The sequence below is a fragment of the Streptomyces aureoversilis genome (assembly GCF_042657885.1).
Lineage (GTDB): Bacteria > Actinomycetota > Actinomycetes > Streptomycetales > Streptomycetaceae > Streptomyces > Streptomyces aureoversilis.
This window is the reverse complement of record NZ_JBHSKJ010000025.1, coordinates 1-57671: the sequence shown is the minus strand read 5'-3', so window position 1 is coordinate 57671 and position 57671 is coordinate 1. Positions and strand designations below refer to the sequence as shown.

The 57671-nt window shown below is 72.0% G+C and carries 54 protein-coding genes (1 of these 54 running past the window's edge); 47 read left to right on the top strand and 7 right to left on the bottom strand.

Annotated elements, in window-relative coordinates; genetic code table 11:
• Together ACFPP6_RS32080 and ACFPP6_RS32075 are read right to left on the bottom strand one after the other, a co-directional pair.
• On the bottom strand, positions 1–406 hold the beginning of the coding sequence (locus tag ACFPP6_RS32080; protein ID WP_382049814.1) for a hypothetical protein. 1316 nt of this gene lie to the left of the window's left edge; only the first 406 of its 1722 coding nucleotides appear in the window; its start codon is at positions 404–406; the stop codon falls past the left edge of the window.
• 105 nt (positions 407–511) lie between these two features.
• Positions 512–2719, bottom strand: a complete 2208-nt coding sequence (locus ACFPP6_RS32075) for an elongation factor G-like protein EF-G2 (protein ID WP_382049812.1) — start codon at positions 2717–2719, stop codon at positions 512–514.
• A gap of 244 nt (positions 2720–2963) precedes the next feature.
• Between ACFPP6_RS32075 and pgsA the strand changes: the two genes are divergently transcribed.
• The 15 genes from pgsA to ACFPP6_RS32000 all read left to right on the top strand — a co-directional run bounded on the left by pgsA (position 2964) and on the right by ACFPP6_RS32000 (position 18736).
• Positions 2964–3647, top strand: a complete 684-nt coding sequence (gene pgsA, locus ACFPP6_RS32070) for a phosphatidylinositol phosphate synthase (protein WP_382049810.1) — start codon at positions 2964–2966, stop codon at positions 3645–3647.
• Positions 3644–4675, top strand: coding sequence for a phosphatidylinositol mannoside acyltransferase (locus ACFPP6_RS32065; RefSeq protein ID WP_382049808.1), 1032 nt, complete (start codon positions 3644–3646; stop codon positions 4673–4675). The genes pgsA and ACFPP6_RS32065 overlap by 4 nt, the downstream gene beginning before the upstream one ends.
• Positions 4672–5832, top strand: a complete 1161-nt coding sequence (locus ACFPP6_RS32060) for a glycosyltransferase family 4 protein (protein ID WP_382049806.1) — start codon at positions 4672–4674, stop codon at positions 5830–5832. The genes ACFPP6_RS32065 and ACFPP6_RS32060 overlap by 4 nt, the downstream gene beginning before the upstream one ends.
• Before the next feature lie 247 nt (positions 5833–6079).
• The gene (locus tag ACFPP6_RS32055) at positions 6080–6622 is read left to right on the top strand and encodes a LemA family protein (RefSeq protein ID WP_179080114.1); all 543 of its coding nucleotides are present in this window, start codon (positions 6080–6082) and stop codon (positions 6620–6622) included.
• 160 nt (positions 6623–6782) lie between these two features.
• Positions 6783–7697, top strand: a complete 915-nt coding sequence (gene pdxS / locus ACFPP6_RS32050; RefSeq protein WP_382049804.1) for a pyridoxal 5'-phosphate synthase lyase subunit PdxS — start codon at positions 6783–6785, stop codon at positions 7695–7697.
• 82 nt (positions 7698–7779) lie between these two features.
• Positions 7780–8370, top strand: a complete 591-nt coding sequence (gene pdxT / locus ACFPP6_RS32045) for a pyridoxal 5'-phosphate synthase glutaminase subunit PdxT (protein ID WP_382049802.1) — start codon at positions 7780–7782, stop codon at positions 8368–8370.
• Positions 8371–8434: 64 nt separating this feature from the next.
• Entirely contained in the window at positions 8435–9187 is a 753-nt protein-coding gene (locus ACFPP6_RS32040) for a YebC/PmpR family DNA-binding transcriptional regulator (RefSeq protein ID WP_058045263.1), read from the top strand.
• Between the two features lie 132 nt (positions 9188–9319).
• The gene (gene ruvC, locus ACFPP6_RS32035; protein ID WP_382049800.1) at positions 9320–9871 is read left to right on the top strand and encodes a crossover junction endodeoxyribonuclease RuvC; all 552 of its coding nucleotides are present in this window, start codon (positions 9320–9322) and stop codon (positions 9869–9871) included.
• Positions 9868–10485, top strand: coding sequence for a Holliday junction branch migration protein RuvA (ruvA, locus tag ACFPP6_RS32030; protein ID WP_382049798.1), 618 nt, complete (start codon positions 9868–9870; stop codon positions 10483–10485). Before ruvC ends, ruvA begins: the two co-directional genes overlap by 4 nt.
• Positions 10486–10588: 103 nt before the next feature.
• On the top strand, positions 10589–11677 hold the full coding sequence (ruvB, locus tag ACFPP6_RS32025) for a Holliday junction branch migration DNA helicase RuvB (protein WP_382049796.1): 1089 nt from the start codon (positions 10589–10591) through the stop codon (positions 11675–11677).
• A 162-nt stretch (positions 11678–11839) separates the two neighbouring features.
• A complete protein-coding gene (gene yajC / locus ACFPP6_RS32020; RefSeq protein ID WP_382049794.1) occupies positions 11840–12340 on the top strand; it encodes a preprotein translocase subunit YajC in 501 nt (166 codons plus the stop codon).
• 147 nt (positions 12341–12487) lie between these two features.
• Positions 12488–14338, top strand: coding sequence for a protein translocase subunit SecD (gene secD / locus ACFPP6_RS32015; protein ID WP_382049792.1), 1851 nt, complete (start codon positions 12488–12490; stop codon positions 14336–14338).
• A 1-nt stretch (position 14339) separates the two neighbouring features.
• A complete protein-coding gene (secF, locus tag ACFPP6_RS32010) occupies positions 14340–15464 on the top strand; it encodes a protein translocase subunit SecF (RefSeq protein WP_382049790.1) in 1125 nt (374 codons plus the stop codon).
• Positions 15461–16027: an adenine phosphoribosyltransferase gene (locus ACFPP6_RS32005; RefSeq protein ID WP_168091334.1), complete on the top strand. Its 567-nt coding sequence runs from the start codon at positions 15461–15463 to the stop codon at positions 16025–16027. Before secF ends, ACFPP6_RS32005 begins: the two co-directional genes overlap by 4 nt.
• Before the next feature lie 192 nt (positions 16028–16219).
• The gene (locus tag ACFPP6_RS32000) at positions 16220–18736 is read left to right on the top strand and encodes a RelA/SpoT family protein (RefSeq protein ID WP_382049787.1); all 2517 of its coding nucleotides are present in this window, start codon (positions 16220–16222) and stop codon (positions 18734–18736) included.
• 56 nt (positions 18737–18792) lie between these two features.
• Here ACFPP6_RS32000 and ACFPP6_RS31995 read toward each other — a convergent pair whose 3' ends face one another.
• On the bottom strand, positions 18793–20022 hold the full coding sequence (locus ACFPP6_RS31995) for a DUF349 domain-containing protein (protein ID WP_382049786.1): 1230 nt from the start codon (positions 20020–20022) through the stop codon (positions 18793–18795).
• Between the two features lie 253 nt (positions 20023–20275).
• A complete protein-coding gene (locus ACFPP6_RS31990) occupies positions 20276–21094 on the bottom strand; it encodes a peptidylprolyl isomerase (RefSeq protein ID WP_382049784.1) in 819 nt (272 codons plus the stop codon).
• Positions 21095–21281: 187 nt separating this feature from the next.
• Between ACFPP6_RS31990 and ACFPP6_RS31985 the strand changes: the two genes are divergently transcribed.
• The 4 genes from ACFPP6_RS31985 (at position 21282) to ACFPP6_RS31970 (ending at position 25440) form a co-directional block, all read left to right on the top strand.
• Positions 21282–22004, top strand: a complete 723-nt coding sequence (locus ACFPP6_RS31985; protein WP_058045274.1) for an MBL fold metallo-hydrolase — start codon at positions 21282–21284, stop codon at positions 22002–22004.
• A gap of 10 nt (positions 22005–22014) precedes the next feature.
• Positions 22015–23277, top strand: a complete 1263-nt coding sequence (hisS, locus tag ACFPP6_RS31980) for a histidine--tRNA ligase (RefSeq protein ID WP_382049781.1) — start codon at positions 22015–22017, stop codon at positions 23275–23277.
• A 59-nt stretch (positions 23278–23336) separates the two neighbouring features.
• On the top strand, positions 23337–23999 hold the full coding sequence (locus ACFPP6_RS31975) for a vitamin K epoxide reductase family protein (RefSeq protein WP_058045276.1): 663 nt from the start codon (positions 23337–23339) through the stop codon (positions 23997–23999).
• 82 nt (positions 24000–24081) lie between these two features.
• Positions 24082–25440 (top strand): replication-associated recombination protein A, encoded by a 1359-nt coding sequence (locus ACFPP6_RS31970; protein WP_382049779.1) that lies wholly within the window; start codon positions 24082–24084, stop codon positions 25438–25440.
• A 150-nt stretch (positions 25441–25590) separates the two neighbouring features.
• Here the strand turns inward: ACFPP6_RS31970 and ACFPP6_RS31965 are convergent, their stop codons facing one another.
• The gene (locus ACFPP6_RS31965) at positions 25591–26304 is read right to left on the bottom strand and encodes a DUF2470 domain-containing protein (RefSeq protein ID WP_382049777.1); all 714 of its coding nucleotides are present in this window, start codon (positions 26302–26304) and stop codon (positions 25591–25593) included.
• Positions 26305–26492: 188 nt separating this feature from the next.
• On the opposite strand from ACFPP6_RS31965, the gene rpsD reads away from it, so the two are divergent.
• Complete coding sequence (gene rpsD, locus ACFPP6_RS31960; RefSeq protein WP_058045279.1) at positions 26493–27107, top strand: 30S ribosomal protein S4; 615 nt, start codon at positions 26493–26495, stop codon at positions 27105–27107.
• Positions 27108–27135: 28 nt separating this feature from the next.
• Here the strand turns inward: rpsD and ACFPP6_RS31955 are convergent, their stop codons facing one another.
• Positions 27136–29355 carry an ATP-binding protein gene (locus ACFPP6_RS31955; RefSeq protein ID WP_382049775.1) on the bottom strand — a complete coding sequence of 740 codons (2220 nt, stop codon included), beginning with the start codon at positions 29353–29355 and terminating at the stop codon, positions 27136–27138.
• Between the two features lie 180 nt (positions 29356–29535).
• Between ACFPP6_RS31955 and ACFPP6_RS31950 the strand changes: the two genes are divergently transcribed.
• From ACFPP6_RS31950 to nusB, 14 genes are all read left to right on the top strand, one after another.
• Positions 29536–29976 (top strand): DUF948 domain-containing protein, encoded by a 441-nt coding sequence (locus ACFPP6_RS31950; RefSeq protein WP_168091324.1) that lies wholly within the window; start codon positions 29536–29538, stop codon positions 29974–29976.
• 7 nt (positions 29977–29983) lie between these two features.
• The gene (locus tag ACFPP6_RS31945; RefSeq protein WP_382049773.1) at positions 29984–30313 is read left to right on the top strand and encodes a hypothetical protein; all 330 of its coding nucleotides are present in this window, start codon (positions 29984–29986) and stop codon (positions 30311–30313) included.
• Positions 30313–32982 (top strand): alanine--tRNA ligase, encoded by a 2670-nt coding sequence (gene alaS, locus ACFPP6_RS31940; RefSeq protein WP_382049771.1) that lies wholly within the window; start codon positions 30313–30315, stop codon positions 32980–32982. Before ACFPP6_RS31945 ends, alaS begins: the two co-directional genes overlap by 1 nt.
• Before the next feature lie 5 nt (positions 32983–32987).
• Positions 32988–33452 (top strand): Holliday junction resolvase RuvX, encoded by a 465-nt coding sequence (ruvX, locus tag ACFPP6_RS31935; RefSeq protein WP_043188057.1) that lies wholly within the window; start codon positions 32988–32990, stop codon positions 33450–33452.
• A gap of 130 nt (positions 33453–33582) precedes the next feature.
• Positions 33583–35253, top strand: a complete 1671-nt coding sequence (mltG, locus tag ACFPP6_RS31930) for an endolytic transglycosylase MltG (RefSeq protein ID WP_382049768.1) — start codon at positions 33583–33585, stop codon at positions 35251–35253.
• Positions 35250–36089, top strand: coding sequence for a shikimate dehydrogenase (locus tag ACFPP6_RS31925; protein WP_382049766.1), 840 nt, complete (start codon positions 35250–35252; stop codon positions 36087–36089). The genes mltG and ACFPP6_RS31925 overlap by 4 nt, the downstream gene beginning before the upstream one ends.
• Before the next feature lie 164 nt (positions 36090–36253).
• Complete coding sequence (gene aroC, locus ACFPP6_RS31920; RefSeq protein ID WP_382049764.1) at positions 36254–37438, top strand: chorismate synthase; 1185 nt, start codon at positions 36254–36256, stop codon at positions 37436–37438.
• A complete protein-coding gene (locus ACFPP6_RS31915) occupies positions 37435–37980 on the top strand; it encodes a shikimate kinase (protein WP_382049762.1) in 546 nt (181 codons plus the stop codon). The genes aroC and ACFPP6_RS31915 overlap by 4 nt, the downstream gene beginning before the upstream one ends.
• Positions 37981–37987: 7 nt before the next feature.
• Positions 37988–39079 carry a 3-dehydroquinate synthase gene (gene aroB, locus ACFPP6_RS31910; RefSeq protein WP_382049760.1) on the top strand — a complete coding sequence of 364 codons (1092 nt, stop codon included), beginning with the start codon at positions 37988–37990 and terminating at the stop codon, positions 39077–39079.
• Entirely contained in the window at positions 39076–39546 is a 471-nt protein-coding gene (aroQ, locus tag ACFPP6_RS31905) for a type II 3-dehydroquinate dehydratase (RefSeq protein WP_382049758.1), read from the top strand. The genes aroB and aroQ overlap by 4 nt, the downstream gene beginning before the upstream one ends.
• Positions 39547–39742: 196 nt before the next feature.
• A complete protein-coding gene (locus ACFPP6_RS31900) occupies positions 39743–40567 on the top strand; it encodes an AAA family ATPase (RefSeq protein ID WP_382049756.1) in 825 nt (274 codons plus the stop codon).
• Positions 40568–40663: 96 nt separating this feature from the next.
• Entirely contained in the window at positions 40664–41770 is a 1107-nt protein-coding gene (locus ACFPP6_RS31895) for an aminopeptidase P family protein (protein WP_382049754.1), read from the top strand.
• 50 nt (positions 41771–41820) lie between these two features.
• The gene (gene efp / locus ACFPP6_RS31890) at positions 41821–42387 is read left to right on the top strand and encodes an elongation factor P (protein ID WP_168092229.1); all 567 of its coding nucleotides are present in this window, start codon (positions 41821–41823) and stop codon (positions 42385–42387) included.
• Positions 42388–42389: 2 nt separating this feature from the next.
• Entirely contained in the window at positions 42390–42824 is a 435-nt protein-coding gene (nusB, locus tag ACFPP6_RS31885) for a transcription antitermination factor NusB (RefSeq protein ID WP_382049752.1), read from the top strand.
• 121 nt (positions 42825–42945) lie between these two features.
• On the opposite strand, the gene bldD is transcribed toward nusB, so the two are convergent.
• The gene (gene bldD / locus ACFPP6_RS31880) at positions 42946–43446 is read right to left on the bottom strand and encodes a transcriptional regulator BldD (protein ID WP_004948690.1); all 501 of its coding nucleotides are present in this window, start codon (positions 43444–43446) and stop codon (positions 42946–42948) included.
• A 234-nt stretch (positions 43447–43680) separates the two neighbouring features.
• On the opposite strand from bldD, the gene pyrR reads away from it, so the two are divergent.
• From pyrR to metK, 13 genes are all read left to right on the top strand, one after another.
• On the top strand, positions 43681–44271 hold the full coding sequence (gene pyrR / locus ACFPP6_RS31875; RefSeq protein ID WP_382049749.1) for a bifunctional pyr operon transcriptional regulator/uracil phosphoribosyltransferase PyrR: 591 nt from the start codon (positions 43681–43683) through the stop codon (positions 44269–44271).
• Positions 44272–44372: 101 nt separating this feature from the next.
• Positions 44373–45356, top strand: coding sequence for an aspartate carbamoyltransferase catalytic subunit (locus tag ACFPP6_RS31870; protein WP_382049747.1), 984 nt, complete (start codon positions 44373–44375; stop codon positions 45354–45356).
• Complete coding sequence (locus ACFPP6_RS31865; protein WP_382049745.1) at positions 45356–46642, top strand: dihydroorotase; 1287 nt, start codon at positions 45356–45358, stop codon at positions 46640–46642. The genes ACFPP6_RS31870 and ACFPP6_RS31865 overlap by 1 nt, the downstream gene beginning before the upstream one ends.
• Complete coding sequence (locus ACFPP6_RS31860; protein WP_382049743.1) at positions 46639–47211, top strand: PH-like domain-containing protein; 573 nt, start codon at positions 46639–46641, stop codon at positions 47209–47211. Before ACFPP6_RS31865 ends, ACFPP6_RS31860 begins: the two co-directional genes overlap by 4 nt.
• Complete coding sequence (gene carA / locus ACFPP6_RS31855; RefSeq protein WP_382049741.1) at positions 47208–48365, top strand: glutamine-hydrolyzing carbamoyl-phosphate synthase small subunit; 1158 nt, start codon at positions 47208–47210, stop codon at positions 48363–48365. The genes ACFPP6_RS31860 and carA overlap by 4 nt, the downstream gene beginning before the upstream one ends.
• On the top strand, positions 48358–51666 hold the full coding sequence (carB, locus tag ACFPP6_RS31850; RefSeq protein ID WP_382049739.1) for a carbamoyl-phosphate synthase large subunit: 3309 nt from the start codon (positions 48358–48360) through the stop codon (positions 51664–51666). The genes carA and carB overlap by 8 nt, the downstream gene beginning before the upstream one ends.
• A 96-nt stretch (positions 51667–51762) precedes the next feature.
• Positions 51763–52881, top strand: a complete 1119-nt coding sequence (locus ACFPP6_RS31845; RefSeq protein WP_382049737.1) for a quinone-dependent dihydroorotate dehydrogenase — start codon at positions 51763–51765, stop codon at positions 52879–52881.
• A complete protein-coding gene (gene pyrF, locus ACFPP6_RS31840) occupies positions 52878–53744 on the top strand; it encodes an orotidine-5'-phosphate decarboxylase (RefSeq protein WP_382049735.1) in 867 nt (288 codons plus the stop codon). Before ACFPP6_RS31845 ends, pyrF begins: the two co-directional genes overlap by 4 nt.
• Before the next feature lie 265 nt (positions 53745–54009).
• On the top strand, positions 54010–54333 hold the full coding sequence (locus tag ACFPP6_RS31835) for an integration host factor (protein WP_030365336.1): 324 nt from the start codon (positions 54010–54012) through the stop codon (positions 54331–54333).
• A gap of 38 nt (positions 54334–54371) precedes the next feature.
• On the top strand, positions 54372–54962 hold the full coding sequence (gene gmk, locus ACFPP6_RS31830; protein ID WP_367131879.1) for a guanylate kinase: 591 nt from the start codon (positions 54372–54374) through the stop codon (positions 54960–54962).
• A 33-nt stretch (positions 54963–54995) separates the two neighbouring features.
• Complete coding sequence (gene rpoZ / locus ACFPP6_RS31825; RefSeq protein WP_004948662.1) at positions 54996–55268, top strand: DNA-directed RNA polymerase subunit omega; 273 nt, start codon at positions 54996–54998, stop codon at positions 55266–55268.
• Positions 55269–55379: 111 nt separating this feature from the next.
• A complete protein-coding gene (coaBC, locus tag ACFPP6_RS31820) occupies positions 55380–56588 on the top strand; it encodes a bifunctional phosphopantothenoylcysteine decarboxylase/phosphopantothenate--cysteine ligase CoaBC (RefSeq protein WP_382049732.1) in 1209 nt (402 codons plus the stop codon).
• 176 nt (positions 56589–56764) lie between these two features.
• The coding region (gene metK / locus ACFPP6_RS31815) for a methionine adenosyltransferase (RefSeq protein WP_382049730.1) at positions 56765–57671 on the top strand (907 nt) is incomplete at its 3' end.

Genomic DNA, 57671 nt, shown 5'->3' with positions numbered 1-57671 from the left:
CGCGCTGCTTGCGGATGCGGTTGGCCGCGAGGCAGTGCTCGACGACGGGCTGCGGGTCGAGGCCGAAGGACTGGATGAGGGGCTTGCGGCCGCCGCCGAGCACACGCAGCTGGACGGCGCGGGCGAAGGCCTCGCCCAGGTTGGGCTCGAAGAGCGATATGCGGGGCGCCTTGACCTCGGACTTGGCCCAGTCGGAGTTGGCCTTGAGGAGCTGGTCGACCGGTCCGTCGCGGTAGGCGGCGGAGGCGAGCGCCTGCGTCGCCGCGGTCTGTCCCGAGGAGCCCGAGAGCGGGATCTGCGCCCCGGGGCTGAAGTCGAAGGGATCCCCTGCTGCCACTGCTGCCCCCAATGCCGCGCATGTCCGGTCCTGCGGCCTTCGACGGATGCCGACGACCGCCCGCGTCATACGTGTTGGTCCGCGGCTCCAGCGTATCGGCGTGGGGTGCCGGCTGTCGCAGAGATCGTGAAGGCCGCCCGCCCCGGATGGTGCGAGGCGGGCGGATTGCGCCTGTTACCCTCCGGATCCGGCCGATTCCCGCAGCCGCTCGGCGACCTGAGGGGGCATCGGTTCGTGGCGGGCGTAGGAGCGGGTGAAGCGGCCGGTGCCGTGCGACAGGGAGCGCAGGTCGACGGCGTAGCGGCCGATCTCGATCTCGGGCACCTCGGCGCGCACCAGGGTGCGGCCCGCGCCGGACTGCTCGGTTCCGATGACACGGCCCCGCCGCCCGGACAGGTCGCTCATCACGGGGCCGACGTAGTCGTCGGAGACCAGGACCTCGATCTCGGCGACGGGCTCCAGGAGGTGGATCCTGGCCTCGGCCGCGGCTTCGCGCAGGGCGAGCGCGCCCGCGGTCTGGAAGGCGGCGTCGGAGGAGTCCACCGAGTGCGCCTTGCCGTCGAGGAGGGTGACCCGGATGTCGACCAGGGGGTGGCCGGCGGCGACGCCGCGGGCGGCCTGGGCGCGGATCCCCTTCTCCACGGAGGGGATGAACTGGCGGGGGACGGCGCCGCCGACGACCTTGTCGACGAATTCGATGCCGGAGCCGCCGGGCAGCGGTTCGACCTCGATCTCGCAGATGGCGTACTGGCCGTGGCCGCCGGACTGCTTGACGTGCCGGCCGCGGCCGGCCGCCTTGGTGCCGAAGGTCTCGCGGAGCGAGACCTTGTGGGGCACGACGTCGACCTGGACGCCGTAGCGCGAGCGCAGCCGTTCCAGGGCGACGTCGCGGTGGGCTTCGCCCAGGCACCAGAGGACGACCTGGTGGGTGTGCGGGTTCTGCTCCAGGCGCATGGTGGGGTCTTCGGCGACGAGCCGGGACAGGCCCTGGGAGAGCTTGTCCTCGTCGGGCTTGCTGTGCGCCTGGATCGCCACGGGCAGGAGCGGGTCGGGCATCTGCCAGGGCTCCATGAGGAGGGGGTCGCCCTTGGCGGAGAGCGTGTCGCCGGTCTCGGCGCGGCTGAGCTTGGCGACGCAGGCGATGTCCCCGGCGATGGCCTGGGGGAGGGGTCGCTGCTGTTTGCCGAAGGGTGAGGAGAGGGCGCCGATGCGCTCGTCGACGTCGTGGCTCTCGTGGCCGCGGTCCTCCAGGCCGTGGCCGGAGACGTGGACGGTCTCGTCGGGGCGCAGGGTGCCGGAGAAGATGCGGACGAGGGAGATCCTGCCGACGTAGGGGTCGGAGGAGGTCTTGATCACCTCGGCGGCGAGCGGGCCCGCGGGGTCGCAGGTCACGGGCGCGTGGGGGCGGCCGTCGGGGGTGGTGACGGCCGGGACCTCGCGTTCGAGGGGGGTGGGGAAGCCGCCGGTGATCAGCTCCAGGAGCTCGACGGTGCCCAGGCCCTGTTTGGCGCCCTCGGCCGCGGGGGCCGCGGCGAGGACGGGGTGGAAGCTGCCGCGCGCCACGGCGCGCTCCAGGTCCTCGACGAGGGTCTTGACGTCGATCTCCTCGCCGCCGAGGTAGCGGTCCATGAGGGTCTCGTCCTCGCTCTCGGCGATGATGCCCTCGATGAGCCGGTTGCGCGCCTCCTCGATGAGGGGCAGGTGCTCGGGCCCGGGTGCGGCCTCGGCCCGCTCGCCGGAGGAGTAGTCGAAGACGCGCTGGGAGAGCAGGCCGATGAGGCCGGCGACGGGGCGGTGCCCGTCGGGGCCCTCCGGCCCGTGCAGCGGCAGGTAGAGCGGCAGCACGCCGTCGGGGGAGTCCCCGCCGAAGGCCGTGCGGCAGGTCTCCGTCATCTCCTCGAAGTCGGAGCGGGCCGACTCCAGATGGGTGATGACGATGGCGCGGGGCATGCCGACGGCCGCGCACTCCTCCCAGACCATGCGGGTGGCACCGTTGATGTTCTCGGTGCCCTCGGCCGCCGAGACGACGAAGAGGGCCGCGTCCGCTGCGCGCAGACCGGCCCTGAGCTCCCCGACGAAGTCGGCGTAGCCGGGGGTGTCCAGCAGATTGATCTTGATGCCGGCCCATTCGACGGGGGCCAGTGACAGCTGGACCGAGCGCTGCTGGCGGTGCTCGATCTCGTCGTAGTCCGACAGCGCGCCGCCGTCCTCGACGCGGCCGGCCCGGTTGACCGCGCCGGTCGCCAGCGCGAGGGCCTCCACCAGCGTCGTCTTTCCCGAGCCGCTGTGGCCGACCAGCACCACGTTGCGTACGTGGCTCGGCCGGTCGGCCGATACTGCTCTGCCCGCGGCCCCTGGGTACGTGCCCGTCTTCTCGCCCATGTGTCCCGCCTCCCGGTCGACACCTGCGGTACACCGAGCTTTCCACTGCGGTAACGCTGCGTCCATACGTCGCACACGGAGGCGCCCCCGCACGCCCCGCGCGGGGGCCGCCGGGGGCGGTGGGAGCACCGGTGTTCCCGCTGCGAGCGGTGCGTGCGCGGCTGCCCGGGGGTGCCTGGCTACGATGGGCCAGCCGGTGGCCTCCTGACCACGCGGCCCGATACGACACCCCTCCGGGAAGGCCATGCTGAACAAGTACGCGCGTGCGTTCTTCACGCGTGTTCTCACGCCGTTCGCCGCCCTGCTCATCCGCCTCGGCGTCAGCCCCGACGCGGTGACCCTCATCGGTACCGGTGGCGTGGTGGCGGGCGCACTGGTCTTCTACCCCCAGGGGGAGTTCTTCTGGGGCACGATCGTCATCACCCTGTTCGTCTTCTCGGACCTGGTGGACGGCAATATGGCCCGCCAGCTGGGCCGCTCCAGCCGCTGGGGCGCCTTCCTGGACTCCACGCTCGACCGGGTCGCCGATTCGGCGATCTTCGGCGGCCTCGCCCTGTGGTACGCGGGCGGCGGTGACGACATCGCGCTGTGCGCGGTGTCGATCTTCTGCCTCGCCAGCGGCCAGGTCGTCTCGTACACCAAGGCGCGCGGCGAGAGCATCGGCCTGCCGGTGAACGTGAACGGCCTGGTCGAACGGGCCGAGCGGCTGGTCATCTCGCTGGTGGCGTGCGGCCTCGCGGGCCTGCACAAGTTCGGCGTGCCGGGCATCCAGTACCTGCTGCCGGTGGCGCTGTGGATCGTGGCCGTGGGCAGCCTGGTCACCCTGATCCAGCGGGTGGTGACGGTGCGCCGCGAATCCGCCGAGGCGGAGGCCGAGGCCGCGGCCGCCGCCGGGGCCTCCCCGGCGCAGGGCGGTGGCAACGGGTGAAGGAGCGGCTGACCGACGCGCTGTACGGGCTCGGCTGGGCCACGGTCAAGAAGCTGCCGGAGCCGGTGGCCGTCCGGCTGGGGCAGCAGATCGCCGACGCGGCGTGGCGGCGGCGCGGCAGGAGCGTGCTGCGGCTGGAGGCCAATCTGGCGCGCGTGCTGCCGGACGCGTCCGCCGAGCGTCTGACGCGGCTGTCGCGGGCGGGCATGCGCTCGTACATGCGCTACTGGATGGAGTCCTTCCGGCTGCCGGCGTGGAGCGCGGAGCGCATTCGCACGGCCTTCGCGCCGGAGGGCCTGCACCACCTGGAGGAGGGCCTGGCGAGCGGGCGCGGCGTGGTGATCGCGCTGCCCCACATGGGCAACTACGACCTCGCCGGGGCGTGGGTGACCACGCGCCTGGGGGTGCCCTTCACGACGGTGGCCGAGCGGCTGAAGCCCGAGACGCTCTACGACCGCTTCGTGGCCTACCGCGAGGGGCTGGGCATGGAGGTGCTGCCCCACGCGGGCGGCAGCGCCTTCGGCACGCTGGCGCGCCGGCTGCGCTCCGGGGGCCTGGTGTGCCTGGTGGCCGACCGCGACCTGTCCTCCTCGGGGATGGAGGTGACGTTCTTCGGCGAGGCCGCGAAGATGCCCGCCGGCCCCGCGATGCTGGCCGTGCAGACCGGGGCCCTGCTGATGCCCGTGACGCTCTGGTACGACCGCTCGCCGGTGATGCAGGGGCGGGTGCACGCCCCCATCGAGGTGCCCGGGGAGGGCACGCGCGCCGAGAAGGCCGCGGTGATGACGCAGCGCATGGCCGACGCCTTCGCCTCCGGCATCGCCGAGCACCCGCAGGACTGGCACATGCTCCAGCGACTGTGGCTCGCCGACCTCGACCCGCGCCCGGACCGGCCGTCCGGCGGAGCGGACGCGGCGGACGGAGCGGCGGACGGGCCGGAGCGGGGGACGCAGGGCGCACACGACTCGCAGGGCACACCGGGCGGGGACGCCGGCCGGGCCGAGAGCGACCGGAGGGCCGAGGCATGAGGATCGGGATCGTCTGTCCCTACTCGTGGGACGTGCCGGGCGGCGTGCAGTTCCACATCCGGGACCTGGCCGAGCACCTCATCCGGCTGGGGCACGAGGTGTCGGTGCTGGCCCCCGCGGACGACGAGACGCCGCTGCCGCCCTTCGTGGTCTCGGCGGGACGGGCCGTCCCGGTCCCGTACAACGGCTCCGTGGCGCGGCTGAACTTCGGCTTCCTGTCGGCCGCGCGGGTGCGGCGCTGGCTGCACGACGGCGACTTCGACGTCATCCACATCCACGAGCCCACCTCCCCGTCGCTGGGCCTGCTGACCTGCTGGGCCGCGCAGGGCCCGATCGTGGCGACCTTCCACACCTCCAATCCGCGCTCCCGGGCGATGATCGCCGCCTATCCGATCCTCCAGCCCGCCCTGGAGAAGATCAGCGCGCGCATCGCGGTCAGCGAATACGCCCGCAGGACGCTCGTCGAGCACCTCGGCGGCGACGCCGTGGTCATCCCCAACGGCGTCGACGTGGACTTCTTCGCCCGCGCCGAGCCCAAGGAGGAGTGGCAGGGCGGGACGATCGGCTTCATCGGCCGCATCGACGAGCCGCGCAAGGGCCTGCCCGTGCTGATGCGCGCCCTGCCGAAGATCTTCGCCGAGTGCCCCGGCGCCCGGCTGCTGGTCGCCGGCCGGGGCGACGAGGAGGAGGCCGTGGCGGGCCTGCCCCGGGAGATGCGCGAGCGCGTCGAGTTCCTCGGCATGGTCAGCGACGAGGACAAGGCGCGGCTGCTGCGCAGCGTCGACGTCTACGTGGCCCCCAACACGGGCGGGGAGTCCTTCGGCATCATCCTGGTCGAGGCGATGTCGGCGGGCGCTCCCGTCCTCGCCAGCGACCTGGACGCCTTCGCCCAGGTGCTCGACCAGGGCTCGGCCGGGGAGCTGTTCGCCAACGAGGACGCCGATGCGCTCGCCGCCGCGGCCGTACGGCTGCTGGGCGACCAGGAGCTGCGGACCGGCCTGAGCGAGCGCGGCAGCGCGCACGTGCGCCGCTTCGACTGGTCCCGCGTGGGCGCCGACATCCTGGCCGTCTACGAGACGGTCACCGCCGGCGCGGCCTCCGTCGCCGCCGACGAGCGCAGCGGCCTGCGCGCCCGCTTCGGCCTGGCCCGCGACTAGCCCTTCCGGCGGATCACGGGCTGTGCACGGGTGCCGGTCCTCCCGGATTCCGCCGGACTCGCGCCGCCCTGGCGATGCGCCGGTGCGGCGGCAGCTGTTGCGCCGGCCGTAGACCGGTCCGGGCCGGCAGCGAACGGCGCCGGGACGGAGCTCCGGGTGACGGTGCGGCAGCCCCCGCGAGCGCCCAGCCCGTGGCGGGTCCCGCTGCGCGAAGCGGCCCGAGCGGCGAGCGGTAACGTGGCCCGGCGTGACCACACTGATCTGGATCGTCGCCGCCCTGGTCGTCATCGGCGTCTATCTGAGCTGGACCGCGGGCCGGCTGGACCGGCTGCACAGCCGCATCGACGCCGCACGCGCCGCGCTGGACGCCCAGCTGCTGCGCCGCGCCTCGGTCGCCCAGGAACTGGGCACGGCCGGCGTCCTCGACCCGGCCGCCTCGATCGTGCTCTACCAGGCCGCGCACGCCGCACGGCAGGCCGAGGAGGAGCAGCGCGAGGTCGCCGAGAGCGAGCTGAGCCAGGCCCTGCGGGCGGTCTTCGCGGAGGTGCCGCAGGTCGAGGTCGTCCGGGAGGCCCCCGGCGGCGAGGAATCCCTGACCGAGCTGTCCGAGGCGGTCCGGCGGGTGCCGATGGCCCGCCGCTTCCACAACGACGCGGTCCGCGCCGCCCGCGCCGTGCGCAAGCACCGCGTGGTGCGCTGGTTCCGGCTCGCGGGCCACGCGCCCTTCCCGATGGCCTTCGAGATGGACGACGAGCCGCCCGCCGTCCTGGAGGCGCGGACGAGCCATTGACCTCCGGGCAGGCCTCCCGGGCAGGGGCCACAAGGGCCCACCGGACCTCTCCGGGCACCCCGGACAAGCCACCGGCCTCGGATTGGCTCTTTTTCCGGGGAAAGCGGGATCGGTTGTATGAGGGGCGCAGCATCACCGCCCTTGATAGTGAGGTCACAACGTGTCCAGCACGGTCCCCAGCACGTCCACCACCCCCGAGACCGGTACTGCCCGCGTCAAGCGCGGCATGGCCGAGCAGCTCAAGGGCGGCGTGATCATGGACGTCGTCAACGCCGAGCAGGCGAAGATCGCCGAGGACGCGGGCGCGGTCGCGGTCATGGCCCTCGAGCGGGTGCCGGCCGACATCCGCAAGGACGGCGGCGTGGCCCGGATGTCCGACCCCAACATGATCGAGGAGATCATCGGGGCCGTCTCCATCCCCGTCATGGCCAAGTCCCGCATCGGCCACTTCGTCGAGGCCCAGGTCCTGCAGTCGCTCGGCGTCGACTACATCGACGAGTCCGAGGTCCTCACCCCGGCCGACGAGGTCAACCACTCCGACAAGTGGGCCTTCACCACCCCCTTCGTCTGCGGTGCCACCAACCTGGGCGAGGCCCTGCGCCGCATCGCCGAGGGCGCGGCCATGATCCGCTCCAAGGGCGAGGCCGGCACCGGCAACGTCGTGGAGGCCGTGCGCCACCTGCGCCAGATCAAGAACGAGATCGCCAAGCTGCGCGGCTTCGACAACAACGAGCTGTTCGCCGCGGCCAAGGACCTGCGCGCCCCGTACGAGCTCGTCAAGGAGGTCGCCGAGCTCGGCAAGCTGCCGGTCGTCCTCTTCTCCGCCGGTGGCGTGGCCACCCCGGCCGACGCCGCGCTGATGCGCCAGCTCGGCGCCGAGGGCGTCTTCGTCGGCTCCGGCATCTTCAAGTCCGGCGACCCGGCCAAGCGCGCCGCCGCCATCGTGAAGGCCACCACCTTCTACGACGACCCGAAGGTCATCGCGGACGCCTCCCGCAATCTCGGCGAGGCCATGGTCGGCATCAACTGCGACACCCTGCCCGAGGCCGAGCGCTACGCCAACCGCGGCTGGTAACGAACCGCTTCCCCGGCTGGGCGGTCCGCGCGTGCAGCGGGCCGCCCAGCCGTCGTCCAGACCCGAGACGGAGAAAAACCCCGTGTCCACCCCCACCATCGGCGTCCTCGCCCTGCAGGGCGACGTCCGCGAGCACCTCGTCGCCCTCGCCGCCTCCGACGCGCTCGCCCGCCCGGTCCGCCGCCCCGAGGAACTCGCCGAGGTCGACGGCCTGGTGATACCCGGTGGCGAGTCCACCACCATGTCCAAGCTCGCCGTCGTCTTCGGCATGCTGGAGCCGCTGCGCGAGCGCGTGCGGGCGGGGATGCCCGTCTACGGCACCTGCGCCGGCATGATCATGCTGGCCGAAAAGCTGCTGGACGGGCGGGAGGACCAGGAGACGCTCGGCGGCATAGACATGATCGTCCGCCGCAACGCCTTCGGCCGGCAGAACGAGTCCTTCGAGGCGTCCGTCGAGATGGCCGGCATCGAGGGCGGCCCCGTCGAGGGCGTCTTCATCCGCGCCCCCTGGGTCGAGTCCGTCGGCGCCGCGGCCGAGATCGTCGCCACCTACGACGGCCACGCCGTCGCGGTCCGCCAGGGCAACGTGCTGGCGACGTCCTTCCACCCGGAGCTCACCGGCGACCACCGGGTCCACGCCCACTTCGTGGACATGGTGCGCGCAGCCCAGTAGCCGGGCCCCGGTAGGATCTCAGTCGTTCGTTCTCAGGATTTGGTTACGCGAAGGAGACAGGCGGATGTCCGGCCACTCTAAATGGGCTACGACGAAGCACAAGAAGGCCGTGATCGACGCCAAGCGCGGCAAGCTCTTCGCGAAGCTCATCAAGAACATCGAGGTCGCGGCCCGCATGGGTGGCGTCGACATCGAGGGCAACCCGACGCTCTACGACGCCATCCAGAAGGCGAAGAAGCAGTCGGTCCCGAACAAGAACATCGACTCCGCGGTCAAGCGCGGCGGCGGCCTCGAGGCCGGCGGCGCCGACTACGAGACGATCATGTACGAGGGTTACGGCCCGAACGGCGTCGCGGTCCTCATCGAGTGCCTCACCGACAACCGCAACCGCGCCGCCTCCGACGTGCGCGTCGCCATGACCCGCAACGGCGGCTCCATGGCCGACCCGGGCTCGGTGTCCTACCTGTTCAACCGCAAGGGCGTCGTGATCGTCCCCAAGGGCGAGCTCAGCGAGGACGACGTGCTCGGCGCCGTCCTGGACGCCGGTGCGGAGGAGGTCAACGACCTCGGCGAGTCCTTCGAGGTCCTCAGCGAGGCCACCGACCTCGTCGCGGTCCGCACCGCCCTCCAGAAGGAAGGCATCGACTACGACTCGGCCGAGGCCAACTTCGTCCCCACCATGCAGGTGGAGCTCGACGAAGAGGGCGCGCGCAAGATCTTCAAGCTGATCGACGCGCTCGAGGACAGCGACGACGTCCAGAACGTCTTCGCCAACTTCGACGTCTCGGACGAGGTCATGGCGAAGGTCGACGCGTAGGACGCGTAAGGCTTCCGACTGCGGTCGGCCGACGGGCCGGCGGGACAACTCGTCCCGCCGGCCCGTCGGCATGATCGGCCGTTGTCAGTGGCAGCCGATAGCCTGCCCGGGCAGGTGAGCCAAGGAGGGGTTGTGCGGGTACTGGGTGTGGACCCCGGGTTGACGCGCTGCGGCGTCGGCGTGGTGGAGGGTACGGCGGGCCGCCCGCTGCGCATGGTCGGCGTGGGCGTCGTGCGCACCCCCGCCGAGGCCGACACCGCCGACCGCCTGGTCCTCATAGAGCGCGGCATCGAGCAGTGGCTCGACGAGCACCGGCCCGAATTCGTCGCCGTGGAGCGCGTCTTCAGCCAGCACAACGTCCGCACGGTCATGGGCACCGCCCAGGCCAGCGCCGTCGCCATGCTGTGCGCCGCCCGCCGCGGCCTGCCCGTCGCCCTGCACACCCCCAGCGAGGTCAAGGCCGCCGTCACCGGCTCCGGCCGGGCGGACAAGGCCCAGGTCGGCGCCATGGTCACCCGCCTCCTGCGGCTCGACGCACCGCCGAAGCCGGCCGATGCCGCCGACGCCCTGGCCCTGGCCATCTGCCACATCTGGCGCGCCCCGGCCGCCGGCCGCCTGCAGCAGCTCGCCGCGGCCCAGCGCCGCACCACCGCACCCGTCCGCCTCCCGAAGGGCACCCGATGATCGCCTTCGTCTCCGGCCCCGTCGCCGCCCTCGCCCCCGACACCGCGGTCGTCGAGGTGGGCGGCATCGGCATGGCCGTCCAGTGCACGCCCGACACCCTCTCGGGCCTCCGCATCGGTCAGCAGGCCCGCCTCGCCACCTCCCTCGTCGTCCGCGAGGACTCCCTGACCCTCTACGGCTTCGCCGACGACGACGAGCGCCAGACCTTCGAGCTGCTGCAGACCGCCAGCGGCGTCGGGCCCCGCCTCGCCCAGGCCATGCTCGCCGTGCACAGCCCCGACGCCCTGCGGCGCGCCTTCGCCACCGGTGATGAGAAGGCCCTGACCGCCGTGCCCGGCATCGGCAAGAAGGGCGCGCAGAAGCTGCTGCTGGAGCTGAAGGACCGGCTCGGCAAGCCGGTCGGCTCGGCCGCGCCGGCCGCCGCCCCCGCCGCCGCGGGCTGGCGCGATCAGCTCCAGGCCGCGCTCGTCGGTCTGGGCTATGCCGCCCGCGAGGCGGACGAGGCGGTGGAGGCGGTGGCGCCCCGGGCGGAGGCCGTTCTCGCCGACGGCGGTCAGCCGCAGGTCGGCCAGCTGCTGCGGGCCGCGCTGCAGACGCTGAACCGGGCGCGATGAGCAGGGCCCGGTGCGGCCCCGCGGGCGGGTCCGTGCCCCCGGGCCGCACCGGCGCGGCCCCTGCCGGAAAACCGACCAAGCACTCGACCGTGAGGTTCAACCCGTGAACTGGGACGACGAATCCGCATACGCGGAGCCCCCCGCAGGCGACCGCCTCGTCGCCACCGCCGCCGACGGCGAGGACCAGGCCGTCGAGGCCGCGCTGCGCCCCAAGGACCTCGGCGAGTTCGTCGGCCAGGAGCGCGTGCGCGAGCAGCTCGACCTCGTCCTCAAGGCCGCCCGGGCCCGCGGCGCCACCGCCGACCACGTGCTGCTCTCCGGAGCCCCCGGCCTCGGCAAGACCACCCTCTCGATGATCATCGCGGCCGAGATGGGCGCCCCCATCCGCATCACCTCCGGCCCCGCCATCCAGCACGCCGGCGACCTCGCCGCGATCCTCTCCTCCCTCACCGAAGGCGAGGTCCTCTTCCTCGACGAGATCCACCGCATGTCGCGGCCCGCCGAGGAGATGCTCTACATGGCCATGGAGGACTTCCGCGTCGACGTGATCGTCGGCAAGGGCCCCGGCGCCACCGCCATCCCCCTGGAGCTGCCGCCCTTCACCCTCGTCGGCGCCACCACCCGGGCCGGCCTGCTCCCGGCCCCGCTGCGCGACCGCTTCGGTTTCACCGGGCACATGGAGTTCTACGCCCCCGCCGAGCTGCAGCGCGTGGTGCACCGCTCGGCCCGGCTGCTGGACGTGGAGATAGGGGACCAGGGCGCCGCCGAGATCGCCGGCCGCTCCCGCGGCACCCCCCGCATCGCCAACCGCCTGCTGCGCCGCGTCCGCGACTACGCCCAGGTCAAGGCCGACGGGGTGATCACCCGCGAGATCGCCGCCCAGGCCCTCGACGTCTACGAGGTCGACGCCCGCGGCCTCGACCGGCTGGACCGCGCCGTCCTGACCGCCCTCCTCAAGCTCTTCGGCGGCGGACCGGTGGGCCTGTCCACCCTGGCCGTGGCCGTCGGCGAGGAGCGCGAGACCGTCGAGGAGGTCGCCGAGCCGTTCCTCGTCCGCGAGGGACTGCTGGCCCGCACGCCCAGGGGCCGCATCGCCACCCCGGCCGCGTGGGAGCACCTGGGCCTCGTCAATGACGCCGGCACGGCGGGCCGGGCGGGCACCCCTCCCCAGCAGGGCCTCTTCGGAGGGTGACGGCGCGGGGGCTGGTCGGGTCAGGAACCACGGTGCCATGCTGGGCGTTGTTCCATAGGCGCGGACTCGCTTAGACTCCGCCGATGCCGCCCGTACCGGCGCGGCATACCACCCCCGTAGAAGGCCGCACCCCCCGCGGTCGTGTGAAGGAAACCCCGTCCCGTGAATATCGTGACTCTCCTGCCGTTCATCGTGCTCATCGGGGCCATGTTCCTGATGACGCGATCGGCCAAGAACAAGCAGCGCCAGGCGGCGCAGATGCGCGACCAGATGCAGCCGGGCACCGGCGTGCGGACGATCGGCGGCATGTACGCCACCGTCAAGGAGGTCAGCGACGACACGGTCCTCCTCGAGGTGGCCCCGGGCGTCCACGCGATCTACGCGAAGAACGCCATCGGCGCCGTCCTGGAGGACGACGAGTACAACCGCATCGTCCACGGGATCGAGCCGCACGAGTCCGAGACCCCTGTCGTCCCGGACGATGCCTCGTCGCTGACCGAGTCCGAGGCCCCGGCCGACAAGAAGATCGACCTGGGCAAGGGCGAGGCCGCCGAGGCCGAGAAGGCCGCCGAGCCGGAGTCCGAGGCCGCCGAGAAGGCCGCCGAGAACACCAAGGACGCCAAGCGGGACGGCAAGCAGGACGGCGACGCCGACGCGAAGTAGCCCTTCGAGGAACCGCGGAGCACTGCTGGAGCAGTGCGCCGCGGTTCCCTGACGGTCTAGGCTCCGGCGGGGGGCAGGTCCCCACAACATTCGTGGCCGCCCGGCGAACGCACGGAACCGGGCGGTTGGACAGGGAGAAACGACAAGGTGGCAGCACCGAAGAAGGGCCGCAGGTCCCCGGGCGGCCAGGGCAGGCCGGGCCGGGTCCTGGCCCTGATCCTGATCGCCATGGTGGCGCTCACCGGGGGGATGTTCGCCTCAGGGCGCACCACGCCGCGGCTGGGCATCGACCTCGCGGGCGGCACCAGCTTCACGCTGGAGGCCAAGAACGAGCCCGGCAAGCCCAATGCGATCAACCCGACCAACATGAACACCGCGGTCGGCATCATCGAGCGGCGTGTCAACGGTCTGGGCGTCACCGAGGCCGAGGTCCAGACGCAGGGCGACAACCACATCATCGTGAACATCCCCAAGGGGACGAACGCGAAGCAGGCCCGCCAGCAGGTCGGAACCACCGCCAAGCTCGGCTTCCGCCCCGTGCTGTCCGTGGCCGCCGGTGCCAAGACCGAGCCCACTCCCGACGCCTCGTCCCCCGGCAAGGACAAGGACAAGGACAAGGACGCCAAGGACAAGGACGGCAAGACCAAGCCGTCCGGCTCGCCTTCCGCCTCCGCCTCCTCCTCGGCCTCGGGTGCCCCCTCCGCGAGCGCGAGCCCGCGCCAGCAGGGCCGCCCCGTCACCGACGCCGTGAAGGCCGACGCCACCCCGTCCGCCTCGGCCGTCGCCAAGGACGACAAGGCGAAGGACGAGAAGAAGGACGACGCCAAGAAGGACGAGGGCAAGAAGGACGACAAGTCCAAGGAGCCCACGCCGTCCCCGGCCGACGTCGCCGCGCTGCAGAAGAAGCTCGACGCCCTGGACTGCACGACCCCCGAGGGCCGTGCCAAGGCGAGCGAGGCCGCGGCGGGCGCCAAGACGACCGACGTCATCGTGGCCTGCAAGAAGGACGGCTCGGCCAAGGAGATCCTCGGCCCGGTGTCCGTCGAGGGCACCGGCGTCACAGGCGCCGACGCCGTCTTCGACAGCCAGCAGGGCCGCGGCTGGCTCGTCCAGCTGAAGTTCGACTCCAGCGGCTCCAAGAAGTTCGCGGACGTCACCGGCCAGCTCGCCGGCAAGCAGCCCCCGCAGAACCAGTTCGCGATCGTCCTGGACGGCGAGGTCGTCTCCGACCCGTCCGTCTCCACCTCGATCACGGGCGGCCAGGCGGAGATCTCCGGCGGCTTCACCCAGGCCAGCGCCCAGGACCTCGCCAACGTGCTGTCCTACGGCGCCCTGCCGCTGTCCTTCGACGTCGTCACCGAGCAGACGGTCACCGCCGCCCTCGGCGGTGAGCAGCTGCGCGCCGGTCTGCTCGCCGGCGCCATCGGCCTCGGCCTGGTGATCATCTACCTGGTCGCGTACTACCGCGGTCTCGCGCTCGTCGCCCTCGCCAGCCTCCTGGCCTCGGCGATCCTCACGTACACGATCATGGTGCTGCTCGGCCAGGCCATCGGCTTCGCGCTGAACCTGCCGGCCGTCTGCGGTGCGATCGTCGCGATCGGCATCACCGCCGACTCCTTCATCGTCTACTTCGAGCGCATCCGCGACGAGATCCGCGACGGACGCACCCTGCGCCCGGCCGTCGAGCGCGGCTGGCCGCGCGCCCGGCGCACGATCCTGGTCTCCGACTTCGTGTCCTTCCTGGCCGCCGCGGTGCTCTTCATCGTCACCGTCGGCAAGGTGCAGGGCTTCGCGTTCACGCTCGGCCTGACCACGCTCCTCGACGTCGTCGTGGTCTTCTTCTTCACCAAGCCGCTGATGACGCTCCTCGCCCGGCGCAAGTTCTTCGCCAGTGGCCATCCGTGGTCCGGGCTCGACCCCAAGCGCCTCGGCGTCAAGCCGCCGCTGCGGGCCTCCCGCCGCCGCCCCTCCGCCCCCGTCGACCCCAAGGAGGCGTGAGATGTCCAAGCTCGGAAATCTCGGCGCCCGGCTCTACCGCGGCGAGGTCGGCTACGACTTCGTGGGCAAGCGGAAGATCTGGTACGGCATCTCGATCCTCATCACCATCACGGCCATCGTCGGCCTGGCGGTGCGCGGCCTGAACATGGGCATCGAGTTCTCCGGCGGCGCGGTCTTCACCACGCCCACCACCTCCGTCTCGGCCGAGACGGCCCGGGTGACCGCGGAGGAGGCCTCCGGCCACACCGCGATCGTCCAGAAGCTCGGCAACGGCCCGCTGCGCGTCCAGGTCAGCGACCTCACCACCGAGCAGTCGCGCGCCACCCAGGAGGCCCTGGCCAAGAAGCTGGGCGTCTCCACGGACAAGGTCAACACCGACATCGTGGGCCCGAGCTGGGGTGACCAGATCGCCAAGAAGGCCTGGTACGGCCTGGGCATCTTCATGATCCTCGTGGTGATCTACCTGGCGATCGCCTTCGAGTGGCGCATGGCCATCGCCGCCCTGATCGCCCTGATCCACGACCTCACCATCACCGTCGGCGTCTACGCACTGGTCGGCTTCGAGGTCACCCCGGGCACCGTGATCGGTCTGCTCACCATCCTCGGTTACTCCCTCTACGACACCGTCGTCGTCTTCGACGGTCTGAAGGAGGGCGCGAAGGACATCACGAAGCAGACCCGCTTCACCTACAGCGAGATCGCCAACCGCAGCCTCAACGGCACCCTGGTGCGTTCGATCAACACCACGGTGGTCGCGCTGCTGCCGGTCGCCGGCCTGCTGTTCATCGGCGGCGGCTTCCTCGGCGCGGGCATGCTCAACGACATCTCGCTCGCCCTGTTCGTCGGTCTCGCGGCCGGCGCCTACTCGTCGATCTTCATCGCCACGCCGCTGGTCGCCGACCTCAAGGAGCGCGACCCGCAGATGCGGGCCCTGGCCAAGCGGGTGCGCGCCAAGCGCGCCGCCCAGGCCGCCAAGGGCGAGGCGGGCGAGGAGCCGCGCGACGAGGTCCCCGGTGACGAGGAGGACGAGAGCGAGGACGCCGCGACCGGTGTCGTCGGCCCCCGCCAGTCCGCCGCCCGCGCCCGCGGCACCCGCGGCGGCCGCCCCCAGGGGAAGCGCCGATGAGCGCCACGGGCGTCGGCACGGCCGACGAGAAGCTGCGCGACCTGCTGCTGACGCACATCCACGACGTGGCCGACTATCCGAAGCCGGGCGTGATGTTCAAGGACATCACCCCGCTGCTCGCCGATGCCACGGCGTTCGCCGCCCTGACCGACGAGCTCGCCGCGCTGTGCAAGCGCCACGGCGCCACCAAGGTCGTCGGCCTGGAGGCCCGGGGCTTCATCCTCGGTGCCCCGGCCGCCGTCCGGGCGGGGCTGGGCTTCGTGCCCGTGCGCAAGGCCGGCAAGCTCCCCGGAGCCACGCTGGCCCAGGCCTACGAGCTGGAGTACGGCACGGCGGAGATCGAGATGCACGCCGACGCCGTCGGCCCCGGCGACCGCGTCCTCGTCATCGACGACGTGCTGGCCACCGGCGGCACCGCCGAGGCCTCGCTCCGGCTGATCCGCCGGGCCGGCGCCGAGGTCGCCGGGGTCGTCGTGCTCATGGAGCTCGGCTTCCTGCCCGGCCGCGAGCGGCTCGCGGACGCCCTCGGCGACGCCCCGCTGGAGGCTCTGATCACGGTCTGACGCGCCTCTGACCTGCCACGCAGGGCAGGTCCGGCACGCACTGCGCACCGCGGGGCGGGCCCCGGGGAAGACCCCGGGGCCCGCCCCGCGTTCTTCTGAGCACAGCCGGGTGCGCGGCGGCCCCGCCGCCCGGGTCGATACCATGGTTGTCCGGACCTGATCGGGGGGCCGGACCCCGCATGAGGAGTGCTCTTGCCAGACGAGGCCCAGCCGCTCACCGCCGCACAACAGGACGAGCCGTCTCCCGAGGCCGCGGCGGCCGCGGGCACGCCCAAGGGCCGCCCGCAGAGCGCGCCTGAGTCCACGCCCCGGCCGCCGGCCGGCCCCGGCGCGGGCAGCGGACCGAAGAGCCAGGTCCCGGCCGTCGCGGGGACGTCACCCGTGCGGCCCACGCCGCCGCCCAGCGCCCCGCGCCCCGGCTCCTCCAGCCGCGTCCGGGCCCGCCTCGCCCGCCTCGGCGTCCAGCGCTCCAGCCCGTACAACCCGGTCCTCGAACCGCTCCTGCGCATCGTGCGCGGAAACGACCCGAAGGCCGACGCGACGACCCTGCGCCAGATCGAGCGCGCCTACCAGGTCGCCGAGCGCTGGCACCGCGGCCAGAAGCGCAAGAGCGGCGATCCCTATATCACCCACCCCCTCGCGGTGACCACGATCCTCGCCGAGCTCGGCATGGATCCGGCCACGCTGATGGCCGGGCTGCTGCACGACACCGTCGAGGACACCGAGTACGGCCTGGACGACCTGCGCCGTGACTTCGGCGACCAGGTCGCCCTGCTGGTGGACGGCGTCACCAAGCTCGACCGCGTGCAGTTCGGCGAGGCCGCGCAGGCCGAGACCGTCCGCAAGATGGTCGTCGCCATGGCCAAGGACCCGCGCGTCCTGGTCATCAAGCTCGCCGACCGCCTGCACAACATGCGCACCATGCGCTACCTCAAGCGGGAGAAGCAGGAGAAGAAGGCCCGCGAGACCCTTGAGATCTACGCCCCGCTGGCGCACCGGCTGGGCATGAACACCATCAAGTGGGAGCTGGAGGACCTCGCCTTCGCGATCCTCTACCCCAAGATGTACGACGAGATCGTCCGCCTCGTCGCCGAGCGGGCACCCAAGCGCGACGAATACCTGGCGATCGTCACCGACGAGGTCCAGGCCGACCTGCGCGCCGCCCGCATCAAGGCCACCGTCACCGGCCGGCCGAAGCACTACTACAGCGTCTACCAGAAGATGATCGTGCGGGGCCGCGACTTCGCCGAGATCTACGACCTGGTGGGCATCCGCGTCCTCGTCGACACCGTCCGCGACTGCTACGCGGCGCTCGGCACCGTCCACGCCCGGTGGAACCCGGTGCCCGGGCGGTTCAAGGACTACATCGCGATGCCCAAGTTCAACATGTACCAGTCGTTGCACACGACGGTCATAGGGCCCAGCGGCAAGCCCGTCGAGCTGCAGATCCGCACCTTCGACATGCACCGCCGCGCCGAGTACGGCATCGCCGCGCACTGGAAGTACAAGCAGGAGGCCGTCGCCGGAGCCTCCAAGGTGCGCACCGACGTGCCCAAGAACGCCGGCAAGAACCAGGACACCGTCAATGACATGGCCTGGCTGCGGCAGCTGCTGGACTGGCAGAAGGAGACCGAGGACCCGGGCGAGTTCCTGGAGTCCCTGCGCTTCGACCTCTCCCGCAACGAGGTCTTCGTCTTCACGCCCAAGGGCGATGTCATAGCGCTCCCGGCCGGGGCCACCCCGGTCGACTTCGCCTACGCCGTCCACACAGAGGTCGGCCACCGCACGATAGGGGCCCGGGTCAACGGGCGGCTCGTGCCGCTGGAGTCCACCCTCGACAACGGCGATCTGGTCGAGGTCTTCACCTCCAAGGCGCCCGGCGCCGCCCCCTCCCGCGACTGGCTGGGCTTCGTCAAGTCCCCCCGCGCGCGCAACAAGATCCGTGCCTGGTTCTCCAAGGAGCGCCGCGACGAGGCCATCGAGCAGGGCAAGGACGCCATCGCGCGCGCCATGCGCAAGCAGAACCTGCCGATCCAGCGCATCCTCACCGGTGACTCCCTGGTCACCCTCGCGCACGAGATGCGCTACCCCGACATCTCCTCCCTCTACGCCGCCATCGGCGAGGGCCACGTCGCGGCGCAGGGCGTCGTGCAGAAGCTGGTGCAGGCCCTGGGCGGCGAGGACGCCGCCACCGAGGACATCGAGGAGACCGCTCCGATCCGCGGCCGCTCCAAGCGGCGCTCCAGCGCGGACCCCGGCGTGATCGTCAAGGGCGTCGAGGACGTCTGGGTGAAGCTCGCCCGGTGCTGTACGCCGGTGCCCGGCGACCCCATCATCGGCTTCGTCACCCGCGGCAACGGGATCTCGGTGCACCGCGCCGACTGCGTCAACGTCGAGTCGCTCTCGCAGCAGCCCGAACGGATCATCGACGTCGAGTGGGCGCCCACCCAGTCCTCGGTCTTCCTGGTCGCGATCCAGGTCGAGGCGCTGGACCGCTCCCGGCTGCTGTCGGACGTCACGCGCGTCCTGTCCGACCAGCACGTCAACATCCTGTCCGCGGCCGTGCAGACGTCCCGGGACCGGGTGGCCACGTCCCGCTTCACCTTCGAGATGGGCGACCCCAAGCACCTCGGTCACGTCCTGAAGGCCGTGCGGGGCGTCGAGGGCGTGTACGACGTCTACCGCGTGACCTCGGCCCGACGGCCGTAAACGCACATGAGTAAGGGGCTCCGGCAATAGCCGGAGCCCCTTACTCATGTGGCTGTTCAGCCGCCGAACTCCTCCAGCCCCTTCAGGGCCTGGTCCAGCAGGGCCTTACGGCCCTCGAGCTCCTTGCCGAGCTTGTCGGCCTTCGCGTCGTTGCCCGCGGCACGCGCCTTGTCGACCTGCTCCTGCAGCTTGTCGACGGCCGCCTGGAGCTGGCCGGTCAGACCGGCCGCGCGGGCCCGCGCCTCGGGGTTCGTGCGCCGCCACTCGGCCTCCTCGGCCTCCTGGATGGCGCGCTCCACCGCGTGCATCCGGCCCTCGATCTTCGGGCGGGCGTCCCGCGGGACGTGGCCGATGGCCTCCCAGCGCTCGTTGATCGAACGGAACGCGGCGCGGGCCGCCTTCAGGTCGGTGACGGGCAGCAGCTTCTCGGCCTCGACCGCGAGCTCCTCCTTGTGCGTCAGGTTGACCTGCTGCTCGGCGTCGCGCTCGGCGAACACCTCGCTGCGGGCCTGGAAGAAGACGTCCTGCGCGCCGCGGAAACGGCTCCACAGGTCGTCCTCCGCCTCGCGCTGCGCACGGCCGACGGCCTTCCACTCCGCCATCAGGTCGCGGTAACGCGCGGCCGTCGGGCCCCAGTCGGTGGAGCCGGAGAGGGCCTCGGCCTCGGCGACCAGCTTCTCCTTGGCCTTGCGGGCGTCCTCGCGCTGGGCGTCGAGGGAGGCGAAGTGCGCCTTGCGCCGCTTGGAGAACGCCGAGCGGGCGTGCGAGAAGCGGTGCCACAGCTCGTCGTCGGCCTTGCGGTCCAGGCGCGGAAGGCCCTTCCAGGTGTCGACCAGGGCGCGCAGCCGCTCGCCGGCCGACCGCCACTGCTCGCTCGCGGCCAGCTCCTCGGCCTCGGCGACCAGCGCCTCCTTGGCCGTACGGGCCTCGTCGGCCTGCTTGGCCTTGGCGGCCTTGCGCTCCTCGCGGCGCGCCTCGACCGTCTCGACGAGCTTGTCGAGACGGACGCGCAGCGCGTCGAGGTCACCGACGGCGTGGTGCTCGTCGACCTGCGTGCGCAGGTGGTCGATCGCGGTCGTCGCGTCCTTGGCCGAGAGGTCGGTGGTCTTGACCCGCTTCTCGAGGAGGCCGATCTCGACGACCAGGCCCTCGTACTTGCGCTCGAAGTAAGCGAGGGCCTCCTCGGGAGACCCGGCCTGCCACGATCCGACGACCTGCTCTCCGTCGGCAGTACGCACGTACACGGTCCCCGTCTCGTCGACGCGGCCCCATGGGTCGCTGCTCACAGCGCCTCCTCCACATGATGCCGAGGCCGGCGTGCGGCCCTCGCGCATCGTCCACAGTTGTTCCGGGCAGGGCCGCGCCCTGGCCGGTCCGACGGCTTGATCATTTGGGTGCGGGTAGCCGCCGGATCAGGCACCCTACACAACGCCAACATAGGCGACCGGCGCCCTGGCTGTCCGTATCCCGCGCGACCGAAATTTCGCTCTGCGGGCAACAACCGGGCACCGGAGGCCTGATCGGGGCGCCGGGCCGGGGTCAGGACTTGGCGACCGTCGCCTTGTCGATGACCACCGTCGCGTTCGGGGCGCCGTCACCGGTGCCCTGCGACTCGCCCGCACCGGCGATCTTCTTGAGCGTCTTCATGCCCTCGGCGCCGATCGTGCCGAAGGGCGTGTACGTCGGGGGCAGCGGGCTGTCCTGGTAGACGAGGAAGAACTGGCTTCCGCCGGTGTGCGGCTGGCCGGTGTTGGCCATCGCCACCGTGCCGGCGGGGTAGACGTTCCCCTTGAGCCTGGAGTCCTTGAGGTTCTCGTCGGGCAGGGTGTAGCCCGGGCCGCCCGAGCCGAGGCCCTTCGGGTCGCCGCACTGCAGGACGTAGATGCCGCTGGTGGTCAGGCGGTGGCACTTGGTGTGGTCGAAGTAGCCCTCGCCGGCCAGGAAGTTGAAGGAGTTGACCGTGTGCGGGGCGTTCGCCGCGTCGAGCTTGACGTCGATCGTGCCGCAGGTCGTCTTCAAGTCCATCGCGTACGCCGCGGACTTGTCGATGCTCATCTCCGGCTCCGACTTCCACGTCTTGGTGGCGGGGGAGCCGGGGGCGGCCTTGGCGCACGGGTCGGGACCCTTGGACGGCTTCTGGGAAGCCTCGGGGGCGGCGTCGGCGCTGTCCTTCTTGTCGTCACCGGACAGCGCGCCCGTGGCGTACGCGCCCGCGCCCGCGGCCAGCACCACCGCGAGGCCGGCGGCGATGATCGCGTTCCGGCGCCGGCCCTTGCGCCGGGCCTCCTCGCGACGCTGCTGCTGCCGCTCGAACTTCTCCCGGGCGAGCTGCCGCCGCCGCTGCTCGTTACTGACCACCGGGTCTACTCCTCATACCGATTTGTCCATGTCATGAGCCCTGTGTTGCTGGTGTGCCCGTACCGTATACGGGTTCGCGGCCGCGGGAGTGCCGCCGGTAGGCTCTTGTTCGCAGCCGGTGATCCCCCTGGGGCGCCCCGGCCGCAACCGCTGATGAAATTCTGCTGGTCGATCATTAAGGACGAATGTGCTGATTGCCGGGTTCCCCGCCGGGGCCTGGGGGACCAATTGCTATCTGGTCGCCCCCGCCGCCGGCGAGGAGTGCGTGATCATCGACCCGGGCCACCAGGCGGCCCCCGGGGTCGAGGAGGCGCTCAGGAAGCATCGGCTCAAGCCCGTCGCCGTCGTCCTCACCCATGGCCACATCGACCATGTGGCCTCGGTCGTCCCCGTGTGCGGCGCCCACGACGTCCCGGCCTGGATCCACCCCGCCGACCGCTACATGATGAGCGACCCGGAGAAGGCCCTCGGCCGTTCCATCGGGCAGCAGCTCATGGGCGAGCTGACGGTCGGGGAGCCCGACGACGTCAAGGAGCTGACCGACGGCTCGCGCCTCGACCTCGCGGGGCTGGAGTTCACCGTCGCGCACGCGCCCGGCCATACCAAGGGGTCGGTGACCTTCCGGCTGCCCGAGACCTCCGACGTCCCGTCGGTGTTCTTCTCGGGCGACCTGCTGTTCGCCGGCTCCATCGGACGCACCGACCTGCCGGGCGGTGATCACGCCGAGATGCTCCGGTCGCTGGCACGCGTGTGCCTGCCCCTGGACGACTCGACCGTGGTCCTCTCCGGCCACGGCCCCCAGACCAGCATCGGCCGCGAGCGCGCCACCAACCCGTACCTGCGGGAAGTGGCGGACACGCAGCGCGGCTCCGGAGGCGGCCCTACCGCCGCTCCGCGAAGAGGAATGTGACGATTTTCCCGTGAGTACGTTCAAGGCCCCCAAGGGCACCTACGACCTCAAGCCCCCCACCTCCGCCGTCTACCTCGCGGTCCGCGAGGCCATCGCCGCCCCGCTCAAGCGAGCCGGCTACGGCTACGTCGAGACCCCCGGTTTCGAGCAGGTCGAGCTGTTCTCCCGCGGCGTCGGCGAGTCGACGGACATCGTGACCAAGGAGATGTACACCCTCACCACGCGCGGCGGCGACCAGCTCGCCCTGCGTCCCGAGGGCACCGCCTCCGTGCTGCGCGCGGCACTGGAGGGCAACCTCCACAAGGACGGCAACCTGCCCGTCAAGCTCTGGTACTCCGGCTCGTACTACCGCTACGAGCGCCCGCAGAAGGGCCGCTACCGCCACTTCTCGCAGGTCGGCGCGGAGGCCATCGGCGCCGAGGACCCGGCGCTGGACGCCGAGCTGATCATCCTGGCCGTCGACGCGTACAAGTCGCTCGGCCTGCGGAACTTCCGCCTCCTGCTGAACTCGCTCGGCGACAAGGAGTGCCGCCCCGTCTACCGCGCCGCCCTGCAGGACTTCCTGCGCGGCCTGGAGCTGGACGAGGACACCCGCCGCCGCATCGAGATCAACCCGCTGCGCGTCCTGGACGACAAGCGCGAGGACGTCCAGAAGCAGCTCGTCGGAGCCCCGCTCTTCCGCGACCACCTGTGCGAGGCCTGCAAGGCCTACCACGAGCAGGTGCGCGAGCTGCTGACCGCCGCGGGCGTCGAATTCGAGGACGACCCCAAGCTCGTCCGCGGCCTCGACTACTACACCCGCACCACCTTCGAGTTCGTCCACGACGGCCTCGGCTCGCAGTCCGCGGTGGGCGGCGGCGGCCGTTACGACGGCCTGTCCGAGATGATCGGCGGCCCCGCGCTGCCGTCCGTCGGCTGGGCACTCGGCGTGGACCGCACGGTCCTCGCCCTGGAGGCCGAGGGCATCGCGCTCGACCTGCCCTCGCCGACCGACGTCTACGCCGTCCCGCTGGGCGAGGAGGCCCGCAAGGTCCTCTTCGGCGTGGTCACCGAGCTGCGCCGCAACGGCGTCGCCACCGACTTCGCGTTCGGCGGCAAGGGCCTGAAGAACGCGATGAAGTCGGCCAATCGCTCCGGCGCCCGCTTCGCGGTCATCGCGGGCGAGCGCGACCTGGCCGAGGGCAACGTGCAGCTCAAGGACCTGGAGAGCGGCGAGCAGAAGGCCGTCGCCCTCGCCGACGTCGTGGGTGAAGTCCTGGCCAAGCAGGGCTGATTGCATGTCCTCTGGTGCAGAATGGGCGCCAGGGACCGACTGATGGGATCAACGGCGCTATGACCACTTCGGCACTCGACCGCTCCGACACCGACGGCGAGGAGCGGGACGGCCCCGCGACGGGCGCCGCCGGCGGCAGCCGCGCGTTCGCGCTGCTGCTCGTCATCACGGGTGCGCTGGGGCTGCTCGCCGCCTGGGTCATCACGATCGACAAGAACAAGATCCTCGAGGCCAAGGCGGTCGGGAAGACCTTCACCCCCGGGTGCAGCCTCAACCCGATCGTCTCCTGCGGCAACATCATGGAGAGCGAGCAGGCCCACGCCTTCGGGTTCCCCAACCCGATGCTGGGGCTCGTCTGCTACGGCGCGATCATCGCGATCGGCCTGGCGGTGCTCTCGGGCGCTCGCCTGCCCCGCTGGTACTGGCTCGGCATGCAGGCCGGCACGCTCTTCGGCGTCGGCTTCTGCACCTGGCTGCAGTACCAGTCGCTGTACGTCATCGGGTCGCTGTGCCTGTGGTGCTGCCTGGCCTGGGTCGCCACGATCTTCATGTTCTGGTACGTGACCGTGCAGAACATCAGGCACGGCTTCATCCCGCTGCCGGACGGCCCGCGCCGCGCGGTCCTGGAGTTCCACTGGGTGGTCCCGGTGCTGTGGGTCGGCATCATCGGCATGCTGGTCCTCACCCGGTGGTGGGACTTCTGGACGGGCGGCACCGCCTGACCGCCCTCGCACCTGGCTCGATCGAGGCCGCCGGACCCCTGGTCCGGCGGCCTTGTCAGTGCAGTGGCATAGGGTTTCGAACGTGGAGCCAGACCTGTTCACCGCCGCCGCAGAGGACCGCCAGGAGAAAGACCCGGCGAGCAGTCCCCTGGCCGTGCGCATGCGCCCCCGCACGCTCGACGAGGTCGTGGGGCAGGGGCACCTGCTCAAGCCCGGCAGCCCGCTGCGGAGGCTGGTGGGGGAGGGCAGCGGCGGTCCGGCCGGCCCCTCGTCGGTGATCCTCTGGGGCCCGCCCGGCATCGGCAAGACGACTCTCGCGTACGTCGTCAGCCAGGCCACCAACAAGCGCTTCGTGGAGCTCTCCGCCATCACCGCCGGCGTCAAGGAGGTGCGGTCCGTCATCGACGGCGCGCGCCGCGCCTCCGGCGGCTACGGCAAGGAGACGGTGCTCTTCCTGGACGAGATCCACCGCTTCAGCAAGGCTCAGCAGGACTCCCTGCTGCCCGCCGTGGAGAACCGCTGGGTCACGCTCATCGCGGCCACCACGGAGAACCCCTACTTCTCGATCATCTCGCCGCTGCTGTCCCGCTCCCTCCTGCTGACCCTGCAGGCCCTCACCGACGACGACCTGCGGGGGCTGCTGCACCGCGCCCTCACCGACGAGCGCGGGCTCGGCGGCGCGGTGACCCTGCCGGAGGACGCCGAGGCGCATCTGCTGCGGATCGCCGGCGGCGACGCCCGCCGCGCCCTCACCGCCCTGGAGGCCGGCGCCGGCTCGGCCATCGCCAAGGGCGACGCCGAGATCACCCTGGAGACGCTGGAGGACTCGGTCGACCGGGCGGCGGTGAAGTACGACCGCGACGGCGACCAGCACTACGACGTCGCGAGCGCCCTGATCAAGTCGATCCGCGGCTCGGACGTCGACGCCACGCTGCACTACCTGGCCCGCATGATCGAAGCGGGCGAGGACCCGCGGTTCATCGCGCGCCGGCTGATGATCTCCGCGAGCGAGGACATCGGCCTGGCCGACCCGACGGCCCTGCAGACGGCGGTCGCCGGTGCGCAGGCGGTCGCGCTGATCGGCTTCCCCGAGGCGCGGATCACGCTGAGCCAGGTCGCCATCGCGCTGGCCCTGGCCCCGAAGTCCAATGCCGCGTACCTCGCCATCGACGCCGCCCTCGCGGACGTCCGCGCGGGCCTCGCCGGGCCGGTGCCGCCGCACCTGCGGGACGGGCACTACAAGGGCGCGGAGAAGCTGGGGCACGCGCAGGGGTATCTGTATCCGCACGATCTGCCCGGGGGCATCGCGGCGCAGCGATACGCACCGGACGCGGTGCAGGGCAAGCGGTACTACGAGCCGACGCGGTACGGGGCGGAGGCCCGCTACGCGGACGTCGTCGAGCGTGTGCGTGTCCGCTTGCGCGGCGAGCAGGAGGGCTGATCGGGGTTCGGCACCGCCGGACAGGTCCGTTCGGCTTCTCGCCGTTGCGGCAGATGCCAGGTGCCGGGCAAGCACCTTGCATCCGCCGCAATGGTGCGCAACCCCCGTGATGGCGTCCGGCAGTGCCGGGACCCGCTCAGCCGGCCCCCGTCAATCCGAGGCCGCCTCGAACAACGTGTGCATCGCCCGGCGCAGGCCGACCACGTCGCGGACCGGCTCCGGGAACTCGAAGCGCGCGTCGAAGGACCGGTCCGCGGGCGCCCCGCCGCCCGCGCGGGTGAACCGCACGCGCAGCCCGAAGCGGTCCAGCGCCAGCGGCACCGCCCGGTCGCCCGCGCGGCGCACGTCCTCGGCCCGCTCGCCGAGGAGCGTGTAGAGCGCGCGCACCTGGTCGCCGTGGCCGGAATGCAGGTGTTGCAGCAGCTCGGCCTCGTGGCAGACGAGCGGGTCGGGGTGGGCCCGGGCGAACTCCTCCGGCTCCACGTCCTCCGCGCCCCACAGGTCGTCCACGCTCGCCTCGCCGACCTCCAGGCGCACCATCATGCGGCCGGGCTCGGTCACGCCGGGGACGCAGGTGACCCAGCCGGAGACCCAGGCGCGGCCGCGGATGCGGTTGGGCACGGAGACCGGGGCCACGTCGGTGAGCTCCAGGACGGCGGCCAGCTCGTCGTCCTGGGCGTGGGTCGCGGCGCGCACGGCCGGGCTGTCGGAGGGGAAGACAAGGAAGATCTCGCCGTCGGGGCCGACGCTGCGCGCCTCGGGCGCCAGCTGGTCGGGGCGGGTGACGGCGGCCCCTGGAATCAGCAGTACCGCGGAGCATGTACTCTGTACGAGAGTTCGTGTGCGCTCGGCTGCTGACGGCATCCGCGCGATTTCAAGTCCGCTGGGACGCGGCTGACCACGATCTGATCGGACCTCCGTCACGTCGGCGCCATCGAGAGCGTCCGTCTTCTGCGTGCTGTCCGTGATGTGACTGGTGTTCCCCGGGCGAGACATGCGATCTCCTTGAGTAAGGTAAGCCTAACCTAACCTATTTCGGAGGTCTGGAGAACGTGCCTAACCAGTCGCGTCCCAAGGTCAAGAAGTCTCGTGCGCTCGGCATTGCGCTGACCCCGAAGGCCGTCAAGTACTTCGAGGCCCGCCCCTACCCGCCGGGTGAGCACGGCCGTGGCCGCAAGCAGAACAGCGACTACAAGGTCCGTCTGCTCGAGAAGCAGCGTCTGCGCGCCCAGTACGACATCAGCGAGCGCCAGATGGTCCGTGCCTACGACCGCGCCCGCAAGGCCGAGGGCAAGACCGGCGAGGCCCTGGTGGTCGAGCTCGAGCGCCGCCTCGACGCCCTCGTCCTGCGTTCGGGCATCGCCCGCACCATCTACCAGGCCCGTCAGATGGTCGTCCACGGCCACATCGAGGTCAACGGTGGCAAGGTCGACAAGCCGTCCTTCCGCGTCGCCCCGAACGACGTCGTGATGGTCCGCGAGCGCAGCCGCAGCAAGCCGCTGTTCGAGACCGCCCGCGCCGGTGGCTTCGCCGCCGAGGGTGAGACCCCGCGCTACCTGCAGGTCAACCTGGGCGCCCTGGCCTTCCGCCTGGACCGCCTGCCCAACCGCAAGGAAGTTCCGGTCATCTGCGACGAGCAGCTCGTCGTCGAGTACTACGCCCGCTGATCCAGCCGACGTAGCTCTTCCTTCACGCTCAGCCCGCTGTCTCCCCGGCCCTCGTGGCCGGCGGGGCGGCGGGCTGCCGCGTTTCCGGGACCGGGGTGCGCCCGCGCAGCGCCCGCGCCGTCGCCGCGTCCGCATCGAGCAGGGCGCCCTCGCGCACGTACTCCTCGTAGCGCCGCCGCCCCAGCCGCTCGCGCAGCCGCCGCTCGCACAGCGCGTGCGGGGCGTTGAAGAAGCGGGAGCCGAACAGCGGCAGCCCCACCGAGCGCCACAGCCGCCCTGCCGCTCCCTGCAACACCGCGGCCTCCGCGGCCCCGTCCGGGCCGCCCTCCTCCAGCGTCACCAGGGCCAGCAGCTCGATCGCGAGGACGGCGCCCACCAGGTCGTGGAAGGCGTGGTCGATCGCCAGGCACTCCTCCAGCAGTGCCCGGGCCCGCGCCCGGTCCCCGCCGCTCCAGGCCGCGAAGCCCAGGACGTACAGCGCGTAGGCCAGGGTCCAGCGCTCGCCGTGGTCCGCGCAGACGTCCCGGACCTCCTCGCACAGCGTCACCGCCCCTGCCAGGTCCTCCTGGAAGGCGATCGCCATCGCGAGCTCCACCTGAGCCATCAGCACGTTGCTGTTCAGCTCGCCGGCCTCGCGGTAGCGGGCGAGCGCGGACCGCAGGAGCCGTTCCGCGCCCGCCATGTCGTCGGAGACCAGGGCCAGGCAGCCGGTGCGGTGCTCGGCGTAGGCGAGGGCCCGGTCGTTTCCGGAGCGCTCGGCCGTCGCACGGCACTCGCCGAGCGCCGTGAGCGCGCCCGCGGAGTCGCCCTGGAGCACCGCCACGTAGCCGAGCACCCACAGGGCCTTGAGCCGCGTCTCCTCGTGGGCCCGCTCCGGCGTCACCTCCAGGGCCCGCTCCAGCCAGTGCCGCCCCTCCGCGAGCCGGCCGCAGCCCACCCAGCAGAACCACAGCGTCGCCGCCAGGTACTGGCCGATGTGGGCCTCCCCGGCGTCCTCCAGGCTGTGCTCCAGGGCGATCCGCAGGTTCGGCAGCTCCGCGCCGACCCGGGCGGCCACCTCCGCCTGCCGGGGGCTGAACCAGTCGAGCTCGCACCAGGTCGCGAGCCCCATGTACCAGTCGCGGTGCCTGCGGCGCATCCGCCGGGTCTCGCCCAGGGCGTCCAGCCAGCCCGCCCCGTACATCCGGACCGTGTCCAGCAGCCGGTAGCGCGTGCCGAGCGGGGTGTCCTCCCGGACCACGACGGACTGCGCCACCAGCTCGCTCAGCACGTCCGGCAGCCTGTCGGCGGGCAGCTCCGGGCCCGAGCAGATGTACTCCGCCGCCTCCAGCTCGAAGAGGCCGGCGAAGACCGTGAGCCGGGCCCACAGCAGCCGCTCCGCGGGGGTGCACAGCTCATGGCTCCAGCCGATGGCCGTGCGCAGCGTCTGATGGCGCGGCAGCGCGCCGTGCCGGACGCCGCTCAGCAGCCGGAAGCGGTCGTCCAGCCGCTCCAGCACCTGGCCGGCGGACAGGGCGCCCAGCCGCCCGGCCGCCAGTTCCAGGGCCAGCGGGATCCCGTCGAGCCTGCGGCACAGCTCGGCCGTGGCCGCGCCGCCCGCCTCCCCGGCCCGGAAGCCCGGGTGCACGGCCGCGGCCCGCTCCTCGAAGAGGGCGACGGCCTCGGCGTCCGGCATCGGCGCCAGCGCGAAGACGTGCTCGCCCTCCACGCGCAGGGGCCGCCGGGACGTGGCCAGCACGCGCAGCCCGGGCGCCCGCGCCAGCAGCTCGTGCACCAGGCCGGCGCAGGCCCCGGCGAGGTGCTCGCAGCCGTCGAGGACGAGCAGCAGGCTCCGGTCGGCGAGCTGTTCCAGCAGGCAGGCGCGCGCCGGCCGGCCGGTGTGATCGGTCAGCCCGAGCGCCGCGGCGACCGCGTGGTCCAGCAGGGCGGGGTCGGTGAGGGCCGAGAGCCCCACGAGCCGCGCCCCGTCGCAGAAGCGATCCTGCAGCCGTGCTGCCGCCCGGGCGACGATCCGGCTCTTGCCGACGCCCCCGACCCCGGTGACCGTCACCACGCGCGCCCGCTCCACGTACCCCGCCAGGGCGTCCAGCTCGCGCTCCCGGCCGACGAAAGAGGACAGCTCGGCGGGCGGACTGCCCGGAGGGCGGGTGCGGGCGGCGGCCCGGGTGCCGTCGGGACGGGGCCCGTGGGGTGTGCGGGGCTCGTGAGGGAGGGGTCCGGGGTGCGGGGAGCCGGAGAGCGGTGACATGGCACACAGAGGGTACTGACGGGGATGCGCACCGTAAACACCCGCTTCGCGGGCCCGCGGGGCTCGGCGGCAAATGCGGTGCGGGCCCCGATGCCCGGCGCGATAAGGTCAGTACCTGCCCAGAAATACAGCCGGGCAGGTACAGAAAGCGACGAAGACCAGCTAGGGAGCGGGTGCATCGTGTCCGGTGGAGAGGTGGCCGGGATCCTCGTGGCCGTCTTCTGGGCCATTCTGGTGTCCTTCATCGCCTTGGTGCTGGTGCGGCTCGCGCAGACGCTCAAGGCGGCCACCAGACTGGTCGCGGACGTCACCGAGCAGGCCGTGCCGCTCCTCGCCGACGCCTCGGCGACGGTCCGCTCCGCGCACACCCAGCTCGCCCGCGTCGACTCGATCGCCGCGGACGTCCAGGAGGTCACGGCGAACGCCTCGGCGCTCTCCTCGACCGTCTCCTCCGCCTTCGGCGGCCCGCTGGTCAAGGTCGCCGCCTTCGGCTACGGCGTGCGGCGGGCGATGGGCCGCAAGGCCGCCCCCGAGCCGGAGCGCTCCGTCTTCGTCGGCAAGGCCGGCGGCCGCCCTCTGCCGTCCGCACGCGCCGGCCGCCGCACCCGTGGGAAGGGTTGACCCAGGAATGTTCCGCCGCACCTTCTGGTTCACGACCGGTGTAGCAGCCGGTGTCTGGGCCACCACCAAGGTCAACCGGAAGCTCGCCAAGCTCACCCCGGAGAGCCTGGCCCTGCAGGCCGCGGACCGAGCGGTCATCGCCGGGCGCAAGGTCAAGCTCTTCGCGCTGGACGTCCGCGACGGCATGGCGCACCGGGAAGAGGCGCTCAAGGACGCGCTCGGCCTCACGGCCGCGCCGCCCGCCCCCGAGCACCGCGCGCTCCCCGGCCAGCGCCACCTCGTGGCGATCGACCCGCAGCACACCTACCACTCGCACACCCGGAAAGAGGACCACTGATGGAGTCGGCTGAAATCCGCAGGCGCTGGCTGCGCTTCTTCGAGGAGCGTGGGCACACCGTCGTGCCGTCGGCGTCGCTCATCGCGGACGACCCGACCCTGCTCCTGGTCCCCGCGGGCATGGTGCCCTTCAAGCCGTACTTCCTCGGCGAGGTCAAGCCGCCCTTCACGCGCGCCACCAGCGTGCAGAAGTGCGTCCGCACCCCGGACATCGAAGAGGTCGGCAAGACCACCCGCCACGGCACGTTCTTCCAGATGTGCGGCAACTTCTCCTTCGGCGACTACTTCAAGGAAGGCGCCATCAAGCTCGCCTGGGAGCTGCTCACGACTCCCGTGGCGGACGGCGGCTTCGGCCTGGAGCCGGAGAAGCTCTGGATCACCGTCTACCTCGAGGACGACGAGGCCGAGCGCATCTGGCGCGACGTCGTCGGCGTGCCCGCCGAGCGGATTCAGCGCCTGGGCAAGAAGGACAACTACTGGTCCATGGGCGTGCCCGGCCCGTGCGGCCCGTGCTCCGAGATCAACTACGACCGGGGCCCGGAGTTCGGCGCCGAGGGCGGCCCGGCCGTCAACGACGAGCGCTACGTGGAGATCTGGAACCTGGTCTTCATGCAGTACGAGCGCGGCGCCGGCGACGGCAAGGAGGACTTCCCGATCCTCGGGGAGCTGCCGTCGAAGAACATCGACACCGGTCTCGGCCTCGAGCGCCTCGCCATGATCCTGCAGGGCGTGCAGAACATGTACGAGACCGACACCCTGCGCGTCGTCATGGACAAGGCCACCGAGCTGACGGGCGTCCGCTACGGCGCCGCCCGGGACACCGACGTCTCGCTGCGCGTGGTCGCCGACCACATGCGCACCTCCACCATGCTCATCGGCGACGGCGTCACCCCCGGCAACGAGGGCCGCGGCTACGTCCTGCGCCGCATCATGCGCCGCGCCATCCGCAACATGCGCCTGATGGGTGCCACCGGCCCCGTCGTGGCCGAGCTCCTCGACGTCGTCATCAAGACGATGGGCCAGCAGTACCCGGAGCTGGAGACCGACCGCAAGCGCATCGAGACGGTCGCCCTCGCCGAGGAGGCCGCCTTCCTCAAGACGCTGAAGGCCGGCACCAACATCCTCGACACCGCCGTGACGGAGACCAAGGCCTCCGGCGGCAAGGTCCTGGCCGGCGACAAGGCGTTCCTGCTCCACGACACCTGGGGCTTCCCGATCGACCTCACCCTGGAGATGGCCGCCGAGCAGGGCCTCTCCGTGGACGAGGACGGCTTCCGCCGCCTGATGAAGGAGCAGCGGGAGCGCGCCAAGGCCGACGCCAAGGCCAAGAAGACCGGTCACGCCGACCTGTCCTCCTACCGCGAGGTCGCCGACACCGCGGGCGAGACCGAGTTCACCGGCTACACCCGCAACGAGAACGAGTCCACGATCGTCGGTCTCCTCGTCGACGGCCTGCCCTCGCCGGCCGCCACCGAGGGCGACGACGTCGAGGTCATCCTGGACCGCACCCCCTTCTACGCCGAGGGCGGCGGCCAGCTGGCCGACACCGGCCGCATCAAGCTCGACACCGGTGCCGTGATCGAGATCCGCGACGTGCAGAAGCCCGTGCCGGGCGTGCACGTCCACAAGGGCGTCGTCCAGGTCGGCGAGGTCACCGTGGGTGCCTCCGCCTACGCCGCGATCGACGTCACGCGCCGCCGGGCCATCGCCCGCGCCCACTCGGCCACCCACCTCACCCACCAGGCCCTGCGCGACGCGCTCGGCCCGACGGCCGCCCAGGCCGGCTCGGAGAACTCGCCGGGCCGCTTCCGCTTCGACTTCGGCTCGCCGGCCGCCGTGCCCGGCACCGTGCTGACCGACGTCGAGCAGCGCATCAACGAGGTCCTCTCCCGGGAGCTCGACGTGCAGGCCGAGGTGATGAGCCTGGACGAGGCCAAGAAGGCCGGCGCCATCGCCGAGTTCGGCGAGAAGTACGGCGAGCGCGTGCGCGTCGTGACCATCGGCGACTTCTCCAAGGAGCTGTGCGGCGGCACCCACGTGGGCAACACCGCCCAGCTGGGTCTGGTGAAGCTGCTGGGCGAGTCGTCCATCGGCTCCGGCGTGCGCCGTGTCGAGGCCCTCGTCGGCGTCGACGCCTACAACTTCCTGGCCAAGGAGCACACGGTCGTCGCCCAGCTCCAGGAGCTCGTCAAGGGCCGCCCGGAGGAGCTGCCGGAGAAGATCTCCGGGATGCTCGCCAAGCTCAAGGACGCCGAGAAGGAGATCGAGCGCTTCCGCGCCGAGAAGGTCCTGCAGGCCGCCGCGGGCCTGGCCGAGGGCGCCAAGGACGTGCACGGCACCGCCCTGGTCACCGGCCGCGTCCCGGACGGCACCGGCGCCGACGACCTGCGCAAGCTCGTCCTCGACGTGCGCAGCCGCATCAACGGCGGCCGCCCGGCCGTGGTCGCGCTGTTCACGGTGGCCAACGGCCGTCCGCTGACGGTCATCGCCACCAACGAGGCCGCCCGCGAGCGCGGTCTCAAGGCCGGCGACCTGGTCCGCACGGCCGCCAAGACCCTCGGCGGCGGCGGGGGCGGCAAGCCCGACGTCGCCCAGGGCGGCGGCCAGAACCCCGAGGCCGTCGACGAGGCCATGGCCGCCGTCGAGCGCCTCGTGGCCGAGGCGGCCTGATCCCCGTGCGCCGAGGAAGACGCATCTCCGTCGACGTCGGGGACGCCCGGATCGGGGTCGCCTCGTGCGACCCCGACGGGATCCTCGCCACGCCGGTGGAGACCGTGCCGGGGCGTGACATCCCCAAGGCCCACAAGCGGCTCGTGGAGATCGTCGCGGAGTACGAGCCGATCGAGGTCGTCGTCGGCCTGCCCCGTTCCCTCAAAGGAGGGGAGGGGCCGGCCGCGGCCAAGGTGCGCACCTTCGCCAAGGAGATGGCGCGCCGCGTGGCGCCCGTGCCGGTGCGCCTCGTCGACGAGCGGATGACGACGGTGACGGCCACGCAGGGCCTGCGCGCCTCGGGCGTCAGCTCGAAGAAGGGCCGGTCCGTGGTCGACCAGGCGGCCGCGGTCGTCATCCTGCAGAACGCGCTGGAGACCGAGAAGGTCTCCGGCAGGCCCCCGGGCGAGACCGTCGAAGTGGTCATCTGATCGCAGTACGGTAACGTTCCGCGCTGAACAAGGCAGCCGCCCGGCTGACGTCTTCGACGACGGCCGGGCGACTGGGAACCGCGCTCCTCGGAGCGCCCACCTGCTGCCGCTGCGCGGCTCTAGGGGATCGATGACTGAGTACGGCCGGGGCTCCGGCTCCCAACCGTGGCATCCTGACGACCCGCTGTACGGGGACCAGGGCTACAGCGGACAGCAGCAGCATCCGCAGCAGTCGCAGCAGCCTCAGTACGGTCACGGCCAGCAGCAGTACGGCTGGGACCCCTCGCAGGGCGGGCAGCCGCAGGGCGGCCGGCAGCAGTACGGGCAGCAGGACGGCGGCACGTACGGCGGGGGCCAGGGCGGCGACTACTACGGCGTGCCCGACGGCTATCAGCAGCAGCCGCAGCAGCCCCAGCACCAGCAGCCCCAGCATCCGCAGCAGCCGCACGGCCACGGCCGGCAGGGGCATCAGCAGCCGCAGCAGGCCCAGCAGCAGGCCCATCAGGCCCAGCAGCAGTCGCAACAGCACCAGGGCTACCAGCCGCAGCAGGAGTGGTCCGAGCCCGACGAGGAGAAGATCTCCCTCTTCGACGACCTGCCCCCCGCCACCGGCCGCCCCGGCGAGCGGGACGGCGAGGCCGCGGCCGGGGACGAGCCCGAGGACGACGAGCCCCGCGAGGAGCGCTCCCGCGGCCGCGACCGCCGCGGCAAGGGCAAGAAGCCCAAGAAGAACAAGCGCCGCAGCGGTACCGCCTGCCTGGTGGTCGCGGTGGTCCTGCTCGGCGTCGTGGGCGGTGGCGGCTACTTCGCCTACGACTACTGGCAGACCCACTTCGGCGCCGCGCCCGACTACGAGGGCCAGGGCAGCGGCGAGGTGCGGGTCGAGATCCCCAAGGACTCCAGCCTCACCGCCATGGGCCGGGTGCTGCACGAGGCGGGCGTCGTCAAGAGCGTGGGCGCCTTCACCGAGGCCGCGGGCAAGAACCCCAAGGGCAAGGCCATCCAGGCCGGCACCTACACCCTGCGCAAGGAGATGTCGGGCGCCGCGGCCGTCGAGATGATGACCAACGCGGCCAACTTCCTGACCATCGCCGAGGGCCGGCGTGCCGTCCAGGTCTACGCGGCCATCGACGAGAAGCTCGGCCTCGCCGCGGGCACCACCGAGGGCGTCGCGAAGAACCAGGCGAAGAGCCTCGGGCTGCCCGCGTGGGCCAACACCGACCCGAAGATCAAGGACCCGCTGGAGGGCTTCCTCTTCCCCTCGCAGTACAGCGCGGGCAAGGGCACCAAGCCGGAGACCATCCTCAAGCAGATGGTCGCCCGGGCGAACGAGAACTACGCCAAGCAGGACCTGGAGGGCAAGGCCCGCGAGCTGGGCCTGAAGTCCCCGCTCCAGCTGATCACCGTGGCCAGCCTCGTCAACGCCGAGGGCATGACGCACGACGACTTCCGCAAGATGGCGCGGGTCATCTACAACCGCCTCAAGCCCACCAACACCGAGACGAACGGCAAGCTGGAGTTCGACTCGACGTACAACTACGTCAAGAACCAGAGCAAGCTGGACCTCAGCCCCAAGCAGATCCGGGCCCTCGACCACCCGTACAACACCTACTTCTACAAGGGCCTGCCCCCCGGCCCCATCGGCAACCCCGGCGAGCAGGCCCTCAAGGCGGCCATGGACCCGGAGCCGGGGGACTGGTACTACTTCGTCTCCATCAAGGAGAAGACGACGTTCACCAAGAACCTGCAGGAGCACCAGAAGCTCGTGGACGAGTTCAACAAGAGCAGGAAGTCGCAGTGAGCCGGCCCGAGGAGCGCCGCCGCGCCGCCGTGCTCGGCTCGCCGATCGCCCACTCGCTCTCCCCGGTCCTGCACCGCGCCGCGTACGCGGAGCTGGGCCTGGGGCAGTGGAGCTACGACCGCTTCGAGGTGGACGAGGCCGCGCTGCCCGCGTTCCTCGGCGGGCTGGACGGCAGCTGGGCGGGGCTGTCCCTGACCATGCCGCTCAAGCGTGCGGTGATCCCGCTGCTCGACGAGGTCAGCGAAACGGCCGCCTCCGTCGAGGCCGTCAACACCGTCGTGTTCACCGAGGACGGCCGCCGTCTCGGTGACAACACCGACATCCCCGGCATCGCCGCGGCCCTGCGCGAGCGCGGCGTGACCGAGGCCGGCTCCGCCGCCGTGCTGGGCGCCGGTGCCACCGCTTCCTCGGCCCTCGCCGCCCTCGCCGGGATCTGCACCGGCGAGGTCACCGTCTACGTCCGCAGCGAGGCCCGTGCCGCCGAGATGCGCGAGTGGGGCGAGCGGCTCGGCGTGGCCGTCCGCACCGCGGACTGGTCGCGCGCCGCCGAGGCCCTCACCGCCCCGCTGGTCATCGCCACGACCCCGGCCGGGGCCGCCGACGCGCTCGCGGGCGCCGTCCCGGAGCGCCCCGGCGCCCTCTTCGACGTGCTCTACGAGCCCTGGCCCACCCCGCTGGCCGCGGCCTGGTCCGCGCGCGGCGGCGCGGTCCTCGGCGGCCTGGACCTGCTGGTTCACCAGGCCGTCCTCCAGGTCGAGCGGATGACCGGCTGCCCGCGGGCCCCGCTGGCCGCCATGCGCGCCGCCGGCGAGGCCGCCCTGGCCGCCCGCGGCTGACGTAATCCGGCCATCCGCTGACCAGGACCTGACTCAGTCCTTCCCACAACGCGGACCGGAGGGCGGTCCGGGCCCCGCGGCATGGGAGGATCAGGAGTGGCGGGCCGGGGCCGCGCACCCGGACGCCGCTAGATCCGAGGCGCGCGCGAGCAAGAGGAGTCCCGTTGAGCAGGTTGCGCTGGCTGACTGCCGGTGAGTCGCATGGTCCGGCACTCGTGGCGACGCTGGAGGGCCTGCCCGCCGGTGTCCCCGTCACCACGGACATGGTGGCGGACCACCTGGCCCGCCGGCGGCTCGGCTACGGCCGCGGCGCGCGCATGAAGTTCGAGCAGGACGAGGTCACCTTCCTCGGCGGCGTGCGCCACGGTCTGACGATGGGCTCCCCGGTCGCGGTCATGGTGGGCAACACCGAGTGGCCGAAGTGGGAGAAGGTCATGGCGGCCGATCCGGTGGACCCGGAGGAGCTGGCGTCGATGGCCCGCAACGCCCCGCTGACCCGCCCCCGCCCCGGCCACGCCGACCTGGCGGGCATGCAGAAGTACGGCATCGACGAGGCGCGTCCGATCCTGGAGCGCGCCTCCGCGCGCGAGACCGCCGCCCGCGTCGCGCTCGGCGCCGTCGCCCGCTCCTACCTGAAGGAGACGACGGGCATCGAGATCGTCTCCCACGTCATCGAGCTGGCGGCGGCCAAGGCCCCGCTCGGTGTCTACCCCACGCCCTCGGACGTCGAGAAGCTCGACGCCGACCCGGTCCGCTGCCTGGACGAGGCGGCGAGCAAGGCGATGGTCGCGGAGATCGACCAGGCCCACAAGGACGGCGACACCCTCGGCGGCGTCGTCGAGGTCCTGGCCTACGGCGTGCCCGTCGGCCTGGGCTCGCACGTGCACTGGGACCGCCGTCTGGACGCCCGCCTGGCCGCCGCCCTGATGGGCATTCAGGCGATCAAGGGCGTCGAGGTCGGCGACGGCTTCGAGCTGGCCCGGGTGCCGGGCTCGCAGGCCCACGACGAGATCGTCTCCACCGAGGACGGCATCCGCCGCACCTCCGGCCGCTCCGGCGGCACCGAGGGCGGTCTGACCACGGGCGAGCTGCTGCGCGTCCGTGCGGCGATGAAGCCGATCGCCACCGTGCCGCGCGCCCTGCGCACGGTCGACGTGGCCACCGGCGAGGCCGCCCAGGCCCACCACCAGCGCTCCGACGTCTGCGCGGTCCCGGCCGCCGGCATCGTCGCCGAGGCGATGGTCGCCCTGGTCCTGGCCGACGCCGTGGCGGAGAAGTTCGGCGGCGACAACGTCGCCGAGACCCGCCGCAACGTCCAGGGCTACCTCGAGAACCTGGCCATCAAGTGACCACGCCCGTCGTCGTGCTGGTGGGCCCGCCGGGAGCCGGCAAGTCCACCATCGGTGCCCTGCTCGCGCAGCGGCTGGGCACCGGCTACCGCGACACCGACGCCGACATCGAGAAGACGGCCGGCAAGCCCATCCCGGAGATCTTCATCGACGAGGGCGAGCCGCACTTCCGCGAGCTGGAACGGCAGGCCGTGCGCGCGGCCGTCGCGGAGCACACGGGCGTGCTCTCCCTCGGCGGCGGCGCGATCATGGACGACGGCACCCGTGCCCTCCTCTCGGGGCTGCCGGTGGTCTTCCTCGACGTCGAGCTGGCCGACGCCGTACGGCGCGTCGGCCTCGACGCCCCGCGCCCGCTGCTCGCGGTCAACCCGCGGCAGCGCTGGCGCGAGCTGATGGAGGCCCGCCGCCCCCTCTACACGGAGGTCGCCCGGGCCACCGTCGCCACCGGCGGCCGCACGCCGGACGAGGTCGCCGGCGCGGTGCTGGCGGCCCTGGACCTGGCGCCGGCTCCGCGGGACCGAACACAGGACACCACGCAGTGAGGAACGCATGACCGACGCCCCCACCCGCATCCAGGTCGCCGGCAGCGCGGGCACCGACCCGTACGAGGTCCTGGTCGGGCGACAGCTGCTGGGCGAGCTGCCCGGCCTCATCGGCACCAAGGCCAAGCGGATCGCCGTGCTCCACCCCGAGGCCCTCGCCGAGACGGGCGAGGCCATCCGCCAGGACCTGGCCGCGCAGGGCTACGAGGCCATCGCGATCCAGCTGCCCAACGCGGAGGAGTCCAAGACCGTCGAGGTCGCGGCCTACTGCTGGAAGGCACTGGGCCAGACCAACTTCACCCGCACCGACGTCATCGTCGGCGTGGGCGGCGGCGCCACCACGGACCTCGCCGGCTTCGTCGCCGCCACCTGGCTGCGCGGCGTGCGCTGGATCGCCGTGCCCACCACGGTGCTGGCCATGGTCGACGCCGCCGTCGGCGGCAAGACCGGCATCAACACCGCCGAGGGCAAGAACCTCGTCGGCGCCTTCCACCCGCCGGCCGGCGTCCTGTGCGACCTGGCCGCGCTGGACTCGCTGCCGGTGAACGACTACGTCAGCGGCCTCGCCGAGATCATCAAGGCCGGCTTCATCGCCGACCCGGCCATCCTCGACCTGATCGAGGCGGACCCCGAGGCCGCCCGCACCCCCTCCGGGCCGCACACCGCCGAGCTGATCGAGCGCTCGATCCGGGTCAAGGCGGAGGTCGTCTCCGGCGACCTCAAGGAGTCCGGCCGGCGCGAGATCCTCAACTACGGTCACACCCTCGCCCACGCCATCGAGAAGAACGAGCGCTACAACTGGCGCCACGGCGCGGCGGTCGCCGTGGGCATGGTCTTCGCCGCCGAGCTCGGCCGCATCGCCGGCCGCCTCGACGACGCGACGGCCGACCGCCACAGGGCGATCCTCACCTCGGTGGGCCTGCCGGTCACCTACCGCGGCGACCAGTGGCCCAAGCTGGTGGAGACCATGAAGGTCGACAAGAAGTCCCGCGGCGACCTGCTGCGCTTCATCGTCCTCGACGGCCTCGCCAAGCCCACGGTCCTGGAGGGCCCCGACCCGGCGATGCTGCTGGCCGCTCACGCGGAGATCGCCGCGTGAGCGGGGCAGGGGAGGGGCAGGCGCGCCGGGTCTTCGTGCTCAACGGCCCCAACCTCGGCCGGCTCGGCTCCCGCGAGCCCGACGTCTACGGCTCGACGTCCTACAAGGGCCTGGTCGAGGAGTGCACCCGGCTCGGCGGCGAGCTCGGCTTCGCCGTCGAGGTGCGCGAGACCAACGACGAGGGCGAGCTGGTCCGCTGGCTGCACGAGGCCGCCGACGGATCGGTCCCCGTCGTCATCAACCCCGGTGCGTTCACGCACTATTCGTACGCCATGCGTGACGCGGCCGCCCAGCGCACCGCGCCGCTCATCGAGGTGCACATCTCCAACCCGTACGCCCGCGAGGAGTTCCGTCACACCTCCGTGATCGCGGCCGTCGCCAGCGGCACGGTCGCGGGCTTCGGCATCGGCTCCTACCGGCTCGCGCTGCGGGCCCTGGCCGAGGAGCTCCCGGGCTCGGGCGGCTGACGCCCCGGCCGGTTCCCGGCTCGTCTCCCGGTTGATTCCGCCCACTTCGGGCACTTCCCGCCTTCCCCGGCCGTTCACCCCACGGCGGCCGGGGCAAGGGGGGCGGGCCCGGTGCTCTCCGGTACTCTCCCCTCCTGGCCGGCCCCGCGGCCCTTCACCACGCGCCAGTCGCCCGCACGAGACGGAGTGCCACCGGATGCAGCACGCAGTGGGAGCGCCGCTGCCACCGCCCCCTGGGCAGGGGCCCGGCAGCCGGCTCGGCGGCCACCCGCCGATGGGGTCCCACCCCGTACCGCCCGTCCCGCCGGTCCCCGCCGCCCCGCCCGCCGCGGGTCCGGCCCCCGGCTGGCCCGCCTCGCCGCCCCCGCAGGCGCCGCCTCAGCCGCCGCCCGCCGACGCGACGGGCCACCTCATGCTTCCGCAGGGCGCCCCCGTGCCCGCAGCCCAGCCCGTCGATCCCGCCCACGCCGCCGTCGCCGTGCTCCTCATCGGCCCGGCCGGCGCCGGGAAGACCACCGTGGCCCGGCACTGGGCGGACACCCGCCGCGTGCCCACCGCCCACATCAGCCTCGACGACGTCCGCGAGTGGGTGCGCTCCGGCTTCGCCGATCCGCAGTCCGGCTGGAACGACCACTCCGAGGCGCAGTACCGCCTCGCCCGCCGCACCTGCGGCTTCGCCGCGCGCAACTTCCTGGCCAACGGCATCTCCTGCATCCTCGACGACGCCGTCTTCCCCGACCGGCCCGCCGTCGGCCTGGGCGGCTGGAAGCGCCATGTGGGCCCGGGCCTGCTGCCCGTCGTCCTGCTCCCGGGCCTGGAGGTCGTCCTGGAGCGCAACGCCGAGCGCACGGGCAACCGCCGCCTCGGCGACGAGGAGGTCGCCCGCATCCACGGCCGGATGGCCGGCTGGTACGGCTCGGGCCTGCCCATCATCGACAACTCCCAGCAGGACGTCACCACCACGGCCCGCCTCCTCGACGAGGTCGTCGCCCGCTCGCTGGCCAGTCCGGCCGGCTGCTGACGGGCCCGGCGCCCGGCTCCGCGGGCCGCGGGCGCCGCTGCCCGGTCGGACGCGCTGGGACGGCCGCCCGCGGAGCCCGGCCGTACGCTCGGAGACATGTCCGAGGTGTACGCGGCCCGCCGCGCCCGGCTGCGCGAGCGCTGTCACGCGGCCGGGAGCGAGGCCGCCCTGGTCTCCGGGAACGCCAACGTCCGCTATCTGGCCGGTACCGCCCCGGCCGGGGCGGCGCTGCTCGTGTGCCCCGGCCAGGACGTCCTCCTGTGCCCCTGCGACCCCTGTGGCATCCCCACCCTCGCCCGCCCCGCGGAGGACCTGCGCGTCGTCGTGCTGGACGGGGCCGACGGCGACCCGGCCGTCGCGGGCGCCGAGCGGGCCGTGGCCGCCGGGGCCGGCTCGCTGGCCGTGGAGGAGCACCACCTGACGGTCTCCCGCCACCGCGCCCTGCAGTCCGTCGCGCCGCGGCTGCGCCTGACGGACCTGGGCACCGCCGTGGAGCAGCAGCGGCTCGTCAAGGACGACGAGGAGATCTCCTCCCTGCGCATCGCCGCGGAGATCGCCGACCAGGCCCTGGGGGAGCTGCTGGAGTCGATCCTGGTCGGGCGCACCGAGCGGCACCTCGCGCTGGAGCTGGAGCGGCGGCTGGTCGACCACGGCGCCACGGGCCCGGCGTTCCCCACCTCCGTCGGCACCGGGCCGAACTCGGGGCTGGCCGGGCACCTGCCGAGCGACCGCCGCGTGGAGGAGGGCGACTTCCTGAGCGTGTGCGTCGGGGCGGACTACCGCGGCTACCGCAGCGAGATCGGGCGGACCTTCGTGATCGGCACGAGCCCGGCGGACTGGCAGATCGAGCTCTACGACCAGGTGTTCGCCGCCCAGCGGGCCGGCCGGGAGGCGCTCGCGCCGGGCACTCCCTGCCGGGACGTGGACCGCGCCGCGCGGGTGGTGCTGGAGGCCGCGGGCCACGGTGATCGCGTCGGACCGCGGATCGGACACGGCGTGGGGCTCGAAAACGACGAGGACCCTCGGCTGACACCTTCCGCAATGGGTAAACTGGACGCTTGCGTGCCGGTCACCGTAGATCCGGGGGTACACCTCCCGGGCCGCGGCGGCGTCCGGATCGATGACACGCTCGTCGTCCGCCCCGAGGCGGACGGCGGACCCGAGCTACTCACCATTACGACCAAAGAGCTGCTCGCGCTCTAGCCGGGCGCACCGCACTTTCTGGTTCCACCAGTCCAGGAGATACCGCAACCGTGGCATCCACGAACGACCTCAAGAACGGCATGGTGCTCAAGCTCGAAGGCGGCCAGCTCTGGTCCGTCGTCGAGTTCCAGCACGTCAAGCCCGGCAAGGGCCCCGCCTTCGTCCGTACGAAGCTGAAGAACGTGCTCTCCGGCAAGGTCGTCGACAAGACCTTCAACGCCGGTGTGAAGGTCGAGACGGCCACCGTCGACCGCCGCGACATGCAGTTCTCGTACATGGACGGCGAATACTTCGTCTTCATGGACATGAAGGACTACGACCAGCTGATGATCGACCGGAAGGCCGTCGGCGACGCCGCGAACTTCCTGATCGAGGGCTTCGAGGCCACCGTCGCCACGCACGAGGGCGAGGTGCTCTACGTCGAGCTCCCGGCCGCCGTCGAGCTGGTCATCGAGCACACCGACCCGGGCGTCCAGGGCGACCGCTCCACCGGCGGCACCAAGCCCGCCAAGCTGGAGACGGGCTACGAGATCCAGGTCCCGCTCTTCGTCACCACCGGCGAGAAGATCAAGGTCGACACGCGCACCGGCGATTACCTCGGCCGGGTGAACAGCTAACCGTGGCTGCCCGCAGCAAGGCCCGTAAGCGCGCCTTCCAGATCCTCTTCGAGGCCGACCAGCGCGGCATCACCGTGCAGAACGTCCTCGCGGACTGGATCCGGCACTCGCGGTCCGACGACCGCCAGCCGCCGGTCAACGAGTACACGATGCAGCTGGTCGAGGGGTACGCCGAGCACGTCGCCCGGATCGACGAGCTGATCGCCACCTACGCGGTCGACTGGGACCTGGACCGCATGCCGGTCGCGGACCGGAACATCGTGCGGCTCGGTGCCTACGAGCTGATCTGGGAGGACGGCACCCCGGACGCGGTGGCGATCGACGAGGCGGTGCAGCTCGCCAAGGAGTTCTCCACCGACGAGTCACCGGCCTTCGTCAACGGTCTGCTCGCCCGCTTCAAGGAGCTCAAGCCGGGTCTCCGGCGCGACGAGAAGTAAGCGGTCCGGCTCGTGCGAGCCGGGTCCGCCGCACAAAAGACGAACCGCCTGGGGCGGGAAACCGGAGGTTTCCCGCCCCAGGCGGTTTTGTCATGGCCGGTCGCGATGACCGGACAGGCCGTCAGGCGTCCTCGTGCTGGACCGCGCGGCGCGCATCCGCATCGAGCACGCCCCAGCTGATCAGCTGCTCGGTGAGCACCGAGGGCGACTGATCGTAGATGACGGCGAGGGTCCGCAGGTCGTCCTGGCGGATCGAGAGGACCTTGCCGTTGTAGTCGCCGCGCTGGCTCTGGATGGTCGCCGCGTAACGCTGGAGCGGGCCCGCCTTCTCGGCCGGCACGTGGGCCAGGCGCTCAAGGTCCAGGACCAGCTTCGGCGGCGGCTCGGCAGCGCCGCCCGGCGTGGTGCCGGGCAGCAGTTCCTGCACGGGAACCCCGTAGAAGTCGGCCAGCTCGGCCAGGCGCTGCACGGTCACGGCACGGTCGCCGCGCTCGTACGAACCCACTACGACGGCCTTCCAGCGGCCCTGGGACTTCTCCTCCACGCCGTGAAGGGAGAGGCCCTGCTGGGTGCGGATGGCGCGGAGCTTGGCCCCGAGCTGTTTGGCGTATTCGCTGGACATAAAGCTCCCCGGACGCTATATCGACGTGCGACGGCGTCTTCTGCGACTGCCGCGTGTCTGGTAACTCACTGTGAGGTTACGCAGCGTAATCTGACTTCGTCAAGCCGAATGGTCCACACCGTCCGCCAGTAGGGGTGACGGGGAGCGTCCGATGGCGGGCCTGGTACGGTGAGGGAGTAATTCCGACGTCCTTTAATGTCCGTCCCGTGAGGCGGAGAAGGAGGTCCGTTTCGTATGGACGCCATTCCCGAGGCGAGCCCCATGGGCTCCGCCCCCCGTCCCGTGCTCGAAGCACCGGACATCGCACGGGTCCTGACCCGTATCGCCCACGAGATCGTCGAGCGCGCCAAGGGCGCCGATGACGTGGTGCTCCTCGGCATTCCGACGCGCGGCGTCTTCCTCGCCCGCCGGCTGGCCGCCAAGCTCGAAGAGATCACCGGCGGCGCGACCCGCGTCGGCTCCCTCGACATCACCATGTACCGCGACGACCTGCGGCTGCGCCCGGCGCGCGCCCTCGCGCGCACCGAGATCCCCGGCGAGGGCATCGACGGCCGCCTGGTGGTCCTCGTGGACGACGTGCTCTTCTCCGGCCGTACGATCCGCGCCGCGCTGGACGCCCTGAACGACATCGGGCGCCCGCGCGCCGTCCAGCTCGCGGTCCTCGTCGACCGCGGCCACCGCGAACTCCCCATCCGTGCCGACTACGTCGGCAAGAACCTCCCGACGTCGCTGCGGGAGACGGTCAAGGTCCAGCTCACCGAGGAGGACGGGCGCGACAGCGTCCTGCTCGGCGTGCGCGCGGCCACCCCTGCCGACGCGCAGTAGCGAGCTCCCCTCCCGGACCCCGGCCGCTGCGAGGCCGTGACCGCCTGGTCCTCGCACGCCCGTCCGCGTACCCGCACACCTCCTACACACGGAGCACCCGGATGAAGCGCCACCTCATCTCGGCCGCCGACCTCACCCGCGACGACGCCGTCCTGATCCTCGACACCGCCGAGGAGATGGCCCGGGTCGCCGACCGGCCGATCAAGAAACTGCCCACCCTGCGCGGCCGCACCGTCGTCAACCTCTTCTTCGAGGACTCGACGCGCACCCGCATCTCCTTCGAGGCCGCCGCCAAGCGGCTCTCCGCCGACGTCATCAACTTCTCCGCCAAGGGCTCCTCGGTCTCCAAGGGCGAGTCCCTCAAGGACACCGCCCTGACCCTGGAGGCGATGGGCGCCGACGCCGTCGTCATCCGCCACCACGCCTCCGGCGCCCCCTACCGGCTGGCGAACTCGGGCTGGATCGACGGGGCCGTCGTCAACGCCGGCGACGGCACCCACGAGCACCCCACCCAGGCCCTGCTGGACGCCTTCACCGTGCGTCGCCGCCTGGTCGGCCGGGACGCGGGGATCGGGCAGGACCTCTCCGGGCGCCGGATCACGATCGTCGGCGACGTGCTGCACAGCCGCGTCGCCCGCTCCAACGTCCACCTGCTGACCACGCTCGGCGCCGAGGTCACCCTCGTCGCGCCGCCCACACTGGTGCCGGTCGGCGTCGAGAGCTGGCCCTGCGAGGTCTCCTACGACCTCGACGCCGTGCTGCCGAAGTCCGACGCCGTGATGATGCTGCGCGTCCAGCGCGAGCGGATGAACGCCGCCTTCTTCCCGACCGAGCGCGAGTACGCCCGCCGCTACGGCCTGGACGGGGACCGCATGGCGAAGATGCCCGAGCACGCCGTCGTGATGCACCCCGGCCCGATGAACCGCGGCATGGAGATCACCGCCGAGGTCGCCGACTCCGACCGCTGCACGGCCGTCGAGCAGGTCGCCAACGGCGTCAGCACCCGGATGGCCGTCCTCTACCTGCTGCTCGGCGGCTCCGAGCCCGCCGTCACCACCACCGCCCGCACCGAGGAGAACAAGTAATGACCAAGATCCTGATCCGCGGTGCGAAGGTCCTCGGCGGTGAGCCCCAGGACGTCCTGATCGAGGGCGAGACCATCGCCGAGGTGGGCACGGGCCTGAGCACCGAGGGCGCCCAGGTGATCGAGGCCGGCGGCAAGATCCTGCTGCCCGGCCTGGTCGACCTCCACACCCACCTGCGCGAGCCCGGCCGCGAGGACTCCGAGACGGTCCTGACCGGCACCCGGGCCGCCGCGAGCGGCGGCTACACGGCCGTCTTCGCCATGGCCAACACCTTCCCCGTCGCCGACACCGCCGGCGTCGTCGAGCAGGTCTGGCGCCTGGGCAAGGAGTCCGGCTACTGCGACGTGCAGCCCATCGGCGCCGTCACCGTCGGCCTGGAGGGCAAGCAGCTCTCCGAGCTGGGCGCCATGCACGACTCCGCCGCCGGCGTCACCGTCTTCTCCGACGACGGCAAGTGCGTCGACGACGCCGTGATCATGCGCCGTGCGCTGGAGTACGTGAAGGCCTTCGGCGGCGTCATCGCCCAGCACGCGCAGGAGCCCCGCCTGACCGAGGGCGCCCAGATGAACGAGGGCGTCGTCTCCGCCGAGCTCGGCCTGGGCGGCTGGCCGGCCGTCGCCGAGGAGTCGGTCATCGCCCGTGACGTCCTCCTCGCCGAGCACGTCGGCTCCCGGGTGCACATCTGTCACCTCTCCACGGCCGGCTCGGTCGAGATCGTCCGCTGGGCCAAGTCGCGCGGCATCGACGTCACCGCCGAGGTCACCCCGCACCACCTGCTCCTCACCGACGAGCTGGTGCGCTCGTACAACCCGGTCTACAAGGTCAACCCGCCGCTGCGCACCGAGCGCGACGTGATGGCGCTGCGCGAGGCCCTGGCCGACGGCACGATCGACATCGTCGCCACCGACCACGCCCCGCACCCGCACGAGGACAAGGACTGCGAGTGGGCCGCGGCCGCCATGGGCATGGTGGGCCTGGAGACCGCGCTGTCCGTCGTCCAGCACACGATGGTCGAGACCGGGCTGCTGGACTGGGCCGGCGTCGCCGAGCGCATGTCCTTCAAGCCCGCCCGCATCGGCAGCCTCGCCGGACACGGCCGCCCGATCGCCGCGGGTGAGCCCGCCAACCTCACCCTGGTCGATTCCGCTTACCGTGGTCTCGTGGACCCCGCGGGCTTCGCCTCCCGCAGCCGCAACACCCCCTACGAGGGCCGCGAGCTGCCGGGTCGCGTCACCCACACCTTCCTGCGGGGCCGGGCAACGGTCGTGGACGGGAATCTGGCGTGACACCTTTGATCAATCTGGCGGCGGACGAGCAGAAGTCGCAGGCGGTCACCGACTGGGCCGCACGCATCGGCTGGGTCGTGGGACTGCTGCTCTTCATCGCGCTCGTCTACTGGCTGATGCGCGAGGGCTGGAAGTGGCGCGGCGCGCTCCAGGGCGACCTGCCCGAGCTGCCCGCCGTCCCCGCCGACGCGGGTGAGCCCACGCTCACCATGGAGGGCCGCTACCACGGCTCCACCACGGCCGGCCAGTGGCTCGACCGCATCGTCGCGCACGGCCTCGGCACCCGCAGCCGGGCCGTGCTCACCCTGACGGAGCAGGGCGTCACCGCGGTGCGCCCCGGCGCCCAGGACTTCTTCATCCCCGCGGACCGGGTGCGCGGCGCCCGGCTCGACAAGGGCATCGCCGGCAAGGTCCTCACCGAGGGCGGCCTGCTGGTGATCACCTGGGTGCACGGGGACCGGGAGATCGATTCCGGTTTCCGCTCCGACCAGGCGGCCGAGCACGCCGCGTGGGTCGAGGCCCTCACCCACCTGCACCACACGAACAGCGACACGGAAGGCGCACGATGACGACCTCCATCCAGGGGAGCTCCTCGCAGAGGAAAAGTACGGTTCCCGCCGTACTCGTCCTGGAGGACGGCCGGATCTTCCGCGGCCGGGCCTACGGGGCCGTGGGGGAGACCTTCGGCGAGGCCGTGTTCTCCACCGGCATGACCGGCTACCAGGAGACCCTGACCGACCCCTCGTACCACCGCCAGGTGGTCGTGATGACCGCCCCGCACGTCGGCAACACCGGCGTCAACGACGAGGACCCCGAGTCCGCGCGCATCTGGGTCGCCGGCTACGTGGTGCGCGACCCCGCCCGCGTCCCGTCCAACTGGCGCTCGCGCCGCTCCCTGGACGAGGAGCTGGCCAAGCAGGGCGTCGTCGGCATCTGCGGCATCGACACCCGCGCCCTGACCCGCCACCTGCGCGAGCGCGGCGCCATGCGCGTCGGCATCTTCTCCGGGAACTCCCTGCCCGACGAGGGCACGATGCTCGCCGAGGTGCGCCAGGCCCCCGAGATGAAGGGCGCCGACCTCTCCGCCGAGGTCGCCACCAAGGAGACCTACGTGGTCCCCGCGATCGGTGAGAAGAAGTTCACCGTCGCCGCGGTCGACCTGGGCATCAAGGGCATGACCCCGCACCGGATGGCCGAGCGCGGCATCGAGGTGCACGTGCTGCCGGCCACGGCCACCGCCGAGGACGTCTACGCCGTCAACCCCGACGGCGTGTTCTTCTCCAACGGCCCGGGCGACCCGGCCACCGCCGACCACCCCGTCGCCGTCATGCGCGAGGTCCTCTCCCGCAGGACGCCGCTGTTCGGCATCTGCTTCGGCAACCAGATCCTCGGCCGCGCGCTCGGCTTCGGCACGTACAAGCTGAAGTACGGCCACCGCGGCATCAACCAGCCCGTGCAGGACCGCACGACCGGCAAGGTCGAGGTCACCGCGCACAACCACGGCTTCGCCGTCGACGCCCCGCTCGACCGGGCGACCGACACGCCGTACGGCCGGGTGGAGGTCTCCCACGTGTGTCTGAACGACAACGTGGTGGAAGGCCTCCAGCTGCTCGACCAGCCGGCATTCAGCGTCCAGTACCACCCCGAGGCAGCCGCAGGACCGCACGACGCCGCGTACCTGTTCGACCGCTTCGTCTCCCTGATGGAGGGCCAGCGTGCCTAAGCGCACCGACATCCAGTCCGTTCTGGTCATCGGCTCCGGCCCGATCGTCATCGGCCAGGCCGCGGAGTTCGACTACTCCGGCACCCAGGCCTGCCGCGTGCTGAAGTCCGAGGGCCTGCGGGTCATCCTCGTCAACTCCAACCCGGCCACGATCATGACCGACCCGGAGATCGCCGACGCCACCTACGTCGAGCCGATCACCCCCGAGTTCGTCGAGAAGATCATCGCCAAGGAGCGCCCGGACGCCCTCCTGCCCACCCTCGGCGGCCAGACCGCGCTCAACACCGCGATCTCCATGCACGAGAACGGCGTGCTGCAGAAGTACGGCGTGGAGCTGATCGGCGCCAACGTCGAGGCCATCCACAAGGGCGAGGACCGCGACCTGTTCAAGGGCGTCGTCGAGGCCGTCCGCGCCAAGATCGGCCACGGCGAGTCCGCCCGCTCGGTCATCTGCCACACCATGGACGAGGTCCTCGCGGGCGTCGAGACGCTCGGCGGCTACCCCGTCGTCGTCCGCCCCTCCTTCACCATGGGCGGCGCCGGCTCCGGCTTCGCGCACGACGAGGACGAGCTGCGCCGCATCGCAGGCCAGGGCCTCACGCTCTCCCCGACCACCGAGGTGCTCCTGGAGGAGTCCATCCTCGGCTGGAAGGAGTACGAGCTGGAGCTGATGCGCGACAAGAACGACAACGTCGTGGTCGTCTGCTCCATCGAGAACTTCGACCCGATGGGCGTGCACACCGGCGACTCCATCACCGTCGCCCCGGCGATGACGCTGACCGACCGCGAGTACCAGATCCTGCGGGACGTCGGCATCGCGATCATCCGCGAGGTCGGCGTCGACACCGGCGGCTGCAACATCCAGTTCGCCGTCAACCCCGACGACGGCCGGGTCATCGTCATCGAGATGAACCCGCGCGTCTCGCGCTCCTCCGCGCTCGCCTCCAAGGCCACCGGCTTCCCGATCGCCAAGATCGCAGCGAGGCTCGCCGTCGGCTACACGCTGGACGAGATCCCCAACGACATCACCGAGAAGACCCCGGCGTCCTTCGAGCCCACGCTCGACTACGTCGTGGTCAAGGCGCCCCGCTTCGCGTTCGAGAAGTTCCCGGCCGCCGACGCCACCCTCACCACCACCATGAAGTCGGTGGGCGAGGCCATGGCCATCGGCCGCAACTTCACCGAGGCGCTGCAGAAGGCCCTGCGCTCGCTGGAGAAGAAGGGCTCGCAGTTCGACTTCGTCTCCGCGCCCGGCGACAAGACGGAGCTGCTGGCCAAGGCCGTCGTCCCCACGGACGGCCGCATCAACACGGTCATGGCGGCCATCCGCGCCGGGGCCACCGCCGAGGAGGTCTTCGACGCCACGAAGATCGACCCGTGGTTCGTCGACCAGCTCTTCCTGATCAAGGAGATCGCGGACGAGCTGGCCGCCGCCGAGAAGCTGGAGCCCGAGCTGCTGGCCGAGGCCAAGCGGCACGGCTTCTCCGACGCCCAGATCGGCGCGATCCGCGGCCTGCGCGAGGACGTCGTCCGCGAGGTCCGCCACGCCCTCGGCGTCCGCCCGGTCTACAAGACGGTCGACACCTGCGCCGCCGAGTTCGCGGCGAAGACCCCGTACTTCTACTCCTCCTACGACGAGGAGTCCGAGGTCGCGCCCCGCGAGAAGCCCGCGGTGATCATCCTGGGCTCGGGCCCGAACCGCATCGGCCAGGGCATCGAGTTCGACTACTCCTGCGTCCACGCCTCCTTCGCGCTCAGCGACGCCGGCTACGAGACCGTGATGGTCAACTGCAACCCCGAGACCGTCTCCACCGACTACGACACCTCCGACCGGCTCTACTTCGAGCCGCTCACCCTGGAGGACGTCCTGGAGATCGTCCACGCCGAGCAGGAGGCCGGCCCCGTCGCGGGCGTCGTCGTCCAGCTCGGTGGCCAGACCCCGCTGGGCCTGGCGCAGGCGCTCAAGGACAACGGCGTGCCGATCGTCGGCACCTCGCCCGAGGCCATCGACCTCGCCGAGGAGCGCGGCGCCTTCGGCCGCGTGCTGACCGAGGCCGGCCTGCCCGCCCCCAAGTACGGCACCGCCTTCTCCTTCGAGGAGGCCAAGGGCATCGCCGCCGAGATCGGCTACCCGGTCATGGTCCGCCCGTCCTACGTGCTCGGCGGCCGCGGCATGGAGATCGTCTACGACGAGCCCTCCCTCGGCGAGTACCTGGAGCGCCACGCGGGCCTGATCTCCGAGCACCCGGTCCTCATCGACCGCTTCCTCGACGACGCCATCGAGATCGACGTCGACGCGCTCTACGACGGCCACGAGCTCTACCTCGGCGGCGTCATGGAGCACATCGAGGAGGCCGGCATCCACTCCGGCGACTCCGCCTGCGCCCTGCCCCCGATCACCCTCGGCGGCTACGACATCAAGCGGCTGCGGGCCTCCACCGAGGCCATCGCCAAGGGCGTCGGCGTGCGCGGACTGATCAACATCCAGTTCGCCATGGCCGGGGACATCCTCTACGTCCTGGAGGCCAACCCGCGCGCCTCCCGCACGGTCCCCTTCACCTCGAAGGCGACCGCCGTGCCGCTGGCCAAGGCCGCCGCCCGGATCTCGCTGGGCGCGACCGTCGCCCAGCTGCGCGAGGAGGGCATGCTGCCCAAGGAGGGCGACGGCGGCACGCTGCCGCTGGACGCGCCGATCTCCGTCAAGGAGGCCGTGATGCCGTGGTCGCGCTTCCGCGACATCCACGGCCGCGGCGTGGACACCGTCCTCGGCCCGGAGATGCGCTCGACCGGCGAGGTCATGGGCATCGACAGCGTCTTCGGCACCGCCTACGCCAAGTCGCAGGCCGGGGCCTACGGCGCGCTGCCCACCAAGGGACGCGCGTTCGTGTCGGTCGCCAACCGGGACAAGCGCTCGATGATCTTCCCGGCCCGCGAGCTGGTCGCCCACGGCTTCGAGCTGCTGGCCACCTCCGGCACCGCCGAGGTCCTCAAGCGCAACGGCATCAACGCCACGGTCGTGCGCAAGCAGAGCGAGGGCGAGGGCCCGAACGGCGAGAAGACGATCGTCCAGCTCATCCACGACGGTGAGGTCGACCTGATCGTCAACACCCCGTACGGCACCGGCGGCCGCCTCGACGGCTACGAGATCCGCACCGCCGCGGTCGCCCGCGCGGTCCCGTGCCTGACCACGGTCCAGGCCCTCGCGGCCGCCGTCCAGGGCATCGAGGCACTCACCCGCGGCGACGTGGGCGTGCGCTCCCTGCAGGAGCATGCGGAGCACCTGACCGCCGCCCGCGCCTGACCCGTGCCGCCCGCCCGCCCCTCGCGCAGGGGCGGGCGGGCGGTCCCCAGGCACCTCCCTCTCGCCCGTCCCGCTCGCGGAAGGCCCGGCACCACCATGTACTCCCTCTTCTTCCGACTGATCTTCCAGCGGATGGACCCCGAGAAGGCCCACCACCTCGCCTTCGCCTGGATCCGCGCCGCGGCCCGCGTGCCGGTCCTGCGCACCCTCGTCGCGGCCGTCCTCGCCCCCCGCCACAAGGAGCTGCGCACCGAGGCGCTCGGCCTGCGCATGCACGGCCCCTTCGGGCTCGCCGCCGGCTTCGACAAGAACGCCTCCGCCATCGACGGCATGAGCATGCTCGGCTTCGACCACATCGAGGTCGGCACCGTCACCGCCCAGCCGCAGCCCGGCAACCCCAAGAAGCGCCTCTTCCGCCTCGTGGCGGACCGCGCGCTCGTCAACCGCATGGGCTTCAACAACGACGGCTCCGCGGCCGTGGCGGAGCGCCTGGCGGCCCGCAAGGAGGTCTTCCGGACGACCGTGGGCGTCAACATCGGCAAGACGAAGATCGTGCCGGAGGCCGAGGCCGTCGCCGACTACGTCACCTCCACCGAGCGCCTGGCCGCCCACGCCGACTACCTCGTCGTCAACGTCTCCTCGCCCAACACGCCCGGGCTGCGCAACCTGCAGGCCACCGAGGCGCTGCGGCCGCTGCTGACCGCCGTCCGCGAGGCCGCCGACCGCACGGTCACCTCGCGCCGCGTCCCGCTGCTGGTGAAGATCGCCCCCGACCTGGCCGACGAGGACGTCGACGCCGTCGCCGACCTGGCCGTCGAGCTGGGCCTGGACGGCATCATCGCCACCAACACCACGATCGCCCGCGACGGCCTGGGCCTGCGGACGCCGAAGCGCACCGTCGAGGCCATCGGGGCCGGCGGCCTGTCCGGCGCCCCCCTCAAGGCCCGCTCGCTGGAGGTCCTGAGCCGCCTGTACGCCCGCGTGGGCGACCGGATCACCCTGGTGGGCGTCGGGGGCATCGAGACCGCCGACGACGCCTGGGAGCGCATCCTGGCGGGCGCCACGCTCGTCCAGGGCTACAGCGCCTTCATCTACGAGGGCCCGTTCTGGTGCCGCAGGATCCACCAGGGCCTGGCCGAGAAGCTCGCGGCCAGCCCGTACGCCACCCTCGCCGAGGCGGTCGGCGCCGAGACCCGGAAGAAGGCAGCCGCATGACCCTCGAACCCTTCGGCGCGCGCCTGCGCCGCGCCATGGACGAGCGCGGCCCGCTCTGCGTCGGCATCGACCCGCACGCCTCCCTCCTCGCCGACTGGGGCCTGAGCGACGACATCGACGGCCTGGAGCGCTTCACCCGCACCGTGGTGGAGGCGCTCGCCGACCGCGTCGCCGTGCTCAAGCCGCAGTCCGCCTTCTTCGAGCGCTTCGGCTCGCGCGGCATCGCCGTCCTGGAGCAGGCCGTCGCCGACTCCCGCGAGGCCGGCGCGCTGGTCCTGATGGACGCCAAGCGCGGCGACATCGGCTCCACCATGGCCGCCTACGCCGCCACCTACCTCGACCCCGCCTCGCCGCTCTTCTCCGACGCCGTGACGGTCAGCCCCTACCTCGGCTACGGCTCGCTGCGCCCCGCGCTGGACCTGGCGCGCGAGAGCGGCACCGGCGTGTTCGTCCTGGCCCTCACCTCGAACCCGGAGGGCGCCGAGGTGCAGCACGCCGTGCGCGCGGACGGGACGAGCGTGGCCGCGACCATGCTGGACCACCTGCGGGCGGAGAACGCGGACGCCGCGCCCATGGGCTCGTACGGCGCGGTCGTCGGCGCCACGCTGGGCGGCTCGCTCGGCGCGGCGCGCGCGGAGCTGGACATCAACGGCCCGCTGCTGGCCCCCGGCATCGGCGCCCAGGGGGCGACCGCGGCCGACCTGCCCAAGGTCTTCGGCGCGGCCGTGCGCGACGTGGTGCCGAACGTGAGCCGCGGCGTGCTCCGGCACGGACCGGACGCGGCGGCGCTGCGGGCGAGCGCCGAGCGCTTCGCGGCCGAGGTCCGGGAGGCCGTGAGCGCCGTGGATCCGGCGGCCGGGTAGCCGCCGGGAGGCCGCCGGAGGGCCGCCTCACGGCGAGCCTGCCACAGAAGCGTCAAAATTGTTGGTCCATATGTCCGGAAAAGTCCTGGTCGAGCGAGTCTGACCAGGACTTTTCGCTTGTTCTCGCTGACTGGAGCGGAATCGGCCGCTAGTCTCCGACGAGAGCGAACGTGCAAGCGCGTTGCTCGTTGCTCCGCAGGTGTGGGCCGACTAGGTTCCTCACCGGTCCGTTATCCGACAGTTCGATATCCGAGGTGACGTAGGCGTGGCTCTTCCGCCCCTTACCCCTGAACAGCGCGCTGCCGCGCTCGAAAAGGCCGCCGCGGCTCGCCGGGAGCGCGCCGAGGTCAAGAATCGGCTCAAGCATTCCGGTGCCTCGCTGCACGATGTCATCGCGCAGGGCCAGACGAACGAAGTGATCGGCAAGATGAAGGTCAGCGCACTCCTGGAGAGCCTGCCGGGCGTGGGCAAGGTCCGCGCCAAGCAGATCATGGAGCGGCTCGGGATCTCCGAGAGCCGTCGTGTGCGCGGGCTCGGCTCGAACCAGATCGCATCGCTGGAGCGTGAGTTCGGCGGCAAGGCCGCCTGACGTTCCCAGGCACTCCCGCGAACCGGGATAATCGCTGCATGAGTACTGCAGTCTCCCGGGGGACGTCCCCCGTATCCCCGGCCAGACAACCGCGGCTGACCGTGCTCTCCGGCCCCTCCGGGGTCGGCAAGAGCACGGTCGTCGCCCATATGCGCAAGGCGCACCCCGAGGTGTGGCTCTCGGTCTCGGCCACCACCCGCAAGCCGCGCCCCGGCGAGCAGGACGGTGTCCAGTACTTCTTCGTCGACGACGAGGAGTTCGACAAGCTCATCGCCAACGGTGAGCTGCTGGAGTGGGCCGAGTTCGCCGGCAACCGCTACGGCACGCCGCGCCGGGCGGTCCTCGACCGCCTGGAGGCCGGCGAGCCGGTGCTGCTGGAGATCGACCTCCAGGGCGCCCGGCAGGTCCGCGAGACCATGCCGGATGCCCGGCTGGTCTTCCTGGCGCCCCCCGGCTGGGACGAGCTGGTCCGCCGGCTCACCGGCCGGGGCACCGAGTCGCCCGAGGTGATCGAGCGCCGCCTCGCCGCGGCCAAGGTCGAGCTCGCCGCCGAGTCGGAGTTCGACGTCACGCTGGTCAACACCTCCGTCGAGGACGTTGCGCGTGAACTGCTAGCCTTGCTCCGTTGACCATCTTTCTTCACCCCCTTCGGAAGGCAGAGAGTGTCCTCTTCCATCACCGCGCCCGAGGGCATCATCAACCCGCCGATTGATGAGCTGCTCGAGGCAACCGACTCGAAGTACAGCCTGGTGATCTACGCCGCCAAGCGCGCCCGTCAGATCAACGCGTACTACTCGCAGCTCGGCGAGGGCCTGCTGGAGTACGTCGGCCCGCTGGTGGACACCCACGTCCACGAGAAGCCGCTCTCCATCGCGCTCCGCGAGATCAACGCGGGCCTGCTGACCTCCGAGGCCATCGAGGCCCCGGCGCAGTAAGCACGGCGTTCTTCGTCGTTTTTCGTCACCAAGGGTCCGGCAGCGCGGCTGCCGGACCCTTGGTGTGTCATGGGACCTGTACGCAACCGATGGATGGGGAGACAGCGAGCGATGGACAAGCCCAAGGTCGTCCTGGGGGTCAGCGGCGGGATCGCCGCCTACAAGGCGTGCGAGCTGCTGCGCCGGCTCACCGAGTCCGGCCATGACGTCCGCGTGGTGCCCACGGCCTCGGCCCTGCACTTCGTCGGCGAGGCGACCTGGTCGGCCCTGTCCGGCCACCCCGCGGGCACCGAGGTGTGGGAGAGCGTCCACGAGGTGCCCCACGTGCGCATCGGCCAGGAGGCCCGCCTCGTCGTCGTCGCGCCCGCCACTGCCGACATGCTGGCCAAGGCCGCCCACGGCCTCGCCGACGATCTGCTGACCAATACGCTGCTCACCGCCCGCTGCCCGGTCGTCTTCGCTCCCGCCATGCACACCGAGATGTGGGAGAACCCGGCCACCCAGGAGAACGTGGCGACGCTGCGCCGCCGCGGCGCGATCGTCATCGAGCCCGCCGTCGGCCGCCTGACCGGCGTGGACACCGGCAAGGGCCGCCTCCCCGACCCCGAGGAGATCTTCGAGGTCTGCCGCCGGGTGCTGGCCCGCGGCGCCGGCGGCCCGGTGGCCGACCTCGCCGGCCGGCACGTGGTCATCAGCGCCGGAGGCACCCGCGAGCCGCTCGACCCCGTGCGCTTCCTCGGCAACCGCTCCTCCGGCAAGCAGGGCTACGCCCTGGCCCGCACCGCCGTCGCGCGCGGCGCCCGCGTCACGCTCGTCGCCGCCAACAGCGAGCTGGCCGACCCGGCCGGCGCCGACGTCATACACGTGGGCACCGCCGTGCAGCTGCGGGAGGCCGTGCTGAAGGCCGCCGCGGACGCCGACGCCGTCGTCATGGCCGCCGCCGTGGCCGATTTCCGCCCCGCGCGCTACGCCGAGGGCAAAATCAAGAAGAAGGACGGCGAGGAGCCGGCGCCCGTCGAGCTCGTCCGGAACCCCGACGTCCTCGCCGAGCTCTCCGGGGACCGGCCGCGCCCCGGGCAGGTCGTCGTGGGCTTCGCCGCGGAGACCGACGACGTCCTCGCCAACGGGCGCGCCAAGCTCGCCCGCAAGGGCTGTGACCTGCTGGTTGTCAATGAGGTGGGGGAGCGGAAGACCTTCGGTTCGGAAGCGAACGAAGCCGTCGTCCTGGCCCCTGACGGCTCTGAGACGCCTGTTCCCTACGGTCCCAAGGACGACCTTGCGGACACCGTCTGGGACCTGGTCGTGCAGCGCTTCGCGTGAGCGTTTTGTGCGCCGGAGCACACGGGTGTCGCAGGTCACCCGGGCGGTGATACGAGACAGGATGCCCCAACCACGAGAACGCCGGATAAACTGACCGAGGACCCCGCGTCGAGCGCAGCTCTCGGCCAGGGTCCGTCAATGATCAGCCAGCAGCCGCTGCAACCCCAGGGAGCGATGTGTCCCGCCGCCTGTTCACCTCGGAGTCCGTGACCGAGGGTCACCCCGACAAGATCGCTGACCAGATCAGCGACACCATTCTCGACGCCCTGCTCAAGGAGGACCCGACCTCCCGCGTGGCCGTCGAGACCCTGATCACCACCGGCCTGGTGCACGTGGCCGGCGAGGTGACGACGAAGGCCTACGCGCCGATCGCGTCGCTCGTGCGCAACAAGATCCTCGAGATCGGCTACGACTCCTCCAAGAAGGGCTTCGACGGCGCCTCCTGCGGCGTCTCGGTGTCCATCGGCGCGCAGTCGCCGGACATCGCCCAGGGTGTCGACACGGCCTACGAGAGCCGCGTCGAGGGTGACGAGGACGAGCTCGACCGGCAGGGTGCCGGTGACCAGGGCCTGATGTTCGGCTACGCGTGCGACGAGACGCCCGAGCTCATGCCGCTGCCGATCCACCTGGCCCACCGCCTCTCGCGCCGCCTGTCGGAGGTCCGCAAGAACGGGACCATCCCCTACCTGCGCCCCGACGGCAAGACCCAGGTCACCATCGAGTACGACGGCAACAAGGCCGTCCGTCTCGACACCGTGGTCGTCTCCTCCCAGCACGCGTCGGACATCGACCTGGACTCGCTCCTGGCGCCCGACATTCGCGAGTTCGTCGTCGAGCACGTCCTCAAGGAGCTCGTCGAAGAGGGCATCAAGCTCGACACCGACGGCTACCGCCTGCTGGTGAACCCGACCGGCCGCTTCGAGATCGGCGGCCCGATGGGTGACGCGGGTCTGACGGGCCGGAAGATCATCATCGACACGTACGGCGGCATGGCCCGTCACGGTGGCGGTGCGTTCTCGGGCAAGGACCCGTCCAAGGTGGACCGTTCGGCGGCGTACGCGATGCGCTGGGTCGCCAAGAACG

Coding starts and splice junctions, on each gene's coding strand:
- pyrR (WP_382049749.1), top strand. CDS start 43,681: ATGGACGCCATTCCCGAGGCGAGCCCCATGGGCTCCGCCCCCCGTCCC.
- ACFPP6_RS31870 (WP_382049747.1), top strand. CDS start 44,373: ATGAAGCGCCACCTCATCTCGGCCGCCGACCTCACCCGCGACGACGCC.
- ACFPP6_RS32075 (WP_382049812.1), bottom strand. CDS start 2,719: ATGGGCGAGAAGACGGGCACGTACCCAGGGGCCGCGGGCAGAGCAGTA.
- ACFPP6_RS31895 (WP_382049754.1), top strand. CDS start 40,664: ATGTCCGAGGTGTACGCGGCCCGCCGCGCCCGGCTGCGCGAGCGCTGT.
- ACFPP6_RS31955 (WP_382049775.1), bottom strand. CDS start 29,355: ATGTCACCGCTCTCCGGCTCCCCGCACCCCGGACCCCTCCCTCACGAG.
- bldD (WP_004948690.1), bottom strand. CDS start 43,446: ATGTCCAGCGAATACGCCAAACAGCTCGGGGCCAAGCTCCGCGCCATC.
- ACFPP6_RS31945 (WP_382049773.1), top strand. CDS start 29,984: ATGTTCCGCCGCACCTTCTGGTTCACGACCGGTGTAGCAGCCGGTGTC.
- carA (WP_382049741.1), top strand. CDS start 47,208: ATGACGACCTCCATCCAGGGGAGCTCCTCGCAGAGGAAAAGTACGGTT.
- ACFPP6_RS31865 (WP_382049745.1), top strand. CDS start 45,356: ATGACCAAGATCCTGATCCGCGGTGCGAAGGTCCTCGGCGGTGAGCCC.
- ruvA (WP_382049798.1), top strand. CDS start 9,868: ATGATCGCCTTCGTCTCCGGCCCCGTCGCCGCCCTCGCCCCCGACACC.
- aroB (WP_382049760.1), top strand. CDS start 37,988: ATGACCGACGCCCCCACCCGCATCCAGGTCGCCGGCAGCGCGGGCACC.
- pyrF (WP_382049735.1), top strand. CDS start 52,878: ATGACCCTCGAACCCTTCGGCGCGCGCCTGCGCCGCGCCATGGACGAG.
- ACFPP6_RS32040 (WP_058045263.1), top strand. CDS start 8,435: ATGTCCGGCCACTCTAAATGGGCTACGACGAAGCACAAGAAGGCCGTG.
- mltG (WP_382049768.1), top strand. CDS start 33,583: ATGACTGAGTACGGCCGGGGCTCCGGCTCCCAACCGTGGCATCCTGAC.
- ACFPP6_RS32060 (WP_382049806.1), top strand. CDS start 4,672: ATGAGGATCGGGATCGTCTGTCCCTACTCGTGGGACGTGCCGGGCGGC.
- gmk (WP_367131879.1), top strand. CDS start 54,372: ATGAGTACTGCAGTCTCCCGGGGGACGTCCCCCGTATCCCCGGCCAGA.
- ACFPP6_RS31900 (WP_382049756.1), top strand. CDS start 39,743: ATGCAGCACGCAGTGGGAGCGCCGCTGCCACCGCCCCCTGGGCAGGGG.
- ACFPP6_RS32005 (WP_168091334.1), top strand. CDS start 15,461: ATGAGCGCCACGGGCGTCGGCACGGCCGACGAGAAGCTGCGCGACCTG.
- ACFPP6_RS31845 (WP_382049737.1), top strand. CDS start 51,763: ATGTACTCCCTCTTCTTCCGACTGATCTTCCAGCGGATGGACCCCGAG.
- pgsA (WP_382049810.1), top strand. CDS start 2,964: ATGCTGAACAAGTACGCGCGTGCGTTCTTCACGCGTGTTCTCACGCCG.
- secF (WP_382049790.1), top strand. CDS start 14,340: ATGTCCAAGCTCGGAAATCTCGGCGCCCGGCTCTACCGCGGCGAGGTC.
- alaS (WP_382049771.1), top strand. CDS start 30,313: ATGGAGTCGGCTGAAATCCGCAGGCGCTGGCTGCGCTTCTTCGAGGAG.
- ACFPP6_RS31975 (WP_058045276.1), top strand. CDS start 23,337: ATGACCACTTCGGCACTCGACCGCTCCGACACCGACGGCGAGGAGCGG.
- ACFPP6_RS31965 (WP_382049777.1), bottom strand. CDS start 26,304: ATGCCGTCAGCAGCCGAGCGCACACGAACTCTCGTACAGAGTACATGC.
- coaBC (WP_382049732.1), top strand. CDS start 55,380: ATGGACAAGCCCAAGGTCGTCCTGGGGGTCAGCGGCGGGATCGCCGCC.